51 protein-coding genes and 1 pseudogene (1 of these 52 cut by a window edge) are annotated in these 55475 nt (G+C 60.3%); 28 read left to right on the top strand and 24 right to left on the bottom strand.

What is annotated here, in order from left to right:
* Positions 1-1016: 23S rRNA (adenine(1618)-N(6))-methyltransferase RlmF (gene rlmF / locus KGB24_RS28410; protein ID WP_223437747.1), on the top strand; the 1016-nt coding region annotated here is incomplete at its 5' end.
* 207 nt (positions 1017-1223) lie between these two features.
* Here rlmF and KGB24_RS28405 read toward each other — a convergent pair.
* Positions 1224-1505, bottom strand: a complete 282-nt coding sequence (locus KGB24_RS28405; RefSeq protein ID WP_007905514.1) for an HU family DNA-binding protein — start codon at positions 1503-1505, stop codon at positions 1224-1226.
* Between the two features lie 406 nt (positions 1506-1911).
* On the opposite strand from KGB24_RS28405, the gene yejK reads away from it, so the two are divergent.
* Both yejK and KGB24_RS28395 read left to right on the top strand, forming a co-directional pair.
* Complete coding sequence (yejK, locus tag KGB24_RS28400) at positions 1912-2916, top strand: nucleoid-associated protein YejK (protein WP_008026670.1); 1005 nt, start codon at positions 1912-1914, stop codon at positions 2914-2916.
* Positions 2916-3266: a glutaredoxin family protein gene (locus KGB24_RS28395; protein ID WP_223416424.1), complete on the top strand. Its 351-nt coding sequence runs from the start codon at positions 2916-2918 to the stop codon at positions 3264-3266. The genes yejK and KGB24_RS28395 overlap by 1 nt, the downstream gene beginning before the upstream one ends.
* 148 nt (positions 3267-3414) lie before the next feature.
* Here the strand turns inward: KGB24_RS28395 and KGB24_RS28390 are convergent, their stop codons facing one another.
* The 4 genes from KGB24_RS28390 to KGB24_RS28375 form a co-directional block, all read right to left on the bottom strand.
* On the bottom strand, positions 3415-4350 hold the full coding sequence (locus KGB24_RS28390) for a glutathione S-transferase family protein (protein WP_223416425.1): 936 nt from the start codon (positions 4348-4350) through the stop codon (positions 3415-3417).
* An 88-nt stretch (positions 4351-4438) separates the two neighbouring features.
* Complete coding sequence (locus tag KGB24_RS28385) at positions 4439-4759, bottom strand: GIY-YIG nuclease family protein (RefSeq protein WP_008042467.1); 321 nt, start codon at positions 4757-4759, stop codon at positions 4439-4441.
* Positions 4760-4799: 40 nt separating this feature from the next.
* Positions 4800-5270, bottom strand: coding sequence for a nuclear transport factor 2 family protein (locus KGB24_RS28380; protein WP_008026662.1), 471 nt, complete (start codon positions 5268-5270; stop codon positions 4800-4802).
* A gap of 114 nt (positions 5271-5384) precedes the next feature.
* A complete protein-coding gene (locus tag KGB24_RS28375; RefSeq protein ID WP_223416426.1) occupies positions 5385-6017 on the bottom strand; it encodes a response regulator transcription factor in 633 nt (210 codons plus the stop codon).
* A gap of 354 nt (positions 6018-6371) precedes the next feature.
* Here KGB24_RS28375 and KGB24_RS28370 point away from each other — a divergent pair, with 354 nt between their 5' ends.
* The 8 genes from KGB24_RS28370 (at position 6372) to KGB24_RS28335 (ending at position 14308) form a co-directional block, all read left to right on the top strand.
* Positions 6372-7001, top strand: a complete 630-nt coding sequence (locus KGB24_RS28370; protein ID WP_223416427.1) for a DUF1120 domain-containing protein — start codon at positions 6372-6374, stop codon at positions 6999-7001.
* Between the two features lie 66 nt (positions 7002-7067).
* Positions 7068-7688 (top strand): DUF1120 domain-containing protein, encoded by a 621-nt coding sequence (locus KGB24_RS28365; RefSeq protein ID WP_223416428.1) that lies wholly within the window; start codon positions 7068-7070, stop codon positions 7686-7688.
* Between the two features lie 50 nt (positions 7689-7738).
* Positions 7739-8455: a fimbria/pilus chaperone family protein gene (locus tag KGB24_RS28360; RefSeq protein WP_223416429.1), complete on the top strand. Its 717-nt coding sequence runs from the start codon at positions 7739-7741 to the stop codon at positions 8453-8455.
* Positions 8456-8572: 117 nt separating this feature from the next.
* Positions 8573-11038, top strand: a complete 2466-nt coding sequence (locus KGB24_RS28355; protein ID WP_223416430.1) for a fimbria/pilus outer membrane usher protein — start codon at positions 8573-8575, stop codon at positions 11036-11038.
* Between the two features lie 10 nt (positions 11039-11048).
* Positions 11049-12191 carry a DUF1120 domain-containing protein gene (locus KGB24_RS28350; RefSeq protein WP_223416431.1) on the top strand — a complete coding sequence of 381 codons (1143 nt, stop codon included), beginning with the start codon at positions 11049-11051 and terminating at the stop codon, positions 12189-12191.
* A gap of 83 nt (positions 12192-12274) precedes the next feature.
* Positions 12275-12883, top strand: a complete 609-nt coding sequence (locus tag KGB24_RS28345) for a DUF1120 domain-containing protein (RefSeq protein WP_223416432.1) — start codon at positions 12275-12277, stop codon at positions 12881-12883.
* Positions 12884-12957: 74 nt separating this feature from the next.
* The gene (locus KGB24_RS28340; RefSeq protein ID WP_223416433.1) at positions 12958-13584 is read left to right on the top strand and encodes a DUF1120 domain-containing protein; all 627 of its coding nucleotides are present in this window, start codon (positions 12958-12960) and stop codon (positions 13582-13584) included.
* 73 nt (positions 13585-13657) lie between these two features.
* Positions 13658-14308, top strand: coding sequence for a DUF1120 domain-containing protein (locus tag KGB24_RS28335; protein WP_223416434.1), 651 nt, complete (start codon positions 13658-13660; stop codon positions 14306-14308).
* On the opposite strand, the gene KGB24_RS28330 is transcribed toward KGB24_RS28335, so the two are convergent.
* The 6 genes from KGB24_RS28330 to KGB24_RS28305 form a co-directional block, all read right to left on the bottom strand.
* Complete coding sequence (locus KGB24_RS28330) at positions 14309-15616, bottom strand: CynX/NimT family MFS transporter (RefSeq protein WP_223416435.1); 1308 nt, start codon at positions 15614-15616, stop codon at positions 14309-14311.
* Complete coding sequence (locus KGB24_RS28325) at positions 15606-16265, bottom strand: FadR/GntR family transcriptional regulator (protein WP_008026635.1); 660 nt, start codon at positions 16263-16265, stop codon at positions 15606-15608. Before KGB24_RS28325 ends, KGB24_RS28330 begins: the two co-directional genes overlap by 11 nt.
* 771 nt (positions 16266-17036) lie before the next feature.
* The gene (locus KGB24_RS28320; protein WP_008026633.1) at positions 17037-17801 is read right to left on the bottom strand and encodes an amino acid ABC transporter ATP-binding protein; all 765 of its coding nucleotides are present in this window, start codon (positions 17799-17801) and stop codon (positions 17037-17039) included.
* A gap of 10 nt (positions 17802-17811) precedes the next feature.
* Positions 17812-18909 (bottom strand): amino acid ABC transporter permease, encoded by a 1098-nt coding sequence (locus tag KGB24_RS28315; RefSeq protein WP_008026632.1) that lies wholly within the window; start codon positions 18907-18909, stop codon positions 17812-17814.
* A 10-nt stretch (positions 18910-18919) separates the two neighbouring features.
* The gene (locus KGB24_RS28310; RefSeq protein ID WP_008026631.1) at positions 18920-20101 is read right to left on the bottom strand and encodes an amino acid ABC transporter permease; all 1182 of its coding nucleotides are present in this window, start codon (positions 20099-20101) and stop codon (positions 18920-18922) included.
* A 65-nt stretch (positions 20102-20166) separates the two neighbouring features.
* Entirely contained in the window at positions 20167-21201 is a 1035-nt protein-coding gene (locus KGB24_RS28305; RefSeq protein WP_008026630.1) for an amino acid ABC transporter substrate-binding protein, read from the bottom strand.
* A 467-nt stretch (positions 21202-21668) separates the two neighbouring features.
* Here KGB24_RS28305 and KGB24_RS28300 point away from each other — a divergent pair, with 467 nt between their 5' ends.
* From KGB24_RS28300 to KGB24_RS28280, 5 genes are all read left to right on the top strand, one after another.
* Complete coding sequence (locus KGB24_RS28300) at positions 21669-22325, top strand: alpha/beta hydrolase (protein ID WP_223416436.1); 657 nt, start codon at positions 21669-21671, stop codon at positions 22323-22325.
* A 98-nt stretch (positions 22326-22423) separates the two neighbouring features.
* Complete coding sequence (gene rhlB / locus KGB24_RS28295; protein ID WP_008026628.1) at positions 22424-23911, top strand: ATP-dependent RNA helicase RhlB; 1488 nt, start codon at positions 22424-22426, stop codon at positions 23909-23911.
* Between the two features lie 240 nt (positions 23912-24151).
* A complete protein-coding gene (locus tag KGB24_RS28290) occupies positions 24152-25099 on the top strand; it encodes an ornithine cyclodeaminase family protein (protein ID WP_223416437.1) in 948 nt (315 codons plus the stop codon).
* 128 nt (positions 25100-25227) lie between these two features.
* Positions 25228-26355, top strand: a complete 1128-nt coding sequence (locus KGB24_RS28285) for an NAD(P)/FAD-dependent oxidoreductase (RefSeq protein WP_223415091.1) — start codon at positions 25228-25230, stop codon at positions 26353-26355.
* A 90-nt stretch (positions 26356-26445) separates the two neighbouring features.
* Complete coding sequence (locus tag KGB24_RS28280; protein ID WP_008026625.1) at positions 26446-27072, top strand: transcriptional regulator; 627 nt, start codon at positions 26446-26448, stop codon at positions 27070-27072.
* A gap of 324 nt (positions 27073-27396) precedes the next feature.
* On the opposite strand, the gene hmpA is transcribed toward KGB24_RS28280, so the two are convergent.
* Positions 27397-28578: an NO-inducible flavohemoprotein gene (gene hmpA / locus KGB24_RS28275; protein WP_008026624.1), complete on the bottom strand. Its 1182-nt coding sequence runs from the start codon at positions 28576-28578 to the stop codon at positions 27397-27399.
* 156 nt (positions 28579-28734) lie between these two features.
* Between hmpA and norR the strand changes: the two genes are divergently transcribed.
* The 5 genes from norR (at position 28735) to KGB24_RS28250 (ending at position 33198) form a co-directional block, all read left to right on the top strand.
* Positions 28735-30285, top strand: a complete 1551-nt coding sequence (norR, locus tag KGB24_RS28270; protein WP_223415090.1) for a nitric oxide reductase transcriptional regulator NorR — start codon at positions 28735-28737, stop codon at positions 30283-30285.
* Positions 30286-30507: 222 nt separating this feature from the next.
* Positions 30508-31410, top strand: a complete 903-nt coding sequence (locus tag KGB24_RS28265) for a chemotaxis protein CheV (RefSeq protein ID WP_008026621.1) — start codon at positions 30508-30510, stop codon at positions 31408-31410.
* 25 nt (positions 31411-31435) lie between these two features.
* A complete protein-coding gene (locus tag KGB24_RS28260) occupies positions 31436-31894 on the top strand; it encodes a GNAT family N-acetyltransferase (RefSeq protein ID WP_223415092.1) in 459 nt (152 codons plus the stop codon).
* Between the two features lie 144 nt (positions 31895-32038).
* Positions 32039-32365 carry a hypothetical protein gene (locus tag KGB24_RS28255; protein ID WP_223415089.1) on the top strand — a complete coding sequence of 109 codons (327 nt, stop codon included), beginning with the start codon at positions 32039-32041 and terminating at the stop codon, positions 32363-32365.
* Positions 32366-32448: 83 nt separating this feature from the next.
* Entirely contained in the window at positions 32449-33198 is a 750-nt protein-coding gene (locus tag KGB24_RS28250; protein ID WP_008026615.1) for a YkgJ family cysteine cluster protein, read from the top strand.
* Here the strand turns inward: KGB24_RS28250 and KGB24_RS28245 are convergent.
* The 4 genes and pseudogenes from KGB24_RS28245 to KGB24_RS28235 form a co-directional block, all read right to left on the bottom strand.
* Complete coding sequence (locus tag KGB24_RS28245) at positions 33195-34238, bottom strand: methyl-accepting chemotaxis protein (RefSeq protein ID WP_411736634.1); 1044 nt, start codon at positions 34236-34238, stop codon at positions 33195-33197. The genes KGB24_RS28250 and KGB24_RS28245 overlap by 4 nt on opposite strands.
* A 258-nt stretch (positions 34239-34496) precedes the next feature.
* Positions 34497-34778 (bottom strand): annotated as a pseudogene (locus KGB24_RS29535) (PAS domain-containing protein); the annotation flags it as partial.
* A 149-nt stretch (positions 34779-34927) separates the two neighbouring features.
* Positions 34928-36070 (bottom strand): transporter substrate-binding domain-containing protein, encoded by a 1143-nt coding sequence (locus tag KGB24_RS28240; RefSeq protein ID WP_223415087.1) that lies wholly within the window; start codon positions 36068-36070, stop codon positions 34928-34930.
* Positions 36071-36210: 140 nt separating this feature from the next.
* Positions 36211-36468, bottom strand: coding sequence for a hypothetical protein (locus tag KGB24_RS28235; RefSeq protein ID WP_223415086.1), 258 nt, complete (start codon positions 36466-36468; stop codon positions 36211-36213).
* Positions 36469-36807: 339 nt separating this feature from the next.
* Between KGB24_RS28235 and KGB24_RS28230 the strand changes: the two genes are divergently transcribed.
* From KGB24_RS28230 to KGB24_RS28200, 7 genes are all read left to right on the top strand, one after another.
* Entirely contained in the window at positions 36808-37968 is a 1161-nt protein-coding gene (locus KGB24_RS28230) for an efflux RND transporter periplasmic adaptor subunit (protein ID WP_008032295.1), read from the top strand.
* Positions 37965-41078, top strand: a complete 3114-nt coding sequence (locus tag KGB24_RS28225) for a multidrug efflux RND transporter permease subunit (protein WP_223415085.1) — start codon at positions 37965-37967, stop codon at positions 41076-41078. The genes KGB24_RS28230 and KGB24_RS28225 overlap by 4 nt, the downstream gene beginning before the upstream one ends.
* 9 nt (positions 41079-41087) lie before the next feature.
* Entirely contained in the window at positions 41088-41765 is a 678-nt protein-coding gene (locus tag KGB24_RS28220; protein ID WP_007916978.1) for a heavy metal response regulator transcription factor, read from the top strand.
* Positions 41755-43119: a heavy metal sensor histidine kinase gene (locus KGB24_RS28215; protein ID WP_223415084.1), complete on the top strand. Its 1365-nt coding sequence runs from the start codon at positions 41755-41757 to the stop codon at positions 43117-43119. Before KGB24_RS28220 ends, KGB24_RS28215 begins: the two co-directional genes overlap by 11 nt.
* Positions 43120-43352: 233 nt before the next feature.
* A complete protein-coding gene (locus KGB24_RS28210; RefSeq protein WP_008032290.1) occupies positions 43353-43577 on the top strand; it encodes a hypothetical protein in 225 nt (74 codons plus the stop codon).
* A gap of 194 nt (positions 43578-43771) precedes the next feature.
* Positions 43772-45082: an OprD family porin gene (locus tag KGB24_RS28205; protein WP_223415082.1), complete on the top strand. Its 1311-nt coding sequence runs from the start codon at positions 43772-43774 to the stop codon at positions 45080-45082.
* Positions 45083-45229: 147 nt separating this feature from the next.
* Positions 45230-46726 (top strand): sensor domain-containing diguanylate cyclase, encoded by a 1497-nt coding sequence (locus KGB24_RS28200; RefSeq protein WP_223415081.1) that lies wholly within the window; start codon positions 45230-45232, stop codon positions 46724-46726.
* Between the two features lie 179 nt (positions 46727-46905).
* On the opposite strand, the gene lpxC is transcribed toward KGB24_RS28200, so the two are convergent.
* From lpxC to ftsW, 8 genes are all read right to left on the bottom strand, one after another.
* Positions 46906-47817, bottom strand: a complete 912-nt coding sequence (gene lpxC, locus KGB24_RS28195) for a UDP-3-O-acyl-N-acetylglucosamine deacetylase (protein WP_008025989.1) — start codon at positions 47815-47817, stop codon at positions 46906-46908.
* 112 nt (positions 47818-47929) lie between these two features.
* Positions 47930-49123, bottom strand: a complete 1194-nt coding sequence (gene ftsZ / locus KGB24_RS28190; RefSeq protein WP_008025988.1) for a cell division protein FtsZ — start codon at positions 49121-49123, stop codon at positions 47930-47932.
* 70 nt (positions 49124-49193) lie between these two features.
* Positions 49194-50453, bottom strand: coding sequence for a cell division protein FtsA (gene ftsA, locus KGB24_RS28185; RefSeq protein WP_008025987.1), 1260 nt, complete (start codon positions 50451-50453; stop codon positions 49194-49196).
* Between the two features lie 14 nt (positions 50454-50467).
* The gene (locus tag KGB24_RS28180; RefSeq protein WP_008025986.1) at positions 50468-51337 is read right to left on the bottom strand and encodes a cell division protein FtsQ/DivIB; all 870 of its coding nucleotides are present in this window, start codon (positions 51335-51337) and stop codon (positions 50468-50470) included.
* Positions 51338-51341: 4 nt separating this feature from the next.
* On the bottom strand, positions 51342-52298 hold the full coding sequence (locus KGB24_RS28175; RefSeq protein WP_008025985.1) for a D-alanine--D-alanine ligase: 957 nt from the start codon (positions 52296-52298) through the stop codon (positions 51342-51344).
* The gene (gene murC, locus KGB24_RS28170; protein ID WP_008037298.1) at positions 52295-53755 is read right to left on the bottom strand and encodes a UDP-N-acetylmuramate--L-alanine ligase; all 1461 of its coding nucleotides are present in this window, start codon (positions 53753-53755) and stop codon (positions 52295-52297) included. Before murC ends, KGB24_RS28175 begins: the two co-directional genes overlap by 4 nt.
* The gene (gene murG / locus KGB24_RS28165) at positions 53748-54818 is read right to left on the bottom strand and encodes an undecaprenyldiphospho-muramoylpentapeptide beta-N-acetylglucosaminyltransferase (RefSeq protein WP_223415080.1); all 1071 of its coding nucleotides are present in this window, start codon (positions 54816-54818) and stop codon (positions 53748-53750) included. Before murG ends, murC begins: the two co-directional genes overlap by 8 nt.
* Positions 54808-55475, bottom strand: the 3' portion of a protein-coding gene (ftsW, locus tag KGB24_RS28160; protein WP_008025980.1) for a putative lipid II flippase FtsW. It continues 550 nt past the right edge of the window; the window shows 668 of its 1218 coding nt (coding positions 551-1218); its start codon lies off the right edge, out of view; the stop codon is at positions 54808-54810. Before ftsW ends, murG begins: the two co-directional genes overlap by 11 nt.

Here is a 55475-nt window from a genome sequence, read left to right as displayed (position 1 = left end):
CCCGCACACCCCGCCCTGCGCGCAAGAAGCCTGACCCCGCCACCCCGGCCAAAGCCGTGGAACCGCGCGAAAAGGCCAGCCTGCACCCGCGCAACCGCCATCAGGGTCGTTACGACTTCCCGGCGCTGATCAAAACCACGCCGGAACTGGCGAAGTTCGTGATCATCAACCCGTACGGCAAGGAAAGCATCGACTTCGCCAGCCCGGACGCGGTGCGGGTGTTCAACCGGGCGCTGCTGAAATCGTTCTATGGCATCGCCCATTGGGACATTCCGGCCGATTACCTCTGCCCGCCGGTGCCGGGCCGTGCTGATTACGTGCACTTCCTGGCCGACCTGCTGGCCAGCGTCAACGACGGCGAAATCCCGCGCGGTGCGCCGGTCAAGGTGCTCGACATCGGCATGGGCGCCAACTGCGTCTACCCGCTGATCGGCTACAGCGACTACCGCTGGCACTTCCTCGGTTCGGAAATCGACCCGACGGCCGTGGCCGCCGCCAAAGCCATCGTCCAGTCCAATGGTCTGAACAAGGCCATCCAGTTGCGCCAGCAGACTAATCCCAAGCACATTCTGCTGGGCTTGCTCGAACCCGGCGAACGCTTCGACCTGACCATGTGCAACCCGCCGTTCCACGCTTCGATGGACGAAGCGACCAAAGGCAGCGAGCGCAAATGGCGCGCCTTGGGCCGCGCCGACCCGAAACGTAAACTGCCGGTGCTGAACTTCGGCGGTCAGTCGGCCGAATTGTGGTGCGAAGGTGGCGAAGCCCGTTTTGTGACACAGCTGATTGCCGAGAGCGCGCACTTTCAGCACAAAGTGCTGTGGTTCAGCACCCTGGTCTCGAAAGCCTCGAACCTGCCAGCGATTGAGACGGCGCTGAAAAAGGCCGGGGTTCTGGAAAGCCAGGTCGTGGAAATGTCCCAGGGCCAGAAGCAAAGCCGCTTCGTTGCGTGGACTTTCCAGACCAAATCCGAACAGCAGGTTTGGCGGCGCGAGCGTTGGGTTAAAAAAAGCTGAGTACCTGACCGCCATAGATCAACTGTAGGAGTGAGCCTGCTCGCGATTGCGGTATGTCAGTCACAAAAAAATTGACTGATACACCGCAATCGCGAGCAGGCTCACTCCTACAATGGGTTTTGCGGTGTTTGCGAGTCCAACGCCAAATCACAGGCACAAAAAAACCGTGCCCGGATCACTCCGGAGCACGGTTTTTTTTACTGCGTCTTACTTGTTAACAGCGTCGGTCAGGCCTTTGGCCACAACCAGCTTGATAACTTTCTTGGCAGCGATTTCGATGGCAGCGCCAGTCGAAGGGTTACGGCCGGTACGGGCAGGACGCTCAGTCACTTTCAGCTTGCCGATACCTGGCAGAGTGATTTCGCCGCCGTTTTCCAGCTGATCGGCAACGATTTGGCCCAGTTGGTCCAGAGCGTTACGCGCGGTGGTTTTTGGCGCGTCGATAGCTTCAGCGATGTCGGCGATCAGTTGGTCTTTAGTAAGAGCCATGTAGTGTTCCTTCCCTATCAAATTCATATGGATTGCAGAGTGCAGTGTCAGCCATCGAGCCCGATCTTCTGGATCTGGCACCCTCGGCCAATAACCACGGGATCGGGGTTATAGATACCGAAATCAGGGTTTGGTTCGACCTGACAAATGCTGAATGCACGCTTAACGCAGTGACTTCGCGTAAGACCGGGCAAAACTAGCACAGAGACGGGGAAATATCCGCTTCTTGCTACCCATTTGGTCAGCTTTATTGCTCTAAAACAGGAAAAAACTGCATAAGGGCCGTCGGTCGGCTACGAATTACCCTTCGAACCGCGCCAAAACCAGTGGTTGCGGTACACTTGGCACTTTTTTGGGAGCCTGCCCTGCTCTCTCCAACCAGCCGTATCAAACAGCCGAGAAGCCCATGCCGATCCGTCATTGCATCGTCCACCTGATCGACAAAAAACCCGACGGCACGCCCGCAGTTCTCCACGCTCGCGACTCTGAACTGGCCGAGTCGAGCGCCATCGAGAACATGCTTGCCGACCTCAACGAGAGCTACAACGCCAAACAAGGCAAGGCCTGGGGTTTCTTCCATGCCGAATCCGGGGCGCACCCGTTCAGCGGCTGGCTGAAGGAATACCTCGACGGCGGCAAGGACTTCACGGCGTTCAGCCGCGTGGCGGTGGAACACCTGCAGAAGCTGATGGAAGAGTCGAACCTCTCGGTGGGCGGCCACGTGCTGTTTGCGCATTACCAGCAGGGCATGACCGATTACCTGGCGATCGCGCTGTTGCACCACAGTGAAGGCGTTGCCGTGACCGATCAGCTGGACGTGACCCCGTCCCGCCACCTCGATCTGGGCCAGTTGCACCTGGCGGCGCGAATCAACGTCTCCGAGTGGCAGAACAACAAACAGTCCAAGCAGTACATTTCGTTCATCAAAGGCAAGAACGGCAAAAAGGTTTCGGAGTATTTCCGCGACTTCATCGGCTGCCAGGAAGGCGTCGACGGCCCGGGCGAAACCCGCACGCTGCTCAAGGCGTTCAGCGACTTCGTGGAAAGCGAAGACTTGCCGGAAGAGTCCGCCCGCGAAAAAACCAAGACCCTGGTGGATTACGCCAGCAGCCAGGCAAAAATGGGCGAGCCCATGGGCCTGGAAGAACTCTCGGAGCTGATCGACGAAGAGCGCCCGAAAGCTTTCTACGATCACATTCGCAACAAGGACTACGGGCTTTCGCCAGAGATCCCGGCGGATAAACGCACCCTGAACCAGTTCCGCCGCTTTACCGGTCGCGCGGAGGGTCTGTCGATCAGCTTCGAAGCGCACCTGCTGGGCTCGAAGATCGAATACGACGAAGAAGCCGGCACGCTGATCATCAAAGGCCTGCCGACTCAGCTGACTGACCAGCTCAAGCGACGCAACTGATGCTTGGCAGCGTGCTGAAAAAATTCCTGCTGATCCTGCTGGTGGTCGTGGTTTATCAGAACTGGGGCAAGATCGAGCGGGTGTTCAACCCCTCGCAGGTGGTGTCGGAACAGACTCAGGTCAAGGCTAACGTCGTGCTCTATGCCACTGAATGGTGTGGTTACTGCAAACTGACCCGGCGCTTTCTTGATCAGAAAGGCATTCCGTACAAGGAATTCGACATCGAGAAAGACGCCGTGGCGCGCAAGGCTTATGAAGCGTTGGGTGGCGGCGGGATTCCGATCATCGACGTCAACGGAACGCTGATTCGCGGGTATGACCCGGATACCATCCTCGCAGCCTTGAAGTAACTCTCCGGCCCCATACCCCCTGTAGGAGCCGGCTTGCCGGCGATAGCGTCCGTTCAGTCGGTGAATAGGTTGACAGAATCACCGCCATCGCCGGCAAGCCAGCTCCTACAGGGGATTGCGTAGTTGTCCGGAAACCAAGCAGGACCGGTCAGCGTTTTTCAATACGAAACCCGAACCGTGGAAAGTGCACATGCACCACCCCGCCACGCTCATCCTCACGACGCACGATCAATTCCTCACGCCCGGCAAACAGCAACTCCCCGGCCACAGGATCAACACCGTAATCGGTCGCCGTGATAACCACCTGCTGACCCGCCTCAAACCCGTTTGGCTCTTCGAACTGCTCATCCGGCAACGCGGCAGGCGTAGCATTACGCGCCACAGCCAGCGCGTCCTCGGATGTCATCTCGCTGAACGCACCATGCCCGAAACCCAAGACCCGTGCATGCCACGTGGCAACCGCCGGGTACGCATCGACCAGCGGCGCAGTCACTGGTGTCGCTTTCAGGAACCACAGCGAATGAGCCAGGGCGAAGTCGGCAATCGACGGTTCGCCGAACAGGAAGTCGCCCTGCTCGCGCTGCAGCTGTTGCTCCAGGCGTGTCATGATCGTCGGCCATTGATGCCGCGCCTGTTCGGCCGACAACTTTGTCGCACTGCCACCGCTAAAAAAACTGGCGCGATCGGCGAGGAACGCCTTGATTGCTTCCGGCGGCAAATGGCCGAAACGCACCGCGACCGACGCAGGCTGAAACACCAGGCTCACGGCATGCTGGAACACCACCGAATCCGCCCAGGCAGCGAACGTCGCGGCGATCATTTCCTGACCTTCCGGGAAGAACGCCGGCAAGGCTTTTTCCTGCTCCAGTCGACGGGCGATCAACGACGTATCGCAATAAATATCCGCACCAATCTGCAACACCGGCGTCTTGCGATAGCCACCGGTCAAAGCCGTCAGATCGGGTTTTGGCATCACCGGCGAGATCTTCACCGAACGCCAGGACAGGCCCTTGAAGCCCAGCAGCAGGCGGGCCTTTTCGGCGAAGGGGGACGTCGGGTAATGATGAAGAATCAACTCGGACATGCTCGGCTCCGCCGCACGAATCAGGAATCTGCAGCTTAGCGCGCAATCCGCGAGCAGCCTACAGATCTGCCTGATGGGAACTGATCAATCAGATTGATAAGCCCGCAGCAAAGGTCGCCACCAGACATTCCTTGGCGCTTTTCTTGAGTTTTTTGATCAGCCGTTCCTGGCGCAGCGCTTCGCTTTTGTCGCGGCAGACTTCGGTGTAGACCAAGGCCACCGCGGGGCTGGAAAGGAAGAACCGCGCGCCTTTGCCACTCTGGTGAGTGGCAAAGCGGCGGACCGGATCGTCGCTGATCCCGCAGTAGAGCGAACCGTTGGCCGCGCGAACGAGGTAGACGAACCAGGGTTTGCTGACGGGCAGCGTCGGTTCAGCGGCAATGGCGGCGGGTTCGCTCGGCGTGTTCACGTGACGGTCATGGCTTGAAAGAAAACAAGCCGAGATCTTATCAGCGACTGGCCTGAAATGCCTTCAGCCCCTTCAAGGCCTGAGCGCGAACGGCGTTTCTCACCAGCGGCGTCCAGCCCAGCAGCAGGCCCTTGAACCCCAGCGCCTGACGCGACCAGGTCCACAGATCAAAACGGTCGTGATGCTCGCAGATCTTGCCGTCGCGAAACACAAAACGCGCCTGAATATCGTTGACCACGGTATTGCCGGTCTGGCTGAACAGGTACGTCGCCACCCAATGCGCGCCGCCGCTGCGATCATCACTGCGCACGTTGTCGAAAGTCAGGGAAAAATCCTTGGCCCGGGTGGTGAGCATGCGCCACATGTCGCCCGCGTCGCGCCCGCGCAATTCGCCAAATGCCGGATCACTGAACACCACGTCGTCGGTGTAGCAGGCGCTCATGGCCTCGGCATCCAGGCGCTGGAAGGCCTCATAGAATCGGGTGATCAAAGCGTTGTGGGCATCACTCATGGGCAAGCTCCCTGGTTTGAAAATGGGTTTCGTATAATTGCCTGCACGATAGTCAACTAATGAACGGAACACTACCGGCATTCGTGGCGGGAATACCCCCAGGTGTGCCGAAGCCTAATGCACCATGCCACTCTCACGGGCATACGCAAACAGGTCCACATCCGTGGAAATGCCCAGTCGCTGCATGGCCATGTTTTTCTGTTTGCTGATGGTCGAAACGCTGCGTTTGAAGTAGCCGGCGATTTCACTGACGGTCATTCCGCTGGCGAGCATTCTCACCACCTCGTGCTCTTTTGCCGACAGTGCAGCGCAACTCGACCGGGCCCTGGCGTCGGCCTGAAGCAGCGCGGTGCGCAACGACTCGCTGATGTACCGGCGCCCTTCAGACACGGATTTTATCGCCATCGGCAACTCCTTCGCCGACGCGCCTTTGGCGATGATCGCCACCACGCCTTGTGCGAACGCCGCCCTCAGGGTGGTGACGTTGGCAAACATCGTGACCAGAATGATCGGCATCGTCGGGTAGCCACGTCGCACCCGGCTCAGCATCTTCAGCCCGTCAGCCTGCAAGTTGCCCGGCATGCAAAAGTCGGTGATCAACAGATCACAAGGCGTCGTGTACAGCAGGCTCAACAGGCTGTCGGGACCATCGGCCTCCCCCACCACCACACATGTCCGGTTCAGATCAACGAGCATCCGCAAGCCGATACGAACGACCGGATGGTCGTCAGCAATGATTACGCGCATTGTCGGATTTATCCTGTTTGGTGGCTGGAATGCGCGAAAAATAGCGCCGTACTGTTCCCACCACAACGCCCGTTCCCGACCGTAAAACCACTTCGCCCAATGTAATCGGGGGGGTGTTCTTTCTCCTATAAAACAAAAAGAACCGCCCTACGTTTGCAAGCTACATCGGCCACACAGAAGGACTACAGACAACGTGATGCAGGAGGGCGATTTGTAGCCCGCAACACGCTTTCATACACCGGGCTGTTCGTTTTCGTATTAGTTGCATTCCGCCTGGCTACTTCGATCGATAGATTGCGCCCTGTCCATAACAGGGCAACTCCCAACAATCTTTCATCAAGGAAGAGCCAACACATGAACAAGCGTTTATCCCTTCTGACTGCTGCTTTGCTGCTGACCGGCGCCTCGTCGGCGTTCGCGGCGTCCAGTACTGACCTGACCGTAACGGGCAGAATCACTCCGACGGCCTGCACACCGAGCCTGGCCAATAGCGGTGTCGTGGATTTCGGAAAAACGTCAGCCACGGATCTCCACCAAACCAATTGGACCTTTCTAGGCCGCCCCTCGTTGAAACTGAACGTCGATTGCGATGCCGCGCAAACGTATGCGTTGCACCTGAAAGACAATCGCGAGAACACCGCGTTTCGTTCGCACTTGTATGGCCTCGGCCTGATCAACACCAACCAGAAGCTCGGTGGGTTCGACCTTGGATTTAGCAGTGCGGTTTCGGAAAACGGCTCAATAGACGTGCTCATTTCCGCGGATCAGGGCACTACGTGGTCCCCATCTGTCGTCGCAGGACACGTTCCCGGAACATGGGCTGCATTTGGCGATCGCTCTACGGGGACCTTGTTACCGACCCCAATCAAGAATCTGACTGTGGATATGGAAGTGGGCGCAATCATCGCCCGGGCAGACAGCTTGACCCTCACCGACGAAGTGCGGCTCGACGGCGCTGCGACGCTCGAAGTCATTTACTTATAAACCACGCTCATCAACAGGCAACGCCCGGCCCTCGGCGTTGCCCGCTCACTCAAAGGACGACCCATCATGGAAAGATGCTCCCTCGCTCTATTGACGCCTCTGTTGATCGCCTGCGCCCCCATGGCCTTCGCCGCCAGCAGCGCCGACCTGAGCGTCACCGGCCTGATCACCCCCAGCGCCTGCACACCCAGCCTGTCCGGTGGCGGCATCGTCGACCACGGCAAATTGACAGTAAAAGACCTGAAACCGGACCAGCCCACTGCCCTGGAAAACGGCACGCTGTACCTGGAGGTGAACTGCGATGGCGCCACGCCATTTACCCTGACGACAATCGACAACCGCGAAGGCTCTTCCGCCTTTCACCCCAATAGTCACGGGCTGGGCGTCATCAACGATAACCAGAACCTGGGCAGCGTTGCGTTCGGCCTGTTCGATGCCGTGGCCGATGGGGCGGCGGTGAGAACCATCATTTCCCTCAACGACGGTGCCACCTGGCGAGTGTCTTCCTACCTGGGGCACGCCGGCCGGACCGCATTCGCGGCGTTGACCGACCTGAGCACACCGATCGCCATCAAGGATCTGCGTGCGCGGCTCACGACGTTTACCACCATCGTTCGCGCGAACGACCTGACGCTGACCGACGAAATCCCTATCGACGGGCATGTCACCGTGCAACTGAACTATTGATAGGCCGGTGTTCCCGGCTCCATTTTTTCGAATATTCAACGAGACACGTCATGACGATGTTTTCCAGAGTCACCCGTCATCTGTTCAATAGCGGCATCGGCGCATTTGCCCTGCTGCTGAGTGCACAGGCTCAGGCCGACGGCATGGTGCCGAACACTTCCGTGGTCATCGTCAACGAGGCCGACGGCGAAGCGTCCGTGTCCGTGACCAACACCGATGCCAACCTGGCGTTGATGCACGTCACCCTCGAAGACATTGCCGAGGACAGCGAATCGCTGGTGTTCGTGACGCCGCCGCTGGCGCGCGTCGAAGCGGGCAAAACCCAATTGGTGCGCTTCATTCTGCAAACGGAAAAGCCCCTGCTCACCCAGCGTTTGAAAAGGGTGATCTTTGAAGGCATCCCCCAGGGCAAAGCCCCCGCCGAAGCCGGGCAGGCACGGGTCGGCGTGACGGTGCGCCAGAACTTGCCGGTGATCCTGCACCCCAAAGGCCTGGCGCCCAATCGCACGCCGTGGACCGACCTGCAATGGTCGCTCAAAGACGGTCAACTGACCGTGCGCAACGACACGCCTTACGTGGTCCGTCTGGGCCAGGAAGTGCAATTGTTGCCGGCGGCGGGCAACGCGATGTTGCCGAAAACCTACGTGCTGCCCGGTGAGCACATCAGCATCAAGGTGCCCGAAGGCAGCGCCACGCAGGTGCGCTTTCAACCGGCAACGGTCTACGGTTTTGCGGTGCCGCATTACGAGGCGCCCATCCGGTCCTGAACCACTCTGACGGCGTCATTCAGGAACGATGAGCGCCCATGTTTCAAGGCGACGGCCGACTGGTCGTTGCCACAGGCGTGCCTGTAACCGCACACCGAAATAACCCAAGTGAACCCGATGAACACAGTATCGAATTACCGTGATGGCGGAGCCGTGCCCGTTATTCGGGCCGTTGCTCGCTCTGATACATGGCGGCGAACCACAGCGGCGTTGCTGCTGAGCAATGCGCTGATGGTGCTCGACGCCCACGGTGAGGCGTCGTTGCCGGCGTCGTTCGACAAGGACACGTTGCTGCAGCGCGGCATCGATCCGGCGCTGGCGACGTTGCTGATGCAGGCGCCGCAGTTCACGGCCGGCCGGCACCCGGTCACGCTCACCGTCAACGGTCAGCGCCATGGCCGGGTCGACGTCACGTTCAATCGCGATGGGGCATTGTGCTTCGATCGCGCACTGCTCGATGCGGCGAACCTTACGGTGCCCGCGCTTACGCTGGACGAGGGTCAGTGCCACGATTTTCTTGGCTCCGCGCCGCAGGCCGTCATCGAACCGGACCCCGCGAACCTCGCCCTGTCGTTGATCGTGCCCACCGACGCGATACGCCCCACGGCCCGGGATTTTTCCGGTTATCAAACCGGCGGTATTGCCGGTTTGATCAACTACGACGTCACCGGTATGCACAGCCGTTCAGGGGACAGTTCGAGCCGCTACGCCTCGGCCAACACCGAACTCGGTTTCAATGCTGGTGACTGGATCGTGCGCAGCCGTCAGGTACAGACCTGGCAGGACGACATCTCCCACACCACGCACATTGCAGCCTATGCCCAGCGCACTTTCGCCAGCCAGGAAGCGGTGCTGCAGGCGGGTCAGATCAACCTCTACAACCCTGTGCTCGCCGGTGCGCAGATCACCGGCGTGCAAGTGCTGAACGAGCAAGCGCTGCAGGTCGAAGGGCAAAGCGCGGTCATTGAAGGGATCGCCAACAGTCAGGCGCAGATCGAGGTTCGCCAGAACGGTTCGCTGATCCATTCCACGGTGGTGCCCGCCGGCCCGTTCGCGCTCACCAACGTACGACGGCTCAACACGCGTTCCGACGTGGAAGTCACGATCAAGGAGACCGATGGCAGCGAGCGCAGTTTTACCGTGCAGGCCGCGATGCTGGGGGTCAGTTTGCCAGCGCCCGGTTACTCGCTGGGGGCCGGTCAGGTGCGCAGTGTCGGTGATGCGCAAGCGGGCGATCCCTGGGTGATCAGCGGCGGCTGGAGCGGCGCGCTCACCCCGCAAGTGTTGCTCAGCGCCGGCCTGACCGGCGCCGCCGACTATCGCGCGGCAGGCGCCAGCGTCGGCCTGCTGCCCTCGCCCGCCACCCAGGTGCAAGCCACGCTGACCGGCGCGCACGCCAGCGGCAAGCAAGCCAGCCAGGGACTTCAGGCTGACCTGAGCGTCTCGCACCGGTTGAACGAGCAGTGGGCGCTCAATGCCGGCAGCTCTTACCGAACCCTCGGCTACCGGGAACTGGAAGAAGCGGTGTTCGACAACACGTCCGACAACAGCAACTCCCGTTACCGCGATCAGCAGAGCGCAGCCCTGTCGTGGTCGCACCCATGGCTCGGCGCCTTCAGCAGCGGCTTCAGCCGCTCCAGTTCGTTCGACGGCCAAAGCAGCAGCCGCGCCCTCGCCTCCTGGGGCACCAGCATCGCTGGCGTGTCGGTCTCGGCGACTGCCGAATGGCAGGTCAGCGGCGCCAGCCGTAACGATGACAGCGTCTACCTGAACCTCAGCATTCCGCTGGGCGAGAACCGCCGGGCGCGCACTTGGGTGCGCAGTTCCGCCGGCGAATACCGCAGCGGCGTCGGCTTGAGTGAACGGGTCAACGATCAACTGGGTTACCGGGTCGGCGTCGAACACGACACCCGCGACAAACAGGTGCAATCCACGGCCGGCGTTTCACTGCTGCCGCGCTACGCCCAACTCGATCTCAACTACACCCGCGCCGACGATGAACGCTCCAGCTATCAGGCCAGCGCTCGCGGCGGCGCGGTGTTGCACGGCGGTGGTTTGACGCTGTCGCCGTACCCGGTGAGCGACACCTTTGCCCTGCTGTCCGTGGGCGACATGGGTTCGATCAAAGTGTCGACGCCCAGTGGGCCGGTGTGGACCGACTGGCAAGGTCAGGCGGTGATCCCGCAAGTGGCGGCGTACGGCCGCAGCCCGGTGGAAGTCGACACCAAAACCCTGCCGCGCAACGCCGACATTCACAACGGGCTGGCGGTGATTTCGGCCGGTCGCGGCGCCGTCGACACCGTTGAGTTCGGCATCACGATGACCCGTCGAGCCTTGCTCAAGGCAACCACCGCCAATGGCGCGCCCCTGCCGCGCGGGGCCGCCGTGAACACCGAGGATGGCGAGTTCGTGACCCTGGTGCAGGACGGCGGCCTGGTGTTTTTGCCCAACGTCCTCGACCGCCGCGCGCTGTGGATCAGCGCGCCGGGGCTGGAGCGTTGCGAACTGCGCTTCGAACTGCCCGCCGACGCAGACACCAACGCGTACTACGAAACCGCCCCCGCCAAGTGCCGAGCCCTCTGAGGATGAATTCATGAACCTGTCACGCTATCTGCTGCTGACCCTCGCGCCGCTGGCACTGAGCGGATTCACGCCACTGGCCTCGGCGTCCACCGACGACTGTCAGTTCAACCTGAGCCAGCCGCTGCTCGATTACGGCTTGATGAACCGTGCGATCCGCCCCGATGCGGCAGCGGAACGACACCTCGGCGAGCGCCCGATCAGCCTGACCCTGAGCTGTGCGCAGCCCATCGACATGAGCCTGTTCTACCGGGCGATGGCCGCGACCGCCGAACGCTTTCACTTTGCCGAACGCGGCAGCTATCAGGTACGCATTCGCGACGCCGTGCTCGACGGCCAGTCGGTGGAGATTGGCTTGATTGCCGGGGCCGGTCAGCCACCGGCCGAAACAGCGTCGAACCTGATCTGGCGACCGGAACACGGGGTCGTGCCGGTGCAAGCCGGCGTGCCGGTACAGGGGCGCAGTTTCTCGGCGCAACTTGAGCTGACCGCCTGGGTTCAAGAGCATGGCATGCAGATGCGTGACGCGGTGACCTGGGAAGCCTTCGGGGTATTCGACGCCATCGGCGCCGGACGCACCCGCGAGACAACCTTGCGCGCCCGTTTCGCTCCGGCGGCCTGCGAGCCGGTGCTGTCCAACGGCGGCGTGGTCGACTTCGGCACCCTGTCGAAAAAAGACCTCAACGCGGACAAGGACACGCGCCTGCCGCCCAGATCGTTGACGCTGATGGTCGGCTGCGACGCGCCGGCCTCCTTCGCACTGATCATGCATGACAACCGCTCAGGCTCGGCGACGCTCAACAGCGAGATTGACTACGGCCTGGGCAAGGACAGTCGCAGCAACAGGATTGGCCGCTATTCACTGAGCGTCGACCCGGCAAACGCCAATGCCGACGGCTTTGCCCGCCTCTATCGAATCGACTCCTCCACTGCGGGCTCTGCCTGGAGCACCGGCAGCGCCAACCCGATCCCCATCGGCCAGACCCGTTACCTGGCGTTCACCGACAACGCCGGCAGCAACGCCGGCCCGGTACTGATCCAGAACCTCAGCACCACGGTGACCGTGGACGCCGTCATCGCCCCCACCAACAGCCTGGATTTGAGCACCGCCATCGAGCTCGATGGCGCGGGGACGATCGAGATTATTTACCTGTAACACCCAACCCGATCCTGCTGGATCCAGGGCGCAGTTGAGCGCCTTGGGGCAGTCAGGGCAATAACCATAGAAGTGAGCAAGAAATGTTTAAAAAGTACTTTGCAGCACTCTCCGCCACCGCGTTGATTGGCGTTGCGCCTTATGCGCTGGCGGCTTCGAGCACTGATTTGACGGTGACTGGCCTCATCACCCCGAACGCATGCACCCCGACGCTTTCCGGGGGAGGGATCGTCGACATCGGCAAAATCTCGGCGAAAGATCTCAAAATGACTTCAAACACTTTGGTAAACACTCAGCCAATGCAGCTCACCGTAGCTTGTAACGCAGCGAATACGTTCGCGCTGAATGCTATTGATAACAGAGCTGTGACCTCGCTGGCCGATAACGCGTTCGGTCTGGGGGAAACCAACGCATCTGAAAAACTGGGCATGTTCCAGGCAGTTATCAAAAGCGCATTAGCAGACGGGAACACTGTGCAAGCAATCTACTCGGCAAACGGAGTGAGTTGGTTTCCCACGAACCATATAGGCCCCGGTGAGCTGACATCGGTCGGAGAGTACCGCCCCCTTAGCGTCAAAGACCTCACGATGGAGTTGGAAATCAAGACCTATATCGCCCGGGCGGACAGCCTGACTCTGATCGATGAAGTCACTGTCGACGGTTCAGCAACATTTGAAATGAAGTACCTGTAAGCCATGCACCTTGCCCGAGGTCATGCCTCGGGCAAGGACTGATTCCGCTCACCAGACACAGCGAAACCTGTCCCATGAAAAAAATTCCACACGCACTGACGATGGCGATCATCGTCCTGACTTCGCCGCTCACCTTCGCCGCCTCGTCGACGGACCTGACGGTCACTGGCCTCATCACCCCGAACGCTTGCACACCGAGCCTGTCCAGCGACGGCATCGTCGATTATGGAAAGATTCCAGCCAAAGATTTGAAACAGAACACGTCCACCCCCCTCGAAGAAAAAACACTGATGCTGGGCGTGAAATGCGACGGCCCCACGCCATTTGCCCTGTTCGCCAAGGACAATCGAGCCGGCTCGGCTTCGCAGGCACCCAGCGTGTTTTTCGGCGTGGGCAAGATCAATGAAACCCAAAAACTGGGAGGTTATTTACTGACGATGATAAATGCCGTCGCCGATGGCAAAGCCGTACAGACAATTAAATCCGTGGATGGGAAGAACGACTGGCGGTCCCAAATTTTCATGTGGCCCGGACAATACATGTCGGTGGCGGCCATCGGTAATCCAGGCTCGCCGATACCTATTCAGGACCTGACCCTGGAACTGGGAATCGCTACTTCGATTGCGCGGGCCGACGGACTTGATCTGACCAACGAAGTGCTGATCGATGGTTCTGCAACGCTTGAGATGAACTACCTGTAAATCAGGGCGCCGCATTATCGGCAACGGTGATGCGGCACCGGTACACGGCAACCCAGGAAAAGGACCTTCATGAATGAACAACTATCTCGCAGCCTTCTCGGCAACTTTACTGATCAGCACCACCCCCACCGCTTTTGCTGCATCGGCGGTTGACCTGACCGTCAAAGGCACCCTCACCCCGCTCGCCTGCACACCGATGCTGTCCAACAACGGCCTCGTCGACTACGGAAAAATCCCCCGGCAGGACCTCAGCGTCGACAAACGCACACGACTGCGCGACCAGACGCTTGACCTCACTATTCAGTGCAATGCGCCCGCGCGTTTTGCCCTGCTGATGCGCGACAACCGCGACGGCTCGGCAATCGTCAACAGCGAGATTTACTACGGCCTGAACCACGACCACAGCCACAATAAAATCGGCTTGTATTCACTGAACTTCGATCCGGCCAGCACCGTGGTGGACGACCTGACGCAGGTCTATCGAACTGATTCCACCACGGGCGGCAAGGCCTGGAGTTCGTCGAACAGCCAGGCCATTCCGATTGGCGCCCGAAGTTATCTCGGATTCACTGACATTGCCGGGAGCAGCGCCGGCCCGATTGCCATCCGCACGCTGACCAGCCGGGTGACGGTCGAAACGGTCATCGCGCCCACCTCAGAGCTGGATCTCAGCGCTGAGGTGCACCTCGACGGTTCGGCAACGCTGGACGTTGTTTACCTGTAGTCAGACCTTTTCGCTGACCACCTGCACGTAGAGCGAACGCCCGGCACCGAGGCCGGCAAGGATGGCGCCGAGGCCGATCACAGCGAAGATCCAGCCCACGGCATTCCAGCCGCCGGTCCAGTCATGCACGATGCCGACCGCGAACGGCCCCATCGACGCCAGGGTGTAACCGAAGCCCTGGGCCATGCTCGACAGGTTGGCCGCCACGTGCGAATCCCGCGAGCGCAAGACAATCAGGGTCAACGCCAGGCTGAACGTTCCGCCCTGCCCCAGGCCGAGCAGGATTGCCCAGCCCCACAGGCCTTCGATGGGTGCATAAAGGCAACCGAACAGGCCGCCGAGGGTCAGCGCCATGACGATGACGATCGCCAGGCGCTGATCCTTGCCGCGCGTCGCCAGCCACGGTGCGGCCAGCGAACTGGCGAGTTGAACGATCACCGAACCCGACAACACCAGGCCGGCCTGGGTTGGCGTCAGGCCGCGACCGATCAGGATCGATGGCAACCAGCCAAACACGATGTACGCCAACGAAGATTGCAGGCCCATGTACAAGGTCACTTGCCAGGCCAACGGGTCACGCAACAGACCGCGTACCCGGTAAGCCACGTTGTGCGCGCCGTGTTTCTGACCGACTTGCGGCAACCAGAACATCGCCGCCACCAGTGCCGGAATCACCCAGAAGCCAAGTCCCAACGCCCAGCTCTTGTCGAAGTGTTCGCTCAACGGCACGGTCGCGCCCGCCGCCATCGCCGCGCCCAGGCACAGGGCCATGGTGTAGACGCCGGTCATGGTCCCGGCGTGTTTGGCGAAGTCGCGTTTGACGATGCCTGGCAGCAGAACGCCGATCACGCCGATGCTCGCACCGGCCAGCACGCTGCCGCCAAACAGGCCGATTTCACCGAACGAACTGCGCAGAATGATCCCGCCCGCCAATGTCAGCAGAATGCCCAACACCACGCGCTCAGCGCCGAAACGTCGCGCCAGAATCGGCGCCAACGGCGCAAACAGGCCGAGGCACAGCACTGGCAACGTCGTCAGCAAACCGGCCTGCGCCGCCGACAAGCCCAGGCTTTTCGAGACCTCGCTGAGCATCGGCGCCATGCTCGACAGCGCCGGACGCAAGTTCAGCGCGACCAGAATCAGCCCCGGCAGCAACAGCCACGGGCGGCGCAGGATTGGCTGACTTTGCTGGACCTGTTCGTCATCGGCCTCGGCGTCGATCAGCAGCTCTTCGAGCTCCGCCGTGCGTTTGGCTTCGGTGATCGTGCTGTGGCTGCTGGACATGGCGTTCTCGGTTTCAAGGTTCATTGATCAACTGCCTCGACAAGGCTTTCGCGCGTTCCGGGTCGCGTTGCTCGACGGCATCGAGCAGTTCGATATGCAGGTCGAACACTTCCTGGCGACGTGGCGTGATGCTCAAGGTCTGGCGCAGTTGTGCGCCGACGACGCTGGAGAAATAGCGATACAACTCGCTGAGGGTGGGGTTGTGTGCGGCGTCTACGAGACGACGGTGAAACACCAGGTCGCAGGCGATGTAGCTGTCGAGATCGCCGTGGTAGTGATCGCCGCTGACGTTGAGCGCTTCGCGCAAGGCCACGAGGTCTTCGTCAGTCCTGCGTAGCGCGGCAAGGCCGATGGCCTCGACTTCAAGGATGTGCCGGGTCTCTCGCGCTTGCTCAAGCGAGCAGCGCGACAACGCTTTCAGGGTGTCCAGCGGATCGATCACCGCCCGCAGATAGCTGCCGTCGCCCTGACGGATTTCGATCAAACCGGAAAACGCCAACACGCGCATGGCCTCGCGGACAGTGTTGCGGCTGATGCCCAATTCGGCAGACAACTCAGGCTCAGTGGGCAGACGCTGACCGACAGACCAGACGCCTTCGGTGATACGCAGACGCAACTGATCCAGAGCCTGATCAACCAGGGAACGTTTAATGAGTGGAGACATGTCTGACATAGGATTCGCCCTTTCATCCAATCATAGGATGAATTTTTTGACATGTTAGTCAGCTATGTCCAACAGAGCAAACGGTTTACACAAACCCTGTAGGAGCCGGCTTGCCGGCGATTCGGTCTGACATCCAACATGGATATCGCCTGACCCACCGCCATCGCCGGCAAGCCGGCTCCTACAATTCCGCGTCCGGCTCGCCATCTCGTGCATTACACAAACCCTGTAGGAGCCAGCTTGCTGGCGATTTGGTTTGACATCCAACATAGGTTTCGCCTGACCCACCGCCATCGCCAGCAAGCCGGCTCCTACAATTCCGCGTCCGGCTCACCATCTCGCGCATTACACAAACCCTGTAGGAGCCAGCTTGCTGGCGATTCGGTCTGACATCCAACACGGATATCGCCTGACCCTCCGCCATCGCCAGCAAGCCGGCTCCTACAATTTCGCGCCAGGCTCTCCATCTCGTGCATTGCGCAAAACCTGTAGGAGCCGGCTTGCTGGCGATTCGGTCCGACATCCAACATGGATATCGCCTGACCCACCGCTATCGCCGGCAAGCCGGCTCCTACAATTCCGCGCCCGGCCCGCCATTTCGCACACGACACAAAACCTGTAGGAGCCGGCTTGCCGGCGATTCGGTCTGACATCCAACATAGGTTTCGCCTGACACCCCGCTATCGCCAGCAAGCCGGCTCCTACAGGGATCGTGGTGTGTTTCTTCGGGCAAAAAAAAACCCGGAACAGCGTCCGGGTTTTTTTACTGCCTGGCTTCGATCAATGCAGGATCTGGCTCAGGAACAGTTTGGTGCGTTCGTTCTGCGGATTGTCGAAGAAGTCGTTCGGCGCGGCCTGTTCAACGATTTCGCCCTTGTCCATGAAGATCACGCGGTTGGCCACGGTGCGGGCGAAGCCCATTTCGTGGGTCACGCAGAGCATGGTCATGCCGTCTTCGGCCAGACCGATCATGGTGTCCAGCACCTCTTTCACCATTTCCGGGTCGAGGGCCGAAGTCGGTTCGTCGAACAGCATGATTTTCGGTTTCATGCACAGCGCGCGGGCAATCGCCACACGTTGTTGCTGACCGCCGGACAGTTGCCCCGGGAATTTATGCGCCTGCTCCGGAATGCGTACGCGCTCCAGGTAATGCATGGCGATTTCTTCGGCCTGGCGTTTGGGCATCTTGCGCACCCACATCGGCGCCAGGGTGCAGTTCTGCAGGATGGTCAGGTGCGGGAACAGGTTGAAGTGCTGAAACACCATGCCGACTTCACGACGGACCGTTTCGATCTGCTTGAGGTCGTTGGTCAACTCCACGCCATCGACCACGATGCGACCCTGCTGGTGTTCTTCCAGGCGGTTGAGGCAGCGAATGGTCGTCGACTTACCGGAACCCGACGGGCCGCACAGGACGATACGCTCGCCTTGCTTGACGTTCAGGTTGATGTCTTTCAACACGTGGAACTGGCCATACCACTTGTTCACGCCCTGCATCTGAATAATGCCTTCAGGGCTCACAGGCTTTTTGATTGCTTCGCTCATTACAGAACTCCTAACGCTTGTGGCCAGTGTCGAGCTTGCGTTCCAGATGCATGGAATAGCGCGACATACCAAAACAGAAAATCCAGAACACCAGGGCCGCGAACACATAGCCTTCAGTGGCCATGCCCAACCATTTCGGGTCGGCGGCGGCTTGTTTGACGCTGTTGAGCAAGTCGAACAGGCCGATGATGATCACCAGGCTCGTGTCCTTGAACAGCGCAATGAAGGTGTTGACGATGCCAGGGATTACCAGCTTCAGGGCTTGCGGCAGAATCACCAGGCCCATGCTGCGCCAGTAACCGAGGCCCATCGCCGCAGCCGCTTCGTACTGACCTTTTGGAATCGCTTGCAGACCGCCGCGCACCACTTCAGCCACATAGGCCGACTGGAACAGGATCACGCCGATCAGCGCCCGCAGCAGTTTGTCGAAGTTCATGCCTTCAGGCAGGAACAACGGCAGCATCACCGAGGACATGAACAGCACCGTGATCAACGGCACGCCGCGCCAGAATTCGATGAAGGTCACGCAGACCACACGAATCGCCGGCATATTCGAACGACGGCCCAGCGCCAGCACAATGCCCAGCGGCAACGCACCGGCAATACCGACAGTGGCGATCACCAGGGTCAGCATCAGGCCGCCCCATTGGCTGGTCGCCACTTGGGTCAGACCGAAAACGCCACCATGCAACAGGCACCAGGAAATGATCGGGTACAGCACCAGGAAGCTCAGGCCATACACGGCTTTACGGTGAAAGCGCGAGATGAACAATGGCGCCACGCCGATCACCGCCAGCCACACGGTCAGGTCCACGCGCCAGCGCAGGTCCATCGGGTAGTAGCCGTACATGAACTGGCCAAAACGCTGCTGAATGAACACCCAGCAGGCGCCTTCCTTGGTGCAGTCGGCGCGGGTGGTGCCGACCCAGTTGGCGTCGATGATTGCCCATTCCAGGATCGGCGGGACAATCAGGTAAATCAGATAGAACGCAAACAGGGTCAGCAGGGTGTTGAGCCAGCTGGAGAACATGTTTGCGCGCATCCATGCAACCACACCGATGCTGCTGCTCGGTGGAGGCATGTCAGGCTTGAAAGTATGAGTACTCATGCGCTTTTCCTTACCGCTCGATCAGCGCAATGCGCTTGTTGTACCAGTTCATCAGCAGGGAAATGCTGATACTGATCGCCAGGTACACGCTCATGGTGATGGCAATTACTTCGATCGCCTGCCCGGTCTGGTTCAGCACCGTACCGGCAAACAACGAAACCATCTCCGGATAACCGATACCGGCCGCCAGCGAAGAGTTTTTCGCCAGGTTCAGGTATTGGCTGGTCAGCGGCGGAATGATCACGCGCAGGGCTTGCGGGATGATCACTTTGCGTAGGGTCGGACCGTTGCGCAGACCCAGCGAGTGCGCCGCTTCGGTCTGGCCGTGGCTGACCGACTTGATGCCCGAACGCACGATCTCGGCGATGAACGCCGCGGTGTACACGGTCAGGGCCAGGGTCAGTGCCAGCAGTTCCGGGATCAGCACCCAGCCACCGACAAAGTTGAAGCCTTGCAGCTTGGGCATTTCCCAGTGCACGGGTGCACCGAAGATCAACGCGCACAGCGCCGGGATCGCAAAGAACAGCGCCAGGCCAACCCAGAACTTGTGGAACGGCACACCGGTCGCTTCGAAGCGTTTGGTGGCCCAGCGGCTCATCAGCACGATCGCGACAATGGCCACGACGATGCTGATCACAAACGGCCAGAAACCGTCCGCCATCAACGCTGCCGGCATGTTCAGGCCGCGGCTGCTGACGAAGAAGGTGTCGCCGAAGTTATGGCTGTTGCGTGGCCCCGGCATGGTCAGGAACACCGCGAAGTACCAGAACAGGATTTGCAGCAGCGGCGGAATGTTGCGGAAGACTTCCACATAAACAGTCGCCAGCTTGCTGATGATCCAGTTCTTCGACAGCCGTGACACGCCGACGATGAACCCGAGGATTGTCGCCAGGATCACGCCGATGAAAGTCACCAGCAGCGTGTTGAGCAGGCCGATGACAAACACCCGGGCATAACTGTCCGATTCGGTGTAGTCGATCAGGTGTTGAGCGATGCCGAAACCGGCACTGCGCTCCAGAAAGTCGAAACCGGAGGTAATGCCCCGGTGTTGAAGGTTGGTCTGCGTGTTGTCGAACAGGTACCAGCCCATCGAGACCACCGCCACGATGGTGATGATCTGAAATAGCCACGCACGCACTTTGGGATCGCTGAGGCTGAGCCTCTGCTTTGGTGCGCCGATTGAATTTTGCATGAAGTGCCCCGGATGTAATGGAACAGAACATCACCCGGTGGTTGGCCCACCGGGTGATAGAACCATCAGCGCACTGGTGGTGCGTATTGAATGCCGCCGTTGTTCCACAGAGCGTTCAGCCCGCGGTCGATGGCCAGCGGAGTGTCCTTGCCGAGGTTTTTCTCGAACACTTCACCGTAGTTACCGACTTGCTTGACGATCTGCACGACCCAGTCTTTCTTCACTTTCAGGTCTTTGCCGTATTCACCGTCGGTACCCAGCAGACGAGCGACGTCCGGGTTCTTGGTGCCTTTGGCTTCAGCTTCGACGTTTTTCGAAGTGATGCCGGCTTCTTCAGCGTTGAGCATGGCGTAGCCAGTCCAGCGCACGATGGCCAGCCACTCGTCGTCGCCATTACGTACGACCGGGCCCAGAGGCTCCTTGGAGATGGTTTCCGGCAGAACGGTGTAGTCGTTCGGGGTCGCCAGCTTGCTGCGTTGTGCGTAGAGCTGGGATTTGTCGGAGGTCAGCACGTCGCAACGACCGGATTCCAGCGACTTGGCGCTTTCATCGGAGGTGTCGAAAGTGATTGGGGTGTATTTCAGACCGTTGCCACGGAAGTAGTCGGAAACGTTCAGCTCGGTGGTGGTACCGGCTTGAATGCAGATGGTGGCGCCGTCGAGCTCTTTGGCGCTTTTCACGCCCAGAGTCTTGCTGTTTACCAGGAAACCGATGCCGTCGTAGTAAGTGATGAAACCAGGGAATTTCAGACCCATGCCCGAATCACGGGAGCTGGTCATGGTGGTGTTGCGCGACAGGATGTCGATTTCGCCAGACTGCAGCGCGGTGAAGCGCTCCTTGGCGTTCAACTGACTGAACTTGACCTTGGTCGCGTCGCCGAAGACGGCAGCGGCCACAGCGCGGCAGTAGTCAGCATCGATACCGACGATCTTGCCATTGGCGTCCGGAACCGAGAAACCAGGCAGGCCATCGCTGACGCCGCACTGTACGAAACCTTTCTTCTGCACTGCATCCAGGGTTGCACCCGCCTGAGCGAACCCGCTGACACCGAGTACTGCGGCTGCAGACACGATAGCCAGGGTGGATTTCAACATCTTCATTCAAACCTCCAGTTTTGCTCTTGTTGTGTCGGAGCTTGAGTCCAGTCGCACCCTTATGAGGCGTAGTCGACCCGTGTTGGTTTTTTTTGGGGTCAACCGACGTAGGACCTGCGCTATGAGTCTAGTAGGAGAAAATCCAAATCATGGACCACTCACTTCTCACCAATCGGCCGAACGGGCTGTAGCCCTTTCACGTTCGCGAAGCCCGTAGCGGCCACTGGCGAACATCCATCACCGGATTTTTTGCTATCCCACCACGAACAATGGCCTGATAGTGTTACCGACAGGCGTGGGATTTTTCGTACAGGCTTCCTATAGCAAAGCCCGTACCAGACCGCTCGCCAAAGCGTTTAAGGGACAGGTCAATAGCAAAACTTGTAGCCTTGCGACATCTTCTTAACGGATCAACCAGACGCGCACTCATCTCTCGCACTCAATGAGAGCGCACGCACACAATTGGAGCAGCCATGACCGAGCCCTTGATTCTTGAACCCGTCAAGCCCGCAGACGCCTGCGTTATCTGGCTGCACGGGCTGGGCGCCGACCGTTACGACTTCCTGCCGGTGGCCGAAGCGTTACAGGAAACCCTGCTGAGCACTCGCTTCGTTCTCCCTCAGGCACCGACCTGCGCAGTCACCATCAATGGTGGCTACGAGATGCCGAGCTGGTACGACATATTGGCCTTGAGCCCTGCACGCGCGATCAACCGCGAGCAGCTGGAAGCGTCGTCGGACCGGATCATCAAATTGATCGAAGTACAGCGAGCCGGCGGAATAGACGCTTCGCGGATTTTCCTGGCAGGTTTTTCCCAGGGCGGCGCCGTGGTGTTCCACACCGCGTTCCTGAAATGGCAGGGGCCGCTAGGTGGCGTACTTGCCCTCTCTACTTATGCACCGACCTTCAGCGAAGGACTGGAGCTTTCGGCCAGCCAACAGCGGATTCCGGTGTTGTCGTTGCACGGGCAGTACGATGACGTGGTGCAAAACTCGATGGGACGGACCGCCTACGAGTATTTAAAGCAGCATGGTGTCACCGTGACATGGCAGGAATACCCAATGGGTCACGAAGTGTTACCCGAGGAGATTCGCGACATCGGCACCTGGCTCGGCGAGCGCTTGCGTTAACGGCTCAGCTGAAAAACAGCCCATTGATCCATCCCCCTACGCCGCGCCCGATTCTTGCATTACACTGGCCGCCGTATATTCCTTAACCAATTGATGAGATGACCGTGCTCAAAGCACTCAAGAAAATGTTCGGTAAAAGCGAGACTGAGCAGCTCGCGCCAGTCTCCAGCGCTCCGTCTCACAGCCCCAGCCACCGCACCGACGGTAATCAGCCTGGCCGGACCGCCCCCGTAGCGGCACCGAAACAAGAGCCTGTGGCGACACCGGCCGTCCAGCCTGTTGAAGCGGCGGCTGCCGAGCAACCACGCAGCGAAGCGCCGAAGCCCGCCAAACCGCGTCGTGAACCCAAGCCAAAAGCGCCGGTCATCCCCTGGAAACTCGAAGACTTCGTCGTCGAACCCCAGGAAGGCAAAACCCGATTCCACGATTTCAAACTTGCCCCGGAACTGATGCACGCCATCCAGGACCTCGGCTTTCCGTATTGCACGCCGATCCAGGCTCAGGTGCTGGGCTTCACCCTCGCGGGCAAAGACGCCATCGGCCGCGCCCAGACCGGCACCGGCAAAACAGCGGCGTTCCTGATTTCGATCATCACCCAGCTGCTGCAAACCCCGCCGCCGAAAGAGCGCTACATGGGCGAGCCACGGGCGCTGATCATCGCGCCGACCCGTGAACTGGTGGTGCAGATCGCCAAGGACGCCGCCGACCTGACCAAGTACACCGGCCTCAACGTCATGACGTTTGTCGGCGGCATGGACTTCGACAAGCAGCTCAAGCACCTCGAAGCGCGTCATTGCGACATCCTCGTCGCCACCCCGGGCCGCCTGCTCGACTTCAACCAGCGCGGCGACGTGCACCTGGACATGGTCGAAGTGATGGTCCTGGACGAAGCCGACCGTATGCTCGACATGGGTTTCATCCCGCAAGTGCGTCAGATCATTCGCCAGACGCCGCCGAAGAACGAGCGCCAGACATTGCTGTTCTCCGCGACCTTCACCGATGACGTGATGAACCTCGCCAAGCAATGGACCACCGACCCGTCGATCGTCGAGATTGAGGCGCAGAACGTGGCCAGCGAAAACGTCGAGCAGCACATCTACGCGGTGGCCGGTGCCGACAAATACAAACTGCTCTACAACCTGGTCAACGACAACGGCTGGGAGCGGGTGATGGTCTTCGCCAACCGCAAGGATGAAGTGCGACGCATCGAAGAACGCCTGGTGCGTGACGGCGTCAACGCCGCGCAATTGTCTGGCGACGTGCCGCAGCACAAGCGCATCAAGACTCTGGAAGGTTTCCGCGAAGGCAAGATCCGCGTATTGGTAGCCACCGACGTGGCCGGTCGCGGCATTCACATCGACGGCATCAGCCACGTGATCAACTTCACCCTGCCGGAAGTCCCGGACGATTACGTGCACCGTATCGGTCGTACCGGCCGTGCCGGCGCCGATGGCGTGTCCATCAGTTTTGCCGGTGAAGACGACTCCTACCAGCTACCGTCCATCGAGGCGCTGCTGGGTCGAAAAATCAGCTGCGAAACCCCTCCGACGCATCTATTGCGGGCGGTTGAGCGCAAGCGTCCGTAATAGCGGGTCGCAATAAAAGAAGCGCAGCCGGCAACGGACTGCGCTTTTTTTTCGCTCAAAAAAACACTGTAGGAGCGAGCTCGCTCGCGATGGTCGCGAACGATAACGCGTAAAACCAGATACCCCGCGGCGCTCTTGAATTCTTCGCGAGCAAGCTCGCTCCTACAAACGGCGCTTGCGAGATACAACTAAAAGTCCATAATGGACAAATTAGTTTACTTGCCATTCCCGGAGCCGACCATGTCCAGCACGCCCTACGTGATCACCCAACCCCAGGCCCGCGAACTGCTGGCACAGGTCGACGTTCCGCAGATCCTGCGCAAGCTGTTCCGCGACCTGGCGGCCGGGCAAGCGGTGCAACCGGCGCAACAACTGGTGGAATTTCCCAAGGGTGCCGGCGATTTCATCAACTACCTGGGCGTGCTGGCCGAAGACGGGGTTTACGGGGTCAAGACCTCGCCTTACATCGTCCGCGAACAAGGCCCATTGGTGACCGCATGGACTTTGCTGATGTCGATGCAGACCGGCGAGCCGCTGCTGTTGTGCGACGCCGGCGAACTGACCACCGCGCGCACCGCCGCGACAACCGCCGTTGCTGTCGACGCCCTGGCTCCGTTGAATGCGCAACGCCTGGCGATCATCGGCAGTGGCAAGGTCGCGCTGGCGCACCTGCATTACGTCAAAGGCCTGCGCGACTGGGAAAGCATCCACCTTTTCTCGCCGAACCTGAGCGACCTCAGCCCTGAAGCCGTGGCGCAGATCAAAAGCCTCGACCCACGGCTGACCCTTGTCGACACGCGCGAAGCGGCGGTTCAGGACGCCGACGTGATCATGCTGTGCACGTCGTCCGCCGGCCCGGTGATCGACCCTTCCAGCCTGACCAAACCGGCATTGATCACTTCCATCAGCACCAATGCCCCACGCGCCCACGAAGTGCCGCCACAGAGCCTCAATGACATGCAGGTGTTCTGCGACTATCGCCTGACCACGCCGGGCTCGGCGGGTGAAATGCTGATTGCCGGCGAACAGCACGGCTGGGACGCAAGCGCCATCGTCGGCGACCTGCCGGACTTGATCAGCGGAAAAGTCCAGCGCCCCGGCTATGACCGTCACGTGTTCTTCCGCTCGATCGGCCTGGGCCTGGAAGACATCGCACTGGCCAATGCCATCTACCACCTCCAGCACTAACACATACCTGTAGGAGCCGGCTTGCTGGCGATGCAGGCGCCGCGGTCTGTCAGACAAACCGCGGCGTCTGCATCGCCAGCAAGCCGGCTCCTACAGGAGATCTATATTGCGGCTTACAGGAGACATTCATGAGCCAGGCAGACTTCATCATCATCGGCGGCGGAATCGCCGGCGCTTCCACCGGTTTCTGGCTGTCGCAGCACGCCCGAGTGATCGTGCTCGAACGCGAATCCCATCCGGCCTACCACTCCACCGGACGCTCGGCGGCGCTGTTCACCGCCGCTTACGGCACACCGCAGGTCCGGGCATTGACCCAGGCCAGCCGCGATTTCTTCGACGCCCCGCCTGCCGGTTTCTGCGAACACCCGCTGCTGACCCCGCGCGGCGAAATGAACGTGGACTTCACCGGCGACCCGGCCGAGCTCAACAACCAATACCTGAGCGCCAAAGCCACGGTGCCGGAGATGCAACTGCTCAGCGCCGACGAGGCCTGCGCGCGTTTGCCGATCCTGCGCCGGGAAAAAGTCCACGGCGCGATCTACGATCCGACCGCCAGCGACATCGACACCGACGCCTTGCACCAGGGTTACCTGCGTGGCATCCGACGCAATAAAAGTGAAGTGTATACCGACACTGAAGTCCTGAGCCTGACCCGCGACGGTGAAGGTGTGTGGCAGGTTCAAACCAACGGCCAGACCTTCAGCGCCCCGGTCATCATCAACGCTGCCGGCGCCTGGGCCGACAAGATCGGCGAACTGGCCGGCGCGAAGCCGCTGGGCCTGCAACCGAAACGCCGTGCAGCATTCATCTTCGCCGGGCCGGAAGGCGTAGACATCCACCATTGGCCGATGCTGGTCAGCCTCGACGAGTCGTTCTACATGAAGCCGGACGCCGGCATGTTCCTTGGCTCGCCGGCCAACGCCGACCCGGTTGAACCACACGACGTGCAGCCCGAAGAACTGGACATCGCCATGGGCATCTACCAGATCGAAGAAGCCACCACCCTGACCATCCGCCGCCCGACCCGCACTTGGGCCGGCCTGCGCAGCTTCGTGGCCGACGGCGATTTGCTGTCCGGTTTCGATCTGCAGGTGCCTGGGCTGTTCTGGGTTGCGGCGCAAGGCGGTTACGGCATCCAGACCTCGCCCGCCATGGGCCAGGCCAGCGCCGCGCTGGTACGCGGTGAAGCACTGCCCGAGCAACTCAAGCGTTTTGGCCTGGACGCCGGGATGCTGTCCCCTGCTCGCCTGGGCTGACCGGCGTCCTCAGGTGACGTGTCGACACGATTACGGCAAACTTCCAGCGCCCTTTTTGCAGGGCGCTGACGCTGCCTGGAGCTCCATTGTATGAACGCACCTGTAAAAGACCCGGCCCTGGACAACTTCCGCGCGATCGCCGATGCCATCGCTACGTTGTTCTTCCCCCACGCCGAGGTGGTGCTGCACGATCTGCGCACACAGAAAGTCGACTACATCGCCAACAACCTGTCGAAACGGGAAGTGGGTGACGACTCGGCGCTGGAAGACATGCTCAGCGATGACATCAGCGAACGAAACATCGGGCCGTACGAAAAGTTGAACTGGGATGGTCAGAAAATTCGCAGCTTGAGCAGCGTGCTGCGCGACAGCGACGGTCATCCGCTGGCGGTGCTGTGCATCAACCTGAATATTTCGCTGTTCGAAAACGCCAAGGCCGCGCTGGACCTGTTCCTGTCGCCGAGCAAGCTGATCCCGCAACCGGACTCACTGTTCCGCGATGACTGGCAGGAGCGCATCAATACCTTCCTTCACGGCTGGCTGCGCGAACGTCAGCTGAGCCTGAACCTGCTGACCCGCGACCACAAACGCGAACTGGTGCTGGCCCTGCACGCCGAAGGCGCCTTCAAAGGCAAAAGCGCCTCGAACTATGTGGCCAACGTGCTGAACATGGGACGGGCGACGGTGTACAAGCATTTGAAAGAATTGAAAGGCTGAAACACCCCGGATTGCCAGCGACACACACCCTGTAGGAGCACGACTTGCCGGCGAAGGCGACCTCAAAGACGCCATCGCCGGCAAGCCGGCTCCTACAAGGTTCTGCGTAAACCACACGATGTTGAGCCCCCCCCAAAAACCTGTAGGAGCCAGCTTGCTGGCGATGGCGATTTTGAAGACGCCATCGCCAGCAAGCCAGCTCCTACAAGGTTCTGCGCCAGTCACACAACTCTGATGCGTCCCAAAATCTGTAGGAGCCGGCTTGCTGGCGATGCAATTCCAAAGACGCCTTCGCAGGCAAGCCTTGCTCCTACGGGTTTGTGTTTATTCCAACGCCGAAGCCGGGCCGAAGAACTCGTAGCGGCTTTGCTTCTCCGGTACACCCAAGGCTTTCAGGTGACGCTTCACCGCCGCCATGAAGCCTTTAGGCCCCAGGAAGTACGCATCCAGATCACGCTGCTGCGGCAACCACTCGCCCAGTTGCTCCTGACTCAACAACCCGACCTTGTGCGCCGCCGGGCTCACGCCGTCATCTTCGTCGTAGCAGTAGAAACGCTTGAGTTGCGGGTGACGCTCAGCCAATCCATCAATCCAGTCACGGAACGCGTGAACGCTGCCATTGCGTGCGCAGTGGATAAAATGCACCGGCCGCTTGGTTTCCAGCGCCGCTTCCAGCATGGCCAGGGTCGGGGTGATGCCGACGCCGCCGCTGATCAGCACCAACGGTTTATCGCTGTCGGTCAGAGTGAATTCGCCCGATGGCGGGAACAGCTGAATGCTGGCGCCTACATGCAGTTGATCATGCAAATGGTTCGAGGCACGACCACCGTGTTCACGCTTGACGCTGATACGGTACTGGCCTTTGTTCGCCAGGGCCGACAGCGAATAGTTACGACGAATCTCTTCGCCATCGAGGATCAGTTTCATGCCGATGTACTGGCCGGGTTCTGCCGCGAGGATCGGACCTTTGTCTGCCGGTTCGAAGTAGAACGAAATGATTTCCGCGCTTTCCTCGACCTTGGCCGCAACGATGAACTCCCGCGCACCGCGCCAGCCGCCCGGGGCCTGTTCTTTCTGGTCGTAGATGCTGGTTTCAGCGCCGATCAGGATCTCGGCCAGTTGTCCGTACGCCGCGCCCCAGGCGCTCATCACTTCCGGCGTGGCAATCTCTTCACCCAACACTTCGGAAATCGCACGCAACAGGCAGGTGCCGACAATCGGGTAGTGTTCCGGGAGGATTTGCAGCGCCACGTGCTTGTTGATGATTTTGGCCACCAGGTCGCCCAATTGGTCGAGCTGATCGATGTGGCGCGCATACATCAACACGCCGTTGGCCAGGGCGCGGGGTTGATCACCGGTGGCCTGGTGCGCCTGGTTGAACAGCGGGCGGACTTCCGGGTATTCGGAGAGCATCATGCGATAGAAATGCGTGATCAATGCTTCGCCACCGCTTTCCAGCAATGGCACAGTGGATTTGACGATTGCACGGTCTTGAACGCTAAGCATAAGGTGACTCCTGGACGACTTGGTTTTCTAACTGCTTTCCCTATGCATATCAGTTTCCGTGCCATCTATTTAATCGTTATAAATCAATAAGTTAAAAACATTCTAGTCATAACGACACCCCCTGACTTATAGTCATACCGACTACACGGAGTCACTATGACTGCAAAATCCTTGCTCACCACACTGCTTCCCCTGGTCTCGGACCTGTCCCGCGAACTCCCCGAGGGCGAGCGCTATCGGCGCCTGCTCGAAGCCATGCGCGCCTTGCTCCCCTGTGACGCCGCCGCGCTGCTGCGCCTCGATGGCGAGTGGCTGGTGCCGCTGGCCGTCGACGGGTTGAGCACCGACACCCTCGGCCGGCGCTTCAAGGTCAGCGAACACCCGCGCTTCGAAGCCCTGCTCAGCAGCCCCGGCCCGACCCGCTTCGCCGCCGACAGCGACATGCCCGATCCTTATGACGGACTGGTCGATGGCCTCGACGATCACCTTGAAGTCCATGACTGCATGGGTTGCCCGCTGTTTATCGACGAACGTCCGTGGGGTTTGCTGACCCTCGACGCCCTCGACCCGGAACGCCTTGAACCGATAGAACTGGACGCTCTGCAAGCCTTCGCCAGCCTTGCCGCCGCCACGGTCAATGCCGCCGAGCGCATCGAACGGCTGGCCAATCGTGTCGAAGACGAGCATCAACGCGCCGAGGTGTACCGACAGGCCAGCGGCCAGCAGAACCGCGAAATGATCGGTCAGAGCAAGGCCCATAAACGCTTGGTGGAAGAGATCAGCCTGGTCGGCGGCAGTGACCTGACCGTGTTGATCACCGGCGAAACCGGGGTCGGCAAGGAACTGGTGGCCCAGGCGATTCACGCCGCCTCGCCCCGGACCGACAAGCCGATCATCAGCCTCAACTGCGCCGCGCTGCCGGACACGCTGGTGGAAAGCGAATTGTTCGGCCATGTGCGCGGCGCCTTCACCGGGGCAACCAGCGACCGTCGCGGCAAATTCGAACTGGCCAATGGCGGCACGCTGTTTCTCGATGAAGTCGGCGAACTGTCGCTGACGGTGCAGGCCAAATTGCTGCGCGTGCTGCAAAGCGGTCAATTGCAGCGGCTGGGGTCGGACAAAGAACATCAAGTCGATGTGCGGCTCATCGCCGCGACCAATCGCGACCTGGCCGAAGAAGTGCGCAGTGGCCGTTATCGTGCCGACTTCTACCACCGTTTGAGCGTTTACCCGCTATTGGTGCCGGCCCTGCGGGATCGCGGGCGGGATGTGCTGCTGCTCAGCGGTTTCTTCCTGGAGCAGAACCGTTCGCGCATGGGCCTCAACAGCCTGCGCCTGACCAGCGATGCCCAGGCGTCGTTGCTGGCGTATGACTGGCCGGGCAATGTGCGGGAGCTGGAGCATTTGATTGGGCGCAGCGCGTTGAAAGCGCTGGGTAACTGCAGGGAACGGCCGAAGATTCTCAGCTTGAGTGCGGCGGATCTGGATTTGCCCAGCGGCAGCGTTGAGGTAACGCCCGAGTCGCCGACCGCGACGCCAGTGACGTTGGTGTCAGGGGATTTGCGCGAGGCGACTGAAAGTTATCAGCGGCAATTGATCAGCGCGTGCCTGGATCGGCACCACAATAACTGGGCGAGCGCGGCGCGTGAACTAGGCTTGGATCGGGCAAATCTTGGGCGGATGGCCAAAAGACTGGGCATGAAATGAACGCTTTTGTAGGAGCCAGCTTGCTGGCGATGGTATCGCCGCGGTTTGTCTGACTGACCGCGGAAATGCTATCGCCAGCAAGCTGGCTCCTACAGGTTCGGGGTAGCATTTCGATTGCATCGGTATTTAGCCTAAAGCCTGCCCCCATCAAGTCGATAACCCGGCATCGATAGCTTTTGGCGACTTCCATTCGCCCATCACCTTTTTCCACAGAAGGTTTTTATGTCCTCCACCAAAGCCCGCGCAGACTCACTTTCGCTTCTGCTGTTTACCTTGCGCAGCGGCAAGTTGATGGCGATCAACCTGCTCAAAGTCAGTGAAATCATCCCCTGCCCGCCGCTGACCAAACTGCCGGAGTCGCATCCTCACGTCAAAGGTATCGCCACCCTGCGCGGCGCGTCGTTGTCGGTGATCGACCTGAGCCGTGCGATCGGCGAGCGGCCGCTGGAAGACCCGAACGGCGGCTGCCTGATCGTCACCGACGTCAGCCGCTCCAAACAGGGCCTGCATGTTCAGGCGGTGAGCAAGATCGTCCACTGCCTGACCACCGACATCCGTCCGCCGCCCTTTGGCTCCGGCGGTGTGCGCTCGTACATCACTGGCGTGACCTCGGTCGACGGCACGCTGGTACAGGTGCTGGACATCGAAAAGGTCATCCACGGCATCGCCCCGGCGCAGATCGAAACGGCCCCGACCGAACTGAGCATGGAAGACGCGGAAGTGCTCGGCAACGCACGCATTCTGGTGGTCGATGACAGCCAGGTGGCCCTGCAGCAATCGGTGCACACCCTGCGCAACCTCGGCCTGCAATGCCACACCGCGCGCAGTGCCAAGGAAGCCATCGATTGCCTGCTGGACCTGCAAGGCACCGCCCAGCAGATCAACCTGATTGTTTCAGACATCGAAATGTCAGAGATGGACGGCTACGCCTTCACCCGCACCCTGCGCGAAACCCCGGATTTTGCGCACCTGTATGTGCTGCTGCACACCTCGCTGGACAGCGCGATGAACAGCGAAAAAGCGCGTCTGGCCGGCGCCAACGCGGTGCTGACCAAGTTCTCTTCGCCGGACCTGACCAAGTGCCTGATCGAAGCGGCCAAGGCGGTCGCCGAACAAGGTCACTGAGTTGGCCGAGGCTTTTTGTTTTCTGATGCGGCGCAACCTGGCGGAGGTTGTGCCCGCAATCACCTGGCCTCAGGGCATTGTCCTGCGCGAATATCGTCCAGAACTGGCAGAAGCCGTTCATCGTTTGATGGAGCTGGGTTATCTGGACGGTGGCGGTCGCGTGCCGGCATTGGATATCTGGCAACAGCGGTTTGAGACGGACCCTGAATACGATCCCTCCCTGTGCTTCATTGCGCAGGATGCCGACGGTATCGTGGGTGTATGCCAGTGCTGGACCAGCGCCTACATCAAGAATCTGGTCGTGCACCCGCGAGCTCAGCGTCAGGGTTTGGGCCGGGCGTTGTTGTTGAATGCATTCAACGTGTTTCAGCAGCGTCGTGAAGGTTTTGTGGATTTGAAGGTATTGGAAGACAACCTTCGGGCGCAGCGGCTGTATGAAAGTGCCGGGATGATTGTGGTCCGCCGGGAGCCGGTTCCGGCCTGATACAACGCCTTCGCGGGCAAGCCTCGCTCCTACAGGTACGGTGATCACAATGTAGGAGCGAGGCTTGCCCGCGAAGGGGCCGACACATTCAACCTCATCCCATCAGGCATACTCGGCCCACCCATGCCCAAGGATGCCTGCCCCATGAAAGCCACCACCCTCACCTTCCTCTGCCTCACCGCCCTCGCCACCCAAACCCACGCCTCCAGCCCAGACGCCTGGGCCGCTTTCGACAAAGCCATGCTCGCCAGTTGCATCAAGGCCAGCGGCCTGACGGACACCTTCCCCGTCGGCAAAGCCGCACAGTTCGATGACCGTGTCGACTACACCGCCTTGCTCCTGCAAGGCCGCTACCCACAAAAACACATGAAAGGCCAGCAAGGCACCGAGCTGTGCCTCTACAACAAAAAAAGCAAAACCGCCTACGTGACCGAATGGGACTCCATCCGCCTACCCGCCAAATCCCGGTGAATGGCGCATAACTTGCTTCGACGCTGACTTCTGCGGTGGCATTCTGTCGCCAGTTCGGGCCCTGACAAGCGACTGATCCTTTGATGAATACAACGTTTTCCTGCGTAGGTTGCGGCAAATGCTGCAATGACCATCACGTCCCCCTGACCCTGGCCGAAGCCCGGATGTGGGCGGCCGACGGCGGTCAGGTGATCGTGCTGGTAGAAGGCTTCCTCGGTAATGGCCTCGGCCTGCCGGTGCAGCAACGCGAACATGCCGAGCGCCGTTCGGTGGTGGTTCAAAGCGGCGCCTGCGAAGCCTACGTGGCCATCACGTTTGCGGCGTACAACGTCGGTCCCTGCCGGAATCTTGACGAAGACAACCTCTGCCGCATCTACGAACGCCGGCCGCTGGTGTGCCGCATCTATCCGATGGAAATCAATCCGCACATCCCCCTCAACCCTGCGATCAAGGAATGCCCGCCCGAATCGTGGGAAAAAGGCCCGGATCTGATCATTGGCGGTGAATTGGTCGATCACGAGCTCGCAGAACTCATCCAGCGCTCCCGTCAGGCGGATCGCGACGATATCCGCACCAAAGATGCGATTTGCGCCTCACTGGGGATTCGGACCACGGCCCTGAAGGGCGATGGATTCACCGCGTATCTGCCGGACATGAGTGCGTTCGCCACGGTCATCGATCAGGTGGCGCAACAGCCGCTGACAGGATCGGACAGTGAGTGGCAGTTCCACGTATCGGGTGACGACATCGCCGGGCAAGTGCTGGCGGCGGGTGCGCACGTGGCCACCGAGACGCCGCTCAACTATGCCTTCATTTCGTTGCGCGCGGCTTAACGGCGGGCTCGCCAAAACTCTTGCGCCAACAACCGCAAGTCCCCCGCCAACCCTGCCACATCGGTGGAATTCGCCTGGCTTTGCTGCCCTTCACTGACCGTGACCTCGCAGGCTGAGCGAATGCTGATGATGTTGCGGTTGATGTCTTCGCTGACGCTGCTCTGCTCTTCCACCGCCGAAGCGATTTGCAGGCTCATTTGCGTGATCTGATTGACCCGCCGACTGATCGCGTCCAGCGAATCAGCGGCGCGTCGAGCCTGTTCGACGCTGTTGTCCACCTGTTCACTGCTTTGCTGCATCACCACCACCGCATCCCGCGTGCCGTTTTGCAGGGTGCTGATCATGCGTTGAATCTCGTTGGTCGATTGCTGGGTACGCTGGGCCAGGCCACGAACTTCATCGGCCACCACCGCGAAACCGCGCCCGGCATCCCCGGCACGCGCCGCTTCGATGGCCGCGTTAAGGGCCAGCAGATTGGTTTGCTCGGCGATGCTGCGGATCACATCCAGCACGCCGGTAATCTCGCTGCTGTGCCCCTCCAGTTGATGAATCACCTCGGTGGCGCGCGCCAGCTCCTCGGCCAGACGCAGTACCGCATGGCGACTTTCACTCACCAATTGATGACCTTCACGGGTTTCGTTGCCGGCCAGGTCGGCCGCCTGGGACGCTTGCTGCGCATGACCGGCAACCTCGGCCACGCTGGCAGACATCTGGTGAATCGCCGCCGCCACCTGATCGGTTTCCGCCTGCTGGGCCAGCGTGCTGTTATGACTGCCTTGCAGGTGTTCGACCAGTTCCGCCGCGTGCCCGGCCAGACGCTGCGACGCATCGCCGATGCGCCCCACCACCGCGCCGATCTGCGCTTCGAGCATCTGGAAGGCAAACTCGATCTGGCCGAACTGATCGCGGCGACCGGTGTAAACAGCCTGGCTCAACGGGTTGTCGGCAATCTGCCGGGCGCGTTCGGTCAACACTTTCAGCGGACGCAACATGTATCCGGTTCCGACCGCTGCCAAACCACTGCCCACGACAAACGCCAGTACGCCGAAAACGGCTGACGAAGGGTTCAGCCACGCTTCGATGCCCACCACGCAGGCCAATGTCGCGCTGAACAGCGCCGTCACCTTGAGACCCGGACCGAGCACGGGCAGCCGCTGCCACAGTGATGTACGACCACTGCGAAGCTGTGTGTAGGCTTTTTCCGCGGCTTCGATCTGCCGCGCCGAGGGCTTGGTCCGGACCGACTGATACTCCACGGCTTTACCGTTCTGCGTCACCGGCGTGGCATACGCGCTCACCCAATAGTGATCGCCATTCTTGCAGCGATTTTTCACCAGCCCCATCCATGAGCGGCCGCTTTTAAGGGTCTGCCACATATGCGCGAAAGCCGCCGCCGGCATGTCCGGGTGGCGCAGCAAGTTGTGCGTCGAGCCCAGCAACTCCTCACGGCTGTAGCCGCAGATGTTGATGAAGTCGTCGTTGGCGTAGGTGATCGCGCTGGTCAGATCAGTGGTCGAGAGGATATTCGCATCAGCCGCAACGTCGACATTACGGCCGGTCACCGGGAGGTTGATCTTCATGGAAAGCGCGCTCGTTGGATGGAAAGAGTCGGCAGGGCTGCTGACTCTAAGCGCACTGATTCCACAAACGTTGATCTGGCTCAGGATATGAGCACTTAGCCATCACCCACGGCTGATCAAGCCGGGATGATGGCCATATCGGAGTGATATCAGGTAGTGGCGCGCGCAACGCACTCGACTTCCACCCGCGCGTCCAACACCAGTTTACGGGCGGCGAAGGTGGTACGGGCGGGCATCCGGTTCTGCGGGAAATAGCTGCGGTACACCCCGTTCATGGCTGCAAAATCCTTGATGTCGGCAAGAATGACCGTGCATTTGGCGACATGCGCCAAGGACGATCCGCTACGTTGCAGTGCGCTGCGCAGGTTCTCCATGGTCTGGGTCATCTGCGGGACGATTCCGCCCTTGACCAGCTTGCCATCGGCCCCCGCCCCGAGCACGCCGGACAAGTAGAGGGTCTGGTCGATTTGCACCGCTTCAGAGAACGGCAGGCCTCCCTCGGCGGGGAAGTAGCGTGGCGAATCGGGCGCTGCTGCCGGCAAGTAGCGCTGAATGATCTGCTGGTATGGACCGTTTTGCTTGATTCGCTCCAGGGCCGCATTCAGATTATCGCGCAACGCTGTGTCGGTCTTGCGCACGGCCATGGCCACGCCAGTGCCCAGCATCGGATCGTCGAGCGCGTCTCCCGCAAAGGCGAAAGCCTGCCCTCGGGGTTGGCTCAATAAAGCCTCGTTGATTTCGATCGAGTCTTGCAGCGTGGCATCGATGTCACCCGCCAGCAGGCTTTCGATCAACTGGTTGTTGAAACTGAAACTGCGCACCGTGACGCCCTCGGACGCCCAACGCGCTTTTGCGAATGCCTCACGGCTGGTGCCGGCCAGGACGCCGATACGCTTACCCTTGAGCGATTGCGCATCCGGTTGCAGATTCGAGCCTGTGCGAGCCACCAGGCGGCTATTCAGGGGATACAGGTTTTCGGTGAAGTCGATCCGCTCGCGACGCGCGGAGGTAGCGGTCATCGGCATGATGACATCGAACTTCCCGGCTTCCAGCGCAAGGATGTTAGTGGCGTAATCCTGATCGACCCAGACACAGCGAGCCTTGAGCTCGGCACACAGCGCATTGCCCAGTTCGATGTTCAAACCGACCAGCTCACCCTTGTCGTTACGGCTCTCGAAGGGCGGAACCAGCGCTTCTACGCCGAAACGGATCTGCGGCTCGACTGCCGTCGAAACACAGCCGGTGGCCAGGACCGCCAGCGACAACACAGACAGGATTTTTACCAGAGGCATTCGGTAACCTTCATCAAGCATTCAGGGACATGAATACTTCACGAGTGGCCACTGACTTTCCCAGAGGATGAGTCGCTCATCCTCGTAGGAACTGTCTCGGTTTCAGCAAGAAGGGTTACCGGACAAAAAACACTGAGCAGTCAGCGTTTGCCCATCGAACGACGGGTGCCGGGAGGCGCTGCGCCGGGGGTCTTGGTGTGGCCGTTCTTGGCGCCGTTCTTGTACCAGGGCTGGCTGGCGGTCTTCGCGGCGGCCAGTTCACCCGGTTTGAACGGGAATTTGAACGCCGGGATCACGGCTTTGGTTTCGCTGTCTGCGCTGGAGTCGACGCTGTCTGGCAGGTCTGCCTGGTCGTCGCTCAAAGCGTCGGCAACCGGCGGTTGTGTCGGGGAAGTCATGAAAGCTCCGGGTGATGCAAAAGAGTCGGGCCCGGTCAGCGAGCCGCGAAAGGCGGCAGTATACCTGTGTCGGGGGCGACAGGCTTCACGTGGAGAGTGAGTCCGTCGGGTTTTGTGTTGGCCGGTCTGACGCCATCGCCAGCAAGCCGGCTCCTACAGGGGTTCGCGGTGTACTTTGTAGGAGCCGGCTTGCCGGCGAAGGCGTCAGTTCAGTCACCACATATCCCAAACTGACAGCGCCGTCAGTTAGCAGTCACCTTCCTGACCGGCGAACAGGTTTATAAAGGAAGGTATAACCCTGACAAAATTCCGTCCTCCCAGCCCCGGCGCCCCACTCGCATGCGAATTCAGAAAAAACCCGCCCTGCTCGCCGCCCTCCTGATTGTCCTGGCAGCGCTGGGCGTGTGGTACGCCACCAAACCGGCCACGGCCAGACTCGCCGCGCCCACGGCGATCCCGGTTCGAGTGGTCAACGTCGCCGAAAAAGACGTCCCTCGTTACGTCAGCGGCATCGGCTCGGTATTGTCTTTGCACAGCGTGGTGGTACGTCCGCAGATCGACGGCATCCTCACCAGAATCCTGGTCAAGGAAGGTCAACTGGTGAACAAGGGTGACTTGCTCGCCACCATCGATGATCGCTCGATCCGCGCCAGCCTGGATCAGGCCCGCGCACAGCTCGGCGAAAGCCAGGCGCAGCTGCAAGTGGCGCTGGTCAACCTCAAGCGTTACAAACTGCTGAGCGTCGACGACGGCGTATCCAAACAGACTTACGACCAGCAACAAGCGCTGGTCAACCAGCTCAAAGCCACCGCCCAAGGCAATCAGGCGTCGATTGACGCCGCTCAGGTGCAGCTTTCCTACACACAAATTCGCTCCCCGGTCAGCGGTCGCGTGGGGATTCGTACGGTGGACGAAGGCAACTTCCTGCGCATGACCGACACCCAAGGCTTGTTCACGGTGACGCAGATCGACCCGATTGCCGTGGAGTTTTCCCTGCCACAGCAAATGCTGCCAACCCTGCAAGGCCTGATCAACGATCCGGAACACGCCCAAGTGAAGGCCTACATCGGTGCCGACACCGACGGCGAAACCGGCAACCTGCTGGGCGAAGGCCACCTGACCCTGATCGACAACCAGATCAACGCCAACACCGGGACCATCCGCGCCAAGGCCGAATTCAACAACCCCGGGCAGAAACTGTGGCCGGGCCTGCTGGTGACGGTAAAAATTCAGACAGCGCTGGAAAAGGATGCGCTGGTGGTGCCGCCCACCGTCGTACAACGAGGCCTCGATCAACACTTTGTGTACCGGGTCAAAGGTGACAAGGTTGAAACCGTCCAGGTGCAGATGGTCTATCAAGGCAGCGGTCAGGACATCATCAAAGGCGTGAAACCGGGCGACGTGCTGGTCAGCGACGGTCAGTCGCGCCTCAAGCCCGGTTCGACGGTCCAGGTGCTGACTGACCCCGCGCAAATGGTGCAAACGGAGTCGAAACCATGAAGGGCCACGGCTCGGTTTCTGCGTGGTGCATCGATCATCCGGTGGCGACGATCCTGCTGACGTTTGCCCTGGTATTGCTCGGCGTCATTGCGTTCCCACGGTTGCCCATCGCGCCGCTGCCGGAAGCCGAATTCCCGACCATCCAGGTGGCCGCGCAATTGCCCGGCGCCAGCCCGGAAACCATGGCTTCCTCGGTGGCCACGCCGCTTGAAGTGCAATTCAGCGCCATTCCCGGCGTGACCCAGATGACCTCGAGCAGCGCCCTCGGTTCGACCAACCTGACCCTGCAATTCACCCTCGACAAAAGCATCGACACCGCCGCGCAGGAAGTGCAGGCCGCGATCAACACCGCCGCCGGCAAACTGCCCAAGGACATGCCGAACCTTCCGACCTGGCGCAAGGTCAACCCGGCCGACAGCCCGGTGCTGATTCTCAGCATCAACTCGACCCTGATGCCCGGCCCCGAACTCAGCGATCTGGTGGAAACCCTGCTGTCCCGTCAGATCAGTCAGATCGACGGTGTAGGCCAGATCAACATCACCGGCCAGCAACGTCCGGCGATTCGCATTCAAGCCTCGGCAGACAAACTGGCCGCCATCGGCCTGACGCTGGCGGACATTCGTCTGGCGATCCAAAACACCAGCCTCAACCTGGCCAAAGGCGCGCTGTATGGCGAGTCGAGCATCTCGACGCTGTCGACCAACGATCAGTTGTTCCACCCCGAGGAATACAGCCAACTCATCGTTTCCTACAAGGACGGTGCACCGGTTCACCTGAAAGATGTCGCCAAAGTCGTCAACGGTTCGGAAGATGCCTACGTGCAAGCCTGGGCCGGTGACAAACCCGGCGTGAACCTGGTGATTTCCCGGCAACCGGGGGCCAACATCGTCGAGACCGTGGATCGCATTCAGGCCGCCCTGCCCGCTCTCGAAGCGATGCTGCCGGCGTCGGTGCAAGTCAAAGTGCTGGTTGACCGGACCCAGACCATCCGCGCCTCGTTGCATGAGGTGGAAGTCACCCTGCTGATCGCGATCATGCTGGTGGTGGCGGTGATGGCGCTGTTCCTGCGTCAGTGGTCGGCGACGCTGATCGTGTCGGCGGTGCTGGGTGTGTCGCTGGTCGCCAGTTTTGCCCTGATGTACATCATGGGCTTCAGCCTGAACAACCTGACACTGGTGGCGATCGTGGTGGCCGTGGGGTTTGTGGTCGACGATGCGATTGTCGTGGTGGAGAACATTCACCGACACCTGGAGGCCGGCGACGGCATGCGCGAGGCGGCGATCAAGGGCGCCGGCGAGATTGGTTTTACTGTGGTCTCGATCAGTTTTTCGCTGGTGGCGGCGTTCATTCCGCTGCTGTTCATGGGCGGCGTGGTCGGGCGGCTGTTCAAGGAATTCGCCCTGACGGCCACGTCTACGATCATGATTTCAGTGGTGGTGTCGCTGACGTTGGCGCCGACCCTCGCCGCGCTGTTCATGCGTGCGCCGGTGCATCACGCCCACAGCAAAAAAACCTTTGGCGAACGCTTGCTGGCCGGCTACGAAAAGCTCCTGCGCCGCGCCCTCGCCCATCAGAAATTGATGATCGGGGTGTTCGGCATGTCCCTGGCCCTGGCCATCGCCGGCTACATCTTCATTCCGAAGGGTTTCTTCCCGGTGCAGGACACCGGTTTTGTCCTCGGCACCACCGAAGCCGCCGCCGATATTTCCTACGGCGACATGGTGAAAAAACACCTGGCGATGGCGGAAATCGTCGCGGCAGATCCGGCGGTCGCGGCGTTTTCCCACTCCGTCGGTGTGTCGGGCAGTAACCAGACCATCGCCAACGGCCGCTTCTGGATTTCCCTGAAAAAACGCAGCGAGCGCGACGTCTCGGCCAGCCAGTTCATCGACCGCATCCGTCCGCAACTGATGAAAGTCCCGGGCATCGTGCTGTACCTGCGCGCCGGCCAGGACATCAACCTCAGCTCCGGCCCGAGCCGCGCGCAGTACCAATACGTGCTCAAGAGCAACGACGGCGCGACCCTCAGCACCTGGACCCAGCGCCTGACCGAAAAACTGCGCGCCAACCCGGCGTTCCGCGACATTTCCAACGACCTGCAACTGGGCGGCAGCATCACCCACATCAGCATCGACCGCAGCGCCGCCGCGCGTTTCGGCCTGACCGCCAGCGATGTCGACGAAGCGCTGTACGATGCGTTTGGCCAGCGGCAGATCAACGAATTCCAGACCCAGATCAACCAGTACAACGTGATCCTGGAACTGGACACCAGGCAACGCGGCAAAGCTGAAAGCCTCAATTATTTCTACCTGCGCTCGCCACTCAGTGGAGAAATGGTGCCGCTGTCGGCGCTGGCGAAATTCGATGCGCCGACGGTTGGCCCGTTGTCCATCGCCCACGACGGCATGTTCCCGGCCGCCAACCTGTCGTTCAACCTGGCGCCCGGCGTGGCGCTTGGCGATGCGGTGATCATGCTCAACCAGGCCAAGGCCGAGATCGGCATGCCGGCCGCCATGAGCGGCAACTTCCAGGGCGCGGCCCAGGCGTTCCAGAGTTCGCTGGCCAGCCAGCCGTGGCTGATTCTGGCGGCGCTGGTGGCGGTGTACATCATTCTCGGCGTGCTCTATGAGAGCTTCGTCCACCCGTTGACCATCATCTCGACGCTGCCCTCGGCGGGGCTCGGGGCGGTGATCATGCTGTGGATTTGCGGCCAGGATTTTTCGATCATGGCGCTGATCGGGCTGGTGCTGCTGATCGGTATCGTGAAGAAGAACGGCATCCTGATGATTGACTTCGCCCTCGACGCCCAGCGCAACCGTGGCCTGCCGCCGGAAGAGGCGATTTTCCAGGCCTGCATCACGCGGTTCCGGCCGATCATCATGACCACCCTCGCCGCCCTGCTCGGCGCACTGCCGCTGATGCTCGGCTACGGCACCGGCGCCGAACTACGCCAACCATTGGGGATCGCGGTGGTCGGCGGCTTGCTGGTGAGCCAGGCGCTGACGCTGTTCACCACTCCGGTCATATACTTGTGGCTTGAGCGGCTTTTCCATCGGCACTCTCTCCCACCAGCGCCCGCACCGATGCCGGTGCTGGCGACCACAGACTGAGGCGGGGTCATGCGCGTTCTAATTATCGAAGACGAGGAAAAAACCGCGGACTATCTGCACCGTGGCCTGACGGAACAGGGTTACACCGTGGACCTGGCGCGGGACGGCGTTGAAGGCCTGCACCTGGCGCTGGAAAGCGACTACGCGGTGATCGTCCTCGACGTGATGTTGCCGGGCCTCGACGGCTTCGGCGTGCTGCGCGCCTTGCGTGCGCGCAAACAAACCCCGGTGATCATGCTCACCGCCCGCGAGCGTGTCGAAGACCGCATCAAAGGCCTGCGCGACGGCGCCGACGATTACCTCGGCAAACCGTTTTCCTTCCTCGAACTGGTGGCGCGCCTGCAAGCACTGACCCGGCGCAGCGGTGGCCATGAACCGGTGCAAGTGAGCATCGCCGACCTGTGGATAGATTTGATCAGCCGCAAGGCCACCCGCGCCGGCACGCGTCTGGACCTGACCGCCAAGGAATTCTCGCTGCTCAGCGTGCTGGCCCGCCGGCAAGGGGAAATCCTCTCGAAAACGGCGATTGCGGAAATGGTCTGGGACATCAATTTCGACAGCGACGCCAACGTCGTCGAAGTCGCGATCAAACGCCTGCGCGCCAAACTCGACGGGCCGTTTGACGAGAAACTGCTGCACACGATCCGTGGCATGGGTTATGTGCTGGAGAGCCGTGGTGTCCAGTAATTCGATTGCCCTGCGCCTCAGTGGAATGTTCACGCTGGTGGCGCTTTTGGTGTTTCTGCTGATCGGCTGGGCGCTCTATCAGCAGGTCGACAAAGGCCTGGGTTTGCTGCCCGAAGCCGAGCTGGACGCACGTTACAGCGTGCTCGAATCTACCGTCGGCCGTTACGGCACGCCCGAGCATTGGGTGAAGATCAACAACAAGCTCAAGCTGCTCGGTGAAGAAGACAAACGCATCAGTTTCTGGATCACCAGCGGCGATCCGCACTACGAATATGGCAACCTGACGCCGCAGATCCGCGCCTTCGCCGAAGGCCCGCTGGGCATGCGCGATTTGCAACTGCCGGGCCAGCCTTATCCAATGAAAGTGCTGGTCAGCCAGTTCCCGGCCAAGGATCAACGCCCGCCGCTGCGCTTTATGATCGGCATCGACACCGAGACGTTTTTTCAAACCCAGCATCATCTGCTGATTGCGCTGATCAGCCTGGCGATTATCGGCGTGCTGCTGGCTTCGGCACTCGGTTATTGGGTGGCGCGGATCGGCCTCAAGCCGTTGATCAAGTTGTCTCAGGAGGCTCAGCGCCTGGCACCACCGTTGCGTTCCGGGCGTTTGCGCTTATCGTCGTTGCCGCCGGAGCTCAATCAGTTCGTCAACTCGTTCAACTCCACCCTGGAACGGGTCGAACAGGCTTACTCGCGGCTTGAGTCGTTCAATGCCGACGTCGCTCATGAACTGCGCTCACCGCTGACCAATCTGATTGGTCAGACCCAGGTTGCGCTGACGCGCGGGCGTTCGGCGGAACACTATTTCGAAGTGCTGCAATCGAATCTCGAGGAGCTTGAGCGACTGCGTTCGATCATCAACGACATGCTGTTCCTCGCCAGTGCGGATCAGGGCAGCAAGGCCACCAAACTGACGTCTACCTCGCTGGCGGATGAAGTGGCGACGACGCTGGAGTATCTGGATTTCATTCTTGAAGACGCGCAGGTTCAAGTGCAGGTCCGTGGCGATGCGCAGGTACGGATCGAGATCGCGCATCTGCGCCGGGCGTTGATCAACTTGCTGAGCAACGCGGTGCAACACACCGAGCCCGGACAGGTGATTCAGGTGCAGATCGACGTCGAGGACCATCAGGTGAGCATCGGCGTGGCAAACCCCGGTGCACCGATTGCCAACGAACATCTGCCGCGATTGTTCGAGCGCTTCTACCGGGTCGATGCGTCGCGCAGCAACAGTGGCAACAACCACGGCCTGGGGCTGGCGATCGTCAAGGCGATTGCGTTGATGCACGGCGGGGATGTGTTTGTGCGCAGTGACCACGGCATGAATACCTTCGGTATTCACCTTCCTGTCTGACAGACCTGAAAATCTCGCCCGACGCCCCCCCTGTAGGAGCTGGCTTGCCAGCGATGGCGTCTTCGAAAACAGCGCAAAACTGAAGTCCGATCGCCAGCAAGCTGGCTCCTACAAATCGGTGATCTTTGCTTATCCCGCAACAGTCCTTTATTGAATTGGCTCTGTTTCCCATCGGCCAGGATCCTTATCTTTGCGCCACCAAACAGCACTTGCCAAGCAAGAAGGTTTTAAAGATGTCCAACACTATGGGTATTGCCAGCGCTTTCGTTTTGTCCTCTTTGTTCCTCTCCCCGTTCGCCATGGCTGAAGAGTCGCAGTCCTTCGTCGCACACAATGCAGCGCGCGCTGCAGCGTTTGAAGAACATCAGAGCGAAATGACGGCCAAGGCGCAGGACGCTGCGCAAACCCCTCAAGCGTCGACCATTCAGGCCCAGCCACGGGTTGAGAAAGATAGCTGATCGCTCACATCGCTCTATTTCCCTCGACACTTTTCATTGGCTCTTCCTGTTGAAAAGTTGTCTTCAAAGCCGCTGCTATCAGCGGCTTTTTTTTGTTGTGGTTCAAATGCTGTCCGGTTCGTCTTCCCTGACAAGAAACATCCCGCACTTCAAAACAATGAAGTGTTCAGTAGACCCAAGGAGCTGTACCGCTAGTGCGTTTCCCTCAAAGATTCAACCCGCTGTTCATTGCAATCGTCGTAACGATGCCGATCAACGCCAAGGCAGCCGATCAAGAAGGTTTTGTCGAAGGTTCAAGCCTCAACCTCAATGCCCGCAACTACTACATGAACCGTAACCGCCTGCAGCAGGCGGACGACAACATTGAATGGGGCCAGGGTTTCCTGGGGGTCTTCGAATCGGGTTTTACCGAAGGCACCGTCGGTTTCGGTCTGGATGCCCACGCCATGCTCGGGCTCAAGCTCGACGGCGGTGGCGGCACCGATAATTCGAGCATCCTGCCGGTCGGCGATGGAAACGGCAAAGCGCCGGGATCGTTTTCGACGGCGGGTGGCACGCTGAAAATGCGCGCCTTCGATACCGAGTTGAAGGCCGGTGACCTGTTTCTCGCCAACCCGGTGATCGCCGGCGGCGAGACGCGCATGCTGCCGCAGACCTTTCGCGGAGTCAGCTTGACCAATCACAGCTTCGACGGCTTTCTGATCGAAGGTGGCCAGGCGAGTTTCACCAAGCCCTACAACCAAAGCGGTCATACGCGCATCGGCACGTCCTATGGCAGCCTCGCCGAGGGCGACGAAAGCCAGCACCTGAACTGGGCCGGCGTGGCCTGGAGCGGCCTGCCGGGGTTGACCAGCAGCCTTTACGCCGCCGAACTCAAGGACATCTGGAACCAGTATTACTACGACCTGGATTACACCTACGCGCTGAACGAACGGGTCAGTCTCAATCCGGGCCTGCACGTTTATCACACGCAGGACACCGGCGATGCGCTGCTGGGCAACATCGACAACAACACTTACAGCCTGCATTTCACCGTCGGCGTGGGCAATCACAGCGTCACCGCCGCTTACCAGCGGGTCAACGGCAACACGCCGTTCGACTACATCAACCAGGGCGACAGCATTTTTCTCGACAACTCCCAGCAGTATTCCGACTTCAATGGCCCGAATGAACGCTCGTGGAAACTCAAGTACGCCTACGACTTTATCGGACTCGGCCTACCCGGCCTGACCTCGGCAGTGTCTTACTCCCGGGGCGAGCTGGACCTGACCAAGGTTGACCCGCAGAGCCGCGGTTATGCGTCGTGGTACAGCGCCGACGGCAAAAATGCCAAGCACTGGGAGCGTGACATTGATCTGAAGTACGTGATCCAGGGCGGCAAGGCCAAGGATCTGTCGGTACGCATGCAATGGGCCACCAACCGTGGCGGCAAGGGCTACGGCGCGCTGGATCAAGACACCGACGAATACCGGCTGATCGTCGACTACCCGCTGAATGTCTTCTAAGCTTCGCTGAGCAAAAGGCCAGCATCTTTTGCTGGCCTTTTTTTTATCCGGCCTTTATACAAGCCCTCTGGACGCGACCGGTTTCTGGGACTCTGCCCGACTCTTGTAAAAAACGTTCATAACACCTTATTTGCAGAAGCCAGAACCATGAGTGTGAGCAGTGTGAAATCTCAAGATCCAATCGGGTCGACACGATCGGAGCGACTTCTGATTCTCGGCAGTGTGCTGTTGGTGATTGCGATACTCAGCATCGTGACGTTTCTGCTGATCCGTGAGCGCGCCAACGCCGAATTGTCCGCCGCTCGCGCCGCCAACAACATCGTGCAATTGATCGACGCCGACGTGCTGCGCAATGTCGAACTCTATGATATTTCCCTGCTGGGCTTGATCGCCGCCTCCCGGCGAGAGGATCTCAAGAGCGTATCTCCAGCCATTCGCCATATGGCCTATTTCGACCGCGCCACTGCCGCGCCGTACAAGGGCAATATTTTGTTGCTCGACAACAAGGGCGACGTGATCGCCGACTCGGCTTCGGTGGAGCCCAGGCAAGGCAACTACGCCGATCGCGAATACTTTCAATCTCACGTGAACAACCCGGACCCGGGCATGTTCATCAGCCCCCCCTTTAGAGCCAGGTCGCCCGAACAGGATTGGCGTATCAGTTTCAGTCGACGGCTGAGCGGCTCCCAGGGTGAGTTTCTGGGAGTAGCCGAAGCCGCCATGCGCTTGAGTTACTTCGATCAGTTGTTCAACAGTTTGAGCATAGGCCGCGATAGCACGGTCAATCTGATCAGCAAGAATGGGATTCTCCTGGCCCAGCAACCACGCCTGGCCGAAGAGCTGATTGGCAAGGATTTCAGTAATCGCCCCAATTTCCAGCGCATCGTCAAAGAAGGCAATGGCAGCTTCACCAGCATGTCCGATCGATACCGTGACAAGCGTCTGTACACCTTTTCCAAGGTCGGAAATTTGCCACTGATCGTCATCGTTGCGCTGTCCAGTGATGAAGTTTTTGCGGCCTGGAAGCGCACGGCAGTGGTGGTCAGCTCTGCAACCGTAGCCTTGTGCGTAAGCCTGCTGTGGCTGACGTGGTTGCTACGCCGTGAATTGCGCCGGCGTCACAACGCCGAACACGAGCTGGCACAACTGGCCGCCACCGATGCCTTGACCGGCGTGGCCAACCGCCGAACGCTCGATCAAACCCTGCGCCATGAGTGGTTTCGCGCGCAACGCTCCGGCAAATCGCTGTCGGTGTTGATGATCGATGCCGACCACTTCAAAGCGTTCAACGATCAACATGGCCATCAGGCGGGTGACGATGCGCTGCGGGCACTGGCCAAGGTGATCACCGAGAATGTGCGGCGACCGACGGATCTGGTCGCCCGCTACGGGGGGGAGGAGTTCTCGGTGGTGCTGGCGGAAACGGACAGCGCAGGCGCGCGGCAAATTGCTGAACACATTCGGTCTGCGGTGGAACAACTGCCGTTTGTGGCGGGCGTGGAATCGCCGATTACTGTCAGTATCGGCATCAGTACCTGGACTTCGACCACCGATACCAGTCTTGAACAGTTGCTGTTTGCGGCGGACAAAGCGCTGTATCAGGCCAAGGAAAGTGGGCGCAATCGGGTGGTGGCTACGGAGTGAGATCTTCGCTGTAGCGGCCGGCCTCTTCGCGGGCAAGCCTCGCTCCTACAAGTGCAATGCGTACCCTGTAGGAGCGAGGCTTGCCCGCGAAGGCGTCATCACTACCACCGCATAACCTTCCCGCAGGCATAAAAAAAGGCCACCCGAAGGCAGCCTTTAAAAACTAGAGAGGTTTTTACTTACACCGCCGCAACCGGACGCATGTAAGAGATCGGTGCAGTGCTGGCGTCTTCGAAAGTCACGACTTCCCAAGCATCTGGCTGCTCAATCAACTTGCGCAGCAGCTGGTTGTTCAATGCATGTCCGGACTTGAAGCCCTTGAACTCACCAATCAGGCTATTGCCCAGCAGGTAGAGGTCACCAATTGCATCGAGGATCTTGTGCTTCACGAATTCGTCTTCATAGCGAAGGCCGTCTTCGTTCAGTACACCATCCGCGTCGACCACAATAGCGTTTTCAACGCTGCCGCCGAGTGCGAGGTTGTGCTTGCGCAGGTACTCGATGTCACTCATGAAACCAAAGGTACGGGCGCGGCTGACTTCTTTTACGAACGAAGTGCTGGAAAAATCCACGCTTGCACTTTGTGTGCGGTTACGGAAAACCGGGTGATCGAAATCGATCTCGAAACTCACCTTGAAGCCTTCGAAAGGGACGAAAGTGGCGCGCTTGTCGCCGTCTTCCACTGTCACTTCCCGCAGGATCCGGATGAACTTCTTGGCTGCGTCCTGTTCTTCCAGGCCGGCCGATTGAATCAGGAATACGAAAGGTCCAGCGCTACCATCCATGATCGGGACTTCGGACGCGGAGAGCTCGACGTAGGCGTTATCGATGCCCAGGCCGGCCATGGCCGAGAGCAAGTGCTCAACCGTGTCCACTTTCACGTCACCGTTGACCAGCGTCGTCGACATAGTTGTCTCGCCGACGTTGGCAGCACGAGCCGGGATCTCGACCACTGGATCGAGGTCGGCACGGCGAAAGACGATTCCGGTGTCGATCGGTGCAGGCTTGAGGGTCAGGTATACCTTCTCCCCAGAGTGCAGACCTACACCGGTGGCACGGATAATATTTTTCAGTGTGCGTTGTTTAATCATGGCTTGGGCCGCTTCAGCGCAAATTGCGAACTGGTATCAACAAAGGCTGGCGATGATAGCAGACCAGACCTTTGCTGAACACCAATCACCTTCATAGCCCTGATACATTCCATTAATCGGCCTGACGACGCAGGAAGGCCGGGATGTCCAGGTAGTCCAGATCATCTTGCGGATTCATCTTCGCGGCAGTCGCAGCACCGGCCTGAGCCTGGTTGCGCATGACGGTCGGACGGTCCAGGTCACGGTAGTTCACCGCTGGAGCTTCCTGACGAGCGGGAGCCGATTGTTGCGGTTGCGGCGCCATGGAAGTGTGAACGGTATTGTCGATGACCTTCACAGGCTTCTCGATTTTCGCGCCCAGACCGGTGGCAACGACTGTTACGTGCAGCTCGTCGCGCATGTCTGGATCGATAACGGTACCGACCTTGACCATCGCGTGCTCGGAAGCGAAGGCTTCGATGATGCTACCCACGTCGGAGTACTCACCCAGGGACAGGTCAGGACCGGCGGTGATGTTCACCAGGATGCCGCGTGCACCTTGCAGGTTCACGTCTTCCAGCAGCGGGTTGCGAATGGCCGCTTCGGTGGCTTCGCGTGCACGGTTCGGACCGCTGGCGCAGCCAGTGCCCATCATCGCCATGCCCATTTCGCTCATCACGGTACGGACGTCGGCGAAGTCGACGTTGATCATGCCCGGACGCTTGATGATGTCGGAGATACCGCGAACGGCACCGGCCAGTACATCGTCTGCCTTGGCGAAAGCCGACAGCAGGCTGGCGTCTTTACCGAGGATGGTCAGCAGCTTCTCGTTGGGAATGGTGATCAACGAGTCGACGCTTTCCGACAGCAGGCGGATGCCTTCGTCAGCCAGTTGCATACGCTTGCGGCCTTCGAACGGGAACGGACGGGTCACCACCGCAACGGTGAGGATCCCCATTTCCTTGGCCACTTCAGCAATGATCGGCGCAGCACCGGTACCGGTACCGCCGCCCATGCCGGTGGTGATGAACACCATGTTGGTGCCCTGCAGGACTTCGGCAATGCGCTCGCGATCTTCGAGAGCGGCCTGACGACCTACTTCAGGGTTGGCGCCGGCGCCGAGACCTTTGGTCACGCTGGTGCCCAGTTGCAGGATGGTCCGCGCGCTGATGCTCTTCAACGCCTGGGCATCAGTGTTGGCGCAGATGAATTCAACGCCTTCAATGTTGCTCTTGACCATGTGATTGACAGCGTTGCCGCCGCCTCCGCCAACACCGATAACCTTAATGACCGGGCTTGCGGGGATGTTGTCTACGAGTTCGAACATTTTCCCTCTCCTTTGATTCTCTAGTTTTTTCGCCTACTGCCTGTATCTACAACGGTGCTGCGGTAATTCTTCAGAAGTTGCCTTGTACCCAGCTCTTGATGCGATCGAGCAAGGCGGCTTTCGGTTCGTCATTGCTGTAGCTGTCGCGGCTGCTGATGCCCGAGAACGAAATCCCGTCGGACTGCTTCTGCAGGCCGTACATCAACAGGCCGACGCCGGTGGAATAAATCGGGTTGCGCACCACGTCGTCGAGACCCTTCACGCCATGCGGCACACCCAGGCGGACCGGCATGTGGAAAATCTCTTCGGCCAGTTCGACCGCGCCTTCCATCTTCGACGTACCACCGGTCAGCACGATGCCGGCCGGGATCAGGTCTTCGTAGCCACTGCGACGCAATTCGGCCTGAATCAGCGTGAACAGCTCGTCGTAACGCGGCTCGACCACTTCGGCCAGGGCCTGGCGGGACAGCTCGCGCGGTGGACGGTCGCCAACGCTCGGGACCTTGATGGTTTCACCGGCACCGGCCAGCTTGGCCAGGGCGCAGGCATAGCGAATCTTGATTTCTTCGGCGTACTGGGTCGGGGTGCGCAACGCCATGGCGATGTCGTTGGTCACCTGATCGCCCGCAATCGGGATCACCGCGGTGTGACGGATCGCGCCTTCGGTGAAGATCGCGATGTCGGTGGTGCCGCCGCCGATATCCACCAGGCACACGCCCAGCTCTTTCTCGTCGTCGGTCAGTACCGAGTACGCGGACGCCAGTTGCTCGAGAATGATGTCGTCGATTTCCAGACCGCAGCGACGCACGCATTTTTCAATGTTCTGTGCGGCGTTGACGGCGCAGGTGACCACGTGGACCTTGGCTTCCAGACGTACGCCGGACATGCCCAGAGGCTCACGCACGCCTTCCTGGTTATCGATCACGTAATCCTGCGGCAGGGTGTGCAGCACGCGCTGGTCAGCCGGGATTGCCACAGCCTGGGCGGCGTCGAGAACGCGCTCAAGGTCGGCGGAGCTGACTTCGCGATCACGAATCGCCACGATGCCGTGGGAGTTCAGGCTGCGGATGTGATTGCCGGCCACGCCGACGAACGCCGAGTGGATCCGGCAACCAGCCATCAGCTGCGCTTCTTCGATGGCGCGCTGGATCGATTGCACGGTGGACTCGATGTTCACCACCACGCCTTTTTTCAGGCCGCGGGACGGATGAGTGCCGATCCCGACGATTTCCAGCGTGCCGTCGTCCGAGACCTCGCCTACCAGCGCCACCACCTTGGAGGTGCCGATATCGAGACCGACGATCATTTTGCCGCTTTGCACGTTTGCCATGGGTCCTGCCTCTCTTAATTCTTCGCGACAGCGGGTTGGGCTGTCGTAGGCGCTACAGGTTCCCGCCAGCCAACAGCGAGGCCGTTGGCGTAGCGCAGATCGATGCGCGCAATGTTCGTAATCTGTTCTTTAAGCGTCTTGTCGTAGATGGCAATGAAGCGGCGCATCTTTTCCACCAGGTTGCCGCGGCCCAGCAGCAGTTCGATCCCCGGGCCCGAACTGCCGGCGCCGGTGGTCAGGAACCAGCTGCCTCGTTCACGCAACTCCAGGCGTGCAATCGAGAAGCCCAACGGCCTGAGCATCTGGCTCAGCACCTGGTATTGCTGCATCACTTGCTGCTGAGCCCGTTGTGGGCCGAACAGCTGTGGCAAGTGTTCGTAGTTCGCCAGCTCACGCGGGGTGAACGCCTGACCCTGGTTGTTCAACAGCGATTCATCGCCCCAACGGGCCACCGGCAGTTGTTCTTCCAGGCGGATCACCACTTGATCCGGCCACACCCGACGCACTTCGGCATGGGCAATCCATGGCATCTGTTCCAGCTCGGTGCGCATGCTCGCCAGGTCGATGGTGAAGAAGCTCGACGCCACGTACGGGGCGATTCGCTGCTGCACCGCTTGCTGGCTGATGTAACTCAGGTCGCCCTGCACCGCGATCTTGGTGATTGGCCGGTCGGCGTACGGCAGCAAACGCTGTGCGCCTTCGTAAGTGCCAAACCCCAGTGCGACCAGCAGCACTGGCCAGAACAGGCTTTTCAGAAAACCAAAATTGGCTTTCGGCAGGCGCGCAGACATCGGCTCTTTGGCCACCATTCGGCTGGCACCCCGCGGCACCGGCTTGCGGCCGGGTGCTGGAGGGGGCTGATGTCTTAGCTGTGCGCCTTGCATGGTCTTACCCTCGAACCTCAACACTGGCGGCCAGGATCGCCAGGACCAATTGCTGGAAATCCAGACCGGCGGCACGGGCCGCCATCGGGACCAAACTGTGATCGGTCATGCCCGGTGCGGTGTTGACTTCCAGGAACCAGAACTGCCCGTCGGCGTCCTGCATCACGTCAGCCCTGCCCCAACCGGCGATACCCAGCGCCTCACAGGCTTTCGCCGTGAGGTCCATCAGTTCTTTTTCCTTGTTGCTGTCGAGGCCGCACGGGATCCGGTACTGGGTATCGGAGGCCACGTACTTGGCGTCGTAGTCGTAGAAACTGTGTGTCGTGCCCAGGGCAATCGGTGGCAACACCTGGTCACGCAGGGTGGCGATGGTGAACTCCGGACCTTGAATCCATTGCTCGACCAACACTTGCGAATCGTAGGTACTGGCCGCTTTCCACGCGTCGATCAACTCGGGCGCGGAAGTCACTTTGGCCATCCCGATACTTGAACCTTCATGGGCCGGTTTGACGATCAAAGGGAAGCCCAGTTCCGTCGCCGCCGAAATACAATCGGCCTCGGAACTCAGTACCGCGTGGCGTGGCGTCGGAATGCCGAGGCTGTGCCACACCTGCTTGGTGCGCAGCTTGTCCATGGCCAGTGCCGACGCCAGAATGCCGCTGCCGGTGTACGGAATGCCCAGGCATTCCAGCAGGCCTTGCATGCTGCCGTCTTCACCGCCACGACCGTGGAGAATGATGAACGCGCGGTCGATTTTCTCGTTGAGCAAACGCTGCAACAGGTCATCACCGACATCGAGACCGAACGCGTCCACACCGGCGCTTTGCAGCGCTGCGAGAACCGCATTGCCCGACTTCAGGGAAACTTCACGCTCCGCACTCTTGCCGCCGAACAGCACGGCAACGCGGCCGAAATCTTTCGGCGCGACAGTGGAGACGAGGTTGGCGTAAGCAGCAGTCATTTCAACTTCCCCACGCTTGGCGCGGCAACGGCGCCAGCGAACAACGGACTCTTCAACAGTTTCGGTGCGAGACCGCCGATATCACCGGCGCCCTGGCACAACAGGATGTCGCCGGCACGCAGCAGCGGCTTGACGACAGGCGCGAGATCGACACCGCGCTCGATGTAAATCGGGTCGAGCTGACCGCGCTGACGGATGCTGTTGCACAGCTTGCGGCTGTCGGCACCCGGGATCGGCTCTTCGCCGGCCGGATAGACTTCCATCAGCAACAGCACGTTGGCGTCGGCCAGTACATTGACGAAATCGTCGTACAGGTCGCGGGTGCGGCTGTAACGGTGCGGCTGGTAGACCATCACCAGGCGGCGCTCCGGCCAGCCACCACGCACGGCCTTGATCACGGCCGCGACTTCGGTCGGGTGGTGACCGTAGTCGTCGACCAGCATTACGCTGCCGTCTTCGACCGGCAGTTCGCCATAAACCTGGAAGCGTCGGCCGACACCCTGGAACCCGGACAGGCCCTGGACGATGGCTTCATCGCTGACGCCCTCGTCGGTGGCGATGCAGATGGTGGCCAGCGCGTTCAGCACGTTGTGGTTGCCCGGCATGTTCACCGAGACATCCAGCGGTTCGCGGTCAGGACGCAGCACGGTGAAGAAAGTCTGCATGCCCTGCTGACGCACATTGATCGCGCGCACATCGCAGTCATCGCCGAAGCCGTACGTGACGACCGGACGTTTGACCTGCGGCAGAATTTCACGCACCACCGGATCGTCCAGGCACACCACCGCCAGACCGTAGAACGGCAGGTTGTGCAGGAACTCGACGAAGGTTTTCTTCAGTTTGTTGAAGTCACCGTCGTAGGTCGCCATATGGTCGGCGTCGATGTTGGTAACCACGGCCACCAGCGGCTGCAAGTGCAGGAAGCTGGCGTCGCTTTCGTCGGCTTCGGCGATCAGGTAGCGGCTGGTGCCGAGCTGGGCATTGGTGCCCGCGGCATTCAGACGACCACCGATGACGAACGTCGGATCGAGGCCACCGGCAGCAAATACCGAAGCGATCAGGCTGGTAGTGGTGGTTTTGCCATGTGTACCGGCGACGGCGATGCCGTGGCGATAGCGCATCAGCTCGGCCAGCATCTCGGCACGCGGCACCACCGGAATACGGCGTTCAAGCGCAGTGGCGACTTCCGGGTTGGAGGTGTTCACCGCACTCGATACCACCAGCACGTCGGCGGCAGCGGCGTTCTCGGCACGGTGGCCGATAAAGATCTGGGCGCCGAATGATTCGAGACGCTCGGTGACCGGCGAAGCTTTCAGGTCGGAACCGGACACTTCATAGCCCAGGTTCAGCAACACTTCGGCGATCCCGCACATGCCCACGCCGCCGATACCGACGAAGTGGATACGACGGATGCGGCGCATTTCCGGGTGCGGCATGGCTTTCTGATTCTCAACCATGGGCCACCTCCAGGCAGGTATCGACCACGTTACGGGTCGCATCGGGTTTGGCCAGGCGGCGTGCCGCAGTGGCCATGTCGGTGAGTCGTTGTGGTTGCATCAGGACCTCTGTCAGGCGTGCGGCTAGATCCGCTGCGCCAGTCGTTCTTTGCGGCATCAGGAAGGCAGCGCCTTCACGGGCCAAATAATCGGCGTTGCGGGTCTGGTGATCGTCGATCGCGTGGGGCAAAGGCACCAGCATCGAGGGCAGACCGGCGGCAGCCAGTTCACTGATGGTCAGCGCGCCTGCGCGGCACACCACCAGGTCGGCCCAGCCATAGGCGTGGGCCATGTCTTTGATGAAAGGCTGCACTTGCGCCTCGACGCCAGCCGCGCGATAGCGCTCTGCAGTCACTTCATCGTGGTTTTTCCCTGCCTGATGGAACACGTCCGGGCGCAGGTCGGGGGCGACGTGCGACAGGGCTTCAGGCAGTAATTTGTTCAACGGTTCTGCGCCCAGGCTTCCGCCGAGGATCAGCAAACGCGCCTTGCGACCAGCCAGGGCAGGTCGCGGTGTGTCGAGGAACAGCTCGGTGCGCACCGGGTTACCGGTGGTCCGTCGGCTGTCCGACAGGGTAAAGGTGTCGGGGAACGCTTCACAGACTCGGGCGGCCAACGGCACCAGCAACCGATTGGCGGTACCGGCCACGGCGTTCTGTTCGTGAACGATCACCGGCACGCCGGCCAGTTTGGCTGCAACGCCGCCAGGACCGGTCACATAACCACCGAAACCAACCACGCACACCGGCCGCAACTGGCGAATGATCGCCCGCGCCTGCCAGACGGATTTGAGCAACATCAACGGCGCCTTGAGCAGGGACAACTTGCCCTTGCCGCGCAGACCGCTGGCGTTGATCCGGTGCAGCTCGATGCCGGCTATCGGCACCAGGTCATTTTCGATACCACGCGGCGTGCCAAGCCAATGCACGGTGTAACCGCGGGCCTGGAACTCGCGAGCGCAAGCCAGTGCCGGGAACACGTGTCCGCCGGTGCCGCCTGCCATGATCAATACGTTAGCGCCCATGGGTCGGCTCCTCGGCGAAGTCGCTCTCATGGAACTCCATCTCCTCACTGCCCAGGTGGGTTCGACTCTCCCACTCAATGCGCAGCAACAAACCGAGACAGGCACAGCAGATCACCAACGAACTGCCGCCATAACTGAGGAACGGCAAGGTCAGGCCTTTGGTTGGCAGCAGGCCGACGTTCACCCCGATGTTGATCAGGAACTGACCAATCCACAGGAACGACAGACCGTACGCGATATAGGCAGCAAAGAACTGCTTGGCCTTTTCGGCCCAATAACCGATGTACATGCCGCGAATACAGACAAAGACGAACAGGGCCACGGTGCACAGGGAACCCACGGCACCCAGTTCTTCGGCCAGAACCGAGAACACGAAGTCGGTGTGGGCTTCCGGCAGGTAGAACTGCTTCTGCACGCTGTTGCCCAGACCTACGCCCAGCCATTCGCCGCGACCGAACGCGATCAATGCTTGCGACAACTGATAACCGGCGCCGAACTGGTCGGCCCACGGGTCGGCAAAGTTGGTCAGACGTGCCATCCGGTATGGCTGCACCTGAATCAACAACACCACCGCCGCAACCGCCAGGACCACCATCAGAGAGAACCGGAACAGCCCGACTCCGCCAAGGAACAGCATCGCCGCAGCCGCGCCCATCA

Source organism: Pseudomonas sp. BF-RE-25, assembly GCF_019956105.1.
GTDB classification, from domain to species: domain Bacteria; phylum Pseudomonadota; class Gammaproteobacteria; order Pseudomonadales; family Pseudomonadaceae; genus Aquipseudomonas; species Aquipseudomonas migulae.
Note: the sequence above shows the minus strand (reverse complement) of the source record. Positions and strands in the feature narration are given on the sequence as shown.

What these genes read in the sequence shown, in the direction of transcription:
- KGB24_RS28405 (WP_007905514.1), bottom strand. Translation starts at nt 1,505, where the DNA reads ATGGCTCTTACTAAAGACCAACTGATCGCCGACATCGCTGAAGCTATC.
- yejK (WP_008026670.1), top strand. Translation starts at nt 1,912, where the DNA reads ATGCCGATCCGTCATTGCATCGTCCACCTGATCGACAAAAAACCCGAC.
- KGB24_RS28395 (WP_223416424.1), top strand. Translation starts at nt 2,916, where the DNA reads ATGCTTGGCAGCGTGCTGAAAAAATTCCTGCTGATCCTGCTGGTGGTC.
- KGB24_RS28390 (WP_223416425.1), bottom strand. Translation starts at nt 4,350, where the DNA reads ATGTCCGAGTTGATTCTTCATCATTACCCGACGTCCCCCTTCGCCGAA.
- KGB24_RS28380 (WP_008026662.1), bottom strand. Translation starts at nt 5,270, where the DNA reads ATGAGTGATGCCCACAACGCTTTGATCACCCGATTCTATGAGGCCTTC.
- KGB24_RS28375 (WP_223416426.1), bottom strand. Translation starts at nt 6,017, where the DNA reads ATGCGCGTAATCATTGCTGACGACCATCCGGTCGTTCGTATCGGCTTG.
- KGB24_RS28370 (WP_223416427.1), top strand. Translation starts at nt 6,372, where the DNA reads ATGAACAAGCGTTTATCCCTTCTGACTGCTGCTTTGCTGCTGACCGGC.
- KGB24_RS28365 (WP_223416428.1), top strand. Translation starts at nt 7,068, where the DNA reads ATGGAAAGATGCTCCCTCGCTCTATTGACGCCTCTGTTGATCGCCTGC.
- KGB24_RS28360 (WP_223416429.1), top strand. Translation starts at nt 7,739, where the DNA reads ATGACGATGTTTTCCAGAGTCACCCGTCATCTGTTCAATAGCGGCATC.
- KGB24_RS28355 (WP_223416430.1), top strand. Translation starts at nt 8,573, where the DNA reads ATGAACACAGTATCGAATTACCGTGATGGCGGAGCCGTGCCCGTTATT.
- KGB24_RS28350 (WP_223416431.1), top strand. Translation starts at nt 11,049, where the DNA reads ATGAACCTGTCACGCTATCTGCTGCTGACCCTCGCGCCGCTGGCACTG.
- KGB24_RS28345 (WP_223416432.1), top strand. Translation starts at nt 12,275, where the DNA reads ATGTTTAAAAAGTACTTTGCAGCACTCTCCGCCACCGCGTTGATTGGC.
- KGB24_RS28340 (WP_223416433.1), top strand. Translation starts at nt 12,958, where the DNA reads ATGAAAAAAATTCCACACGCACTGACGATGGCGATCATCGTCCTGACT.
- KGB24_RS28335 (WP_223416434.1), top strand. Translation starts at nt 13,658, where the DNA reads ATGAACAACTATCTCGCAGCCTTCTCGGCAACTTTACTGATCAGCACC.
- KGB24_RS28330 (WP_223416435.1), bottom strand. Translation starts at nt 15,616, where the DNA reads ATGAACCTTGAAACCGAGAACGCCATGTCCAGCAGCCACAGCACGATC.
- KGB24_RS28325 (WP_008026635.1), bottom strand. Translation starts at nt 16,265, where the DNA reads ATGTCAGACATGTCTCCACTCATTAAACGTTCCCTGGTTGATCAGGCT.
- KGB24_RS28320 (WP_008026633.1), bottom strand. Translation starts at nt 17,801, where the DNA reads ATGAGCGAAGCAATCAAAAAGCCTGTGAGCCCTGAAGGCATTATTCAG.
- KGB24_RS28315 (WP_008026632.1), bottom strand. Translation starts at nt 18,909, where the DNA reads ATGAGTACTCATACTTTCAAGCCTGACATGCCTCCACCGAGCAGCAGC.
- KGB24_RS28310 (WP_008026631.1), bottom strand. Translation starts at nt 20,101, where the DNA reads ATGCAAAATTCAATCGGCGCACCAAAGCAGAGGCTCAGCCTCAGCGAT.
- KGB24_RS28305 (WP_008026630.1), bottom strand. Translation starts at nt 21,201, where the DNA reads ATGAAGATGTTGAAATCCACCCTGGCTATCGTGTCTGCAGCCGCAGTA.
- KGB24_RS28300 (WP_223416436.1), top strand. Translation starts at nt 21,669, where the DNA reads ATGACCGAGCCCTTGATTCTTGAACCCGTCAAGCCCGCAGACGCCTGC.
- rhlB (WP_008026628.1), top strand. Translation starts at nt 22,424, where the DNA reads ATGACCGTGCTCAAAGCACTCAAGAAAATGTTCGGTAAAAGCGAGACT.
- KGB24_RS28290 (WP_223416437.1), top strand. Translation starts at nt 24,152, where the DNA reads ATGTCCAGCACGCCCTACGTGATCACCCAACCCCAGGCCCGCGAACTG.
- KGB24_RS28285 (WP_223415091.1), top strand. Translation starts at nt 25,228, where the DNA reads ATGAGCCAGGCAGACTTCATCATCATCGGCGGCGGAATCGCCGGCGCT.
- KGB24_RS28280 (WP_008026625.1), top strand. Translation starts at nt 26,446, where the DNA reads ATGAACGCACCTGTAAAAGACCCGGCCCTGGACAACTTCCGCGCGATC.
- hmpA (WP_008026624.1), bottom strand. Translation starts at nt 28,578, where the DNA reads ATGCTTAGCGTTCAAGACCGTGCAATCGTCAAATCCACTGTGCCATTG.
- norR (WP_223415090.1), top strand. Translation starts at nt 28,735, where the DNA reads ATGACTGCAAAATCCTTGCTCACCACACTGCTTCCCCTGGTCTCGGAC.
- KGB24_RS28265 (WP_008026621.1), top strand. Translation starts at nt 30,508, where the DNA reads ATGTCCTCCACCAAAGCCCGCGCAGACTCACTTTCGCTTCTGCTGTTT.
- KGB24_RS28260 (WP_223415092.1), top strand. Translation starts at nt 31,436, where the DNA reads ATGCGGCGCAACCTGGCGGAGGTTGTGCCCGCAATCACCTGGCCTCAG.
- KGB24_RS28255 (WP_223415089.1), top strand. Translation starts at nt 32,039, where the DNA reads ATGAAAGCCACCACCCTCACCTTCCTCTGCCTCACCGCCCTCGCCACC.
- KGB24_RS28250 (WP_008026615.1), top strand. Translation starts at nt 32,449, where the DNA reads ATGAATACAACGTTTTCCTGCGTAGGTTGCGGCAAATGCTGCAATGAC.
- KGB24_RS28240 (WP_223415087.1), bottom strand. Translation starts at nt 36,070, where the DNA reads ATGCCTCTGGTAAAAATCCTGTCTGTGTTGTCGCTGGCGGTCCTGGCC.
- KGB24_RS28235 (WP_223415086.1), bottom strand. Translation starts at nt 36,468, where the DNA reads ATGACTTCCCCGACACAACCGCCGGTTGCCGACGCTTTGAGCGACGAC.
- KGB24_RS28230 (WP_008032295.1), top strand. Translation starts at nt 36,808, where the DNA reads ATGCGAATTCAGAAAAAACCCGCCCTGCTCGCCGCCCTCCTGATTGTC.
- KGB24_RS28225 (WP_223415085.1), top strand. Translation starts at nt 37,965, where the DNA reads ATGAAGGGCCACGGCTCGGTTTCTGCGTGGTGCATCGATCATCCGGTG.
- KGB24_RS28220 (WP_007916978.1), top strand. Translation starts at nt 41,088, where the DNA reads ATGCGCGTTCTAATTATCGAAGACGAGGAAAAAACCGCGGACTATCTG.
- KGB24_RS28210 (WP_008032290.1), top strand. Translation starts at nt 43,353, where the DNA reads ATGTCCAACACTATGGGTATTGCCAGCGCTTTCGTTTTGTCCTCTTTG.
- KGB24_RS28200 (WP_223415081.1), top strand. Translation starts at nt 45,230, where the DNA reads ATGAGTGTGAGCAGTGTGAAATCTCAAGATCCAATCGGGTCGACACGA.
- lpxC (WP_008025989.1), bottom strand. Translation starts at nt 47,817, where the DNA reads ATGATTAAACAACGCACACTGAAAAATATTATCCGTGCCACCGGTGTA.
- ftsZ (WP_008025988.1), bottom strand. Translation starts at nt 49,123, where the DNA reads ATGTTCGAACTCGTAGACAACATCCCCGCAAGCCCGGTCATTAAGGTT.
- ftsA (WP_008025987.1), bottom strand. Translation starts at nt 50,453, where the DNA reads ATGGCAAACGTGCAAAGCGGCAAAATGATCGTCGGTCTCGATATCGGC.
- KGB24_RS28180 (WP_008025986.1), bottom strand. Translation starts at nt 51,337, where the DNA reads ATGCAAGGCGCACAGCTAAGACATCAGCCCCCTCCAGCACCCGGCCGC.
- KGB24_RS28175 (WP_008025985.1), bottom strand. Translation starts at nt 52,298, where the DNA reads ATGACTGCTGCTTACGCCAACCTCGTCTCCACTGTCGCGCCGAAAGAT.
- murC (WP_008037298.1), bottom strand. Translation starts at nt 53,755, where the DNA reads ATGGTTGAGAATCAGAAAGCCATGCCGCACCCGGAAATGCGCCGCATC.
- murG (WP_223415080.1), bottom strand. Translation starts at nt 54,818, where the DNA reads ATGGGCGCTAACGTATTGATCATGGCAGGCGGCACCGGCGGACACGTG.